Source organism: Brevundimonas sp. (assembly GCF_035627055.1).
Taxonomy (GTDB): Bacteria; Pseudomonadota; Alphaproteobacteria; order Caulobacterales; family Caulobacteraceae; genus Brevundimonas.
Genome location: NZ_DASPMM010000003.1, coordinates 1 through 55,075, shown reverse-complemented (window position 1 = coordinate 55,075; position 55,075 = coordinate 1). Strand labels below are relative to the sequence as shown.

Here is a 55,075-nt window from a genome sequence, read left to right as displayed (position 1 = left end):
TGCTGCTCCGGCGGGGGCAGGTGGTCGAGGACGAAACGGTCGATGTGGGCGCTGTTCCCCATCAGAGGCCCCCCTGCATCGCGCCGAGCGCCTGGCGGGCGATGACGATCTTCTGCACTTCGGACGCCCCTTCGTAGATGCGCAGGGCGCGGATCTCGCGGTAGAGGCGCTCGACCGGATTGCCCGAGACGACGCCGAGGCCGCCGAAGATCTGCACCGCCGCGTCGATCACCGCCTGGGCCTCGTCCGTGGCGTAGAGTTTGGCCATCGCCGCCTCGCGAGTGACGCGCGGCGCCCCCTGATCCTTCAGCCAGGCGGCGCGGTAGATGAGCAGGGCCGAGGCGTCGATCTTCAGCGCCATGTCGGCCAGCGAGGCCTGCACCAGCTGCAGGTCGCTCATCGGGGCGCCGAACAGGCTGCGCGATGTGGCGCGGCCGGCGGCCTCGTCGAAGGCGCGGCGCGAGAAGCCGAGGGCGGCGGCGGCGACGGTGGAGCGGAACACGTCCAGGGTGGCCATGGCGATGCGGAAGCCGTCGCCGGGGGCGCCGAGGATCCGGTCGGCGTCGATGCGGCAGTTGTTGAAGCGGATGGTGGCCAGCGGGTGCGGGGCCATCAGCGGGATGCGCTCGACGATCTCGAAGCCGGGCGCAGCGGCGTCGACGACGAAGGCGCCGAGACCCTTGGCGCCGCCCTCGCCAGTGCGGGCAAAGACGACACAGCGGTCGGCGAGGCCGCCGTTGGAGATGAAGGTCTTGGTCCCGTCGAGGACCCAGCCGTCGCCGTCGCGGCGGGCGGTGGTGGACAGGGCGGCGACGTCGGAGCCGGCTTCGGGCTCGGACAGGGCGAAGGCGGCGATGGTTTCGCCTGCCGCGACGCCGGGCAGCCAGCGGGCCTTCTGATCGTCGGTCCCGAACAGGCTGATCGGGCCGGAGCCGAGGCCCTGCATGGCGAAGACGAAGTCGGCGAGGCCGGAGCGGCGGGCGAGGGTCTCGCGCGTCAGGCACAGGGTGCGGACGTCGAGCTTGCCGGCGGCGTCGGGGATGGCGTTGTTGAGCCAGCCGCCCTCGGCCAGCGCCTTCAGGATGGTGCGGCAGTCGCCGTCGAGGTCGTGGTCTCCGTGCAGGTTGACCGCATCCGTCTGGTCCGCCCACGCCTCCAGATCAGCGGCGAAGGCGCGGTGGCGGTCATCGAAGAAGGGCCAGTCGAGGAAGGTGCGGTCCGCCATGGTTCAGTTCCCCTCGAACACCGGCTCGCGCTTGGCGGCGAAGGCCTCGTAGGCGCGGCGGAAATCCCCGGTCTGCATGCAGATGGCCTGGGCCTGGGCCTCGGCCTCGATGGCGGCGTCGAGGCTCATGTCCCATTCGACGTTGAGCTGGTTCTTGGTGATCCCGTGGGCGAAGGTCGGGCCCTTGGCCAGGGAGACGGCCAATTCGCGGGCGGCGTCCAGCAGGGCGTCGGGTTCGACGAGACGATTGTGGAAGCCCCAGCGCTCGCCCTCGTCCGCGGTCATGACCCGGCCGGTGAACAGCAGCTCCGAGGCGCGGCCCTGGCCGATCTGGCGGGGCAGGATGGCGCAGGCGCCCATGTCGCAGCCGGCTAGGCCGACGCGGGTGAACAGGAAGGCGGTCTTGGTCCGCGGCGTGGCGAGGCGCAGGTCCGAGGCCATGGCCATGATGGCGCCGGCGCCGACGCAGACGCCGTCCAGTGCGGCGATGACCGGCTGCGGGCAGCCGCGCATGGCCTTGACCAGATCGCCGGTCATGCGGGTGAAGTCGAGCAGCTCCGGCATGGCCATTTCGGTCAGCGGGCCGATGATCTCGTGCACGTCGCCGCCCGAGGAGAAGTTGCCGCCGGCGCCGGTGACGACGACCACCTTGCAGTCGCGGGCGTGGACGAGGGCGCGGAACAGGTCGCGCATCTCGGCGTAGGACTCGAAGGTCAGCGGGTTCTTCCGCTCGGGGCGGTTGAGGGTCAGCAGGGCCACCCCGTCGTCGTCGACGGACCACAGGAAATGTCGGGCCTTGTAGTCGCGCGCCTTCATCGGTTCGGCTCCTCGTGGATGGCGGACCGGAGCGACCGCTTGGTCTGCTCCAGCAGGCGGATCAGGTCGTCGGTCTCGGTCCCGGTCAGGCCGGTCAGCAGGGTTTCGATCCAGTGTTCGTGGGCCGTCGCCATGGCGGCGAAGCGGGTGCGGCCGAGGGCGGTCAGGCGCACGCGCTGGACCCGGCGGTCGGCGCCCGGCAGATGTTCGATCAGGCCGTCAGCCTTGAGGCGTTGGGAAAGGCCGGTGACGTTGCCGTTGGACACCATCAGCATGCGCGAGACCTCGCCCATGGTCAGGCCCGCGTCGCCGGCGCGATCCAGCGCCGACAGCATGTCGAAGCGGGGCAGGGTGGAGCCGAATTCGTCGCGCAGGCGCTGGCCGATGGTCTGTTCGATGGTGTGGGCGCAGGTCAGCAGCCGCAGCCACAGGCGCAGCGAGCGCTTGCCGTCGGGGGCGCCGCCGAGCCGGTCCGGCAGGGCGGCGGCGGGGGTCACAGTTCGCCTCCGGCGACGGGGACGGCGGCTCCGTTGATGCCCGAGGCGCCGTCGCCGCACAGCCAGACGATGGTCTGGGCCACCTCGTCCGGGGTGATCAACCGCCCCTGCGGATTGGAAGCGGCAAGGGCGGCGCGGGCCTCGTCCTCGCTGCGGCCGGTCTTCGCGACGATGGAGGCGACCGACCTGGCGACCAGTTCGGTTTCGGTGAAGCCGGGGCAGACGGCGTTGACGGTGACGCCTTTCGAGGCGACCTCCATCGCCAGCGCCCGGGTTAGGCCGACGAGGCCGTGCTTGGCGGCGACGTAGGCGGAGACATAGGCGTAGCCCTTCAGCCCCGCGGTCGAGGCGACATTGACGATCCGGCCCCAGCGGCGGGTCAGCATGCCGGGCAGGACCAGCCGCGCCGCCTCGGCCGGGGCTTCGAGGTTCAGGGCCAACATGGCGCGCAGGGCGTCGGCGTCGGTCTTGAGGAAGGGGACGGAGGACGCGGCGCCGGCGTTGTTGATCAGGATGTCCACCGGGCCAAAGCGATCACGCCCGGCCTCGATGGCGGCGGCCAGCATATCAGGGTCGGTGACGTCGGCGGGGGCGGCGAAGGCGAGGTCGCCGATGCGGTCGGCGCCCTCCTGCAGACGGCCGATGTGGCGGCCGATCAGGGTGACCTGGCAGCCGGCCTCGGCCAGACGCTCGGCCGCAGCCCGGCCGATGCCGGAACCGGCGCCCGTGACCGCCGCGTGATGTCCGGTCAGGCTCATACCGGCCCCGCCTGCTGCTGCTTTTCAAGGTTTCGCGCCAGCTGGGCGAAGCCCTGCCGGTACTGCACCGGCGGCTGGATTCCCCGCCAGCCGAGCTCGGCGGCGGCGCGCAGGCTCCAGTTGGGATCGGCCAGATGCGGGCGGGCGAGGGCGCACAGGTCGGCGCGGCCGGCGGCGAGGATGCTGTTGACGTGGTCGGTCTCGTAGATGTTGCCGACCGCCATGGTGGCGACGCCCGCCTCGTTGCGGATGCGGTCGCTGAGCGGGGTCTGGAACATGCGGCCGTAGACCGGCTTGCCATCCGGCGTGGTCTGGCCGGCCGAAACGTCGATCAGGTCGCAGCCGGCGTCGGCGAAGGCGCGGGCGATGGAGACGGACTCCTCGGGCGTGAGCCCCTCCTCGCACCAGTCCGTGGCGGAGAGGCGGACCGACATCGGCTTCTCGTCGGGCCAGGCGGCGCGCATGGCGGCGAAGACCTCGAGCGGGAAGCGCAGCCGGTTCTCCAGTGAGCCGCCGTAATCGTCGGTGCGGCGGTTCGAAACCGGCGTCAGGAAGGACGACAGCAGATAACCGTGGGCGCAGTGCAGCTCGACCATGTCAAAGCCTGCCTCGTCGGCCCAGCTCGTGGCCCGCACGAAGTCGTCGCGGACGCGGTCCATGTCGGCGCGCGTCATCTCGCGCGGGACCTGATCCGCGTCGGACCACGGGAGGGAGGAGGGTGCGATGAGATCCCAGCCGTCTTGAATCAATGGTTGATCCGCGCGCGGGCCCCACGGCCGTTCGACCGAGCCCTTGCGGCCGGCGTGGGCCAGCTGGAGAGCGATGCGCGATCCCTGGGCGTGGACGAAATCGACGATCCGTTTCCAGGCGTCGCGGTGCTCGGGCCGGTACATGCCGGCGCAACCCGGCGTGATCCGGGCGTCGGCGGAGACGTCGGTCATCTCGGTGAAGACGAGGCCCGCCCCGCCCAGCGCCCGGCCGCCGAGATGGACGAGGTGGAAGTCGTTCACCACGCCGTCCTCGGCCGAATACATGCACATCGGCGAGACCACGACGCGGTTGGGGATGGTCAGGCCGCGCAGGCGCAGGGGCGCGAACATCGGCGGCGGGGGCGTGTCCGAGGGCGGCGCGCCGGCGGTATCCGCGAACCAGCGCTCGACCCCGGTCAGGAAGGCAAGGTCGCGCAGACGCAGGTTCTCGTGGCTGACGCGCTGGCTGCGGGTCAGCAGACTGTAGGCGAATTGCAACGGATCGAGACTGACGTAGCGATCGACGGTCTCGAACCATTCGGTCGAGTTGCGGGCGGCGCTCTGCAGCTTCAGCACCTCGACGCGGCGGTCGGCCTCATAGGCGGCGAGGGCGGCGTCCAGGTCGCCGCCGTCGGTGAGAGCCTGCGCCAGGCGGATGGCGTCCTCGAAGGCCAGCTTGGTGCCCGAGCCGATGGAGAAATGCGCCGTGTGGGCGGCGTCGCCGAGCAGCACCACCTTGCCGTCGCGCCAGTTCGAACAAGCCACGCGCGGGAAGTTCAGCCAGGCGGAGCCGCGCAGGTGTTTCGCATTGCTCATCAGGGCGTGGCCGCCGAGCCAGTCGGCGAACAGCATTTCGGCCGCGCGGCAGGTCTGGTCCTGGTCCATGGCGTCGAAACCGAGGCCGCGCCAGGTCGCCTCGGAGCACTCGACGATGAAGGTCGAGGCGCCTTCCTCGAAACGGTAGGCGTGGGCCCAGATCCAGCCGTGCGGCGTCTCGACGAAGGCGAAGGTGAAGGCGTCGAAGGCCTGATGCGTGCCCAGCCAGATGTATTTGTTGGTCCGCACGTCGATGTCGACGCCGAACACCTCGGGGCTGTCGTTGCGGGTGCGGCTGTTCAGGCCGTCGGCGGCGACGACGAGGTCCGCGTCAAGCGAACAGATGTCCTTGACCTCGCTCTCGAAGCGCAGGTCGACGCCGAGCGAGCGGGCGCGATCCTGCAGGATGTTGAGCAGGCGGCGGCGGCCGATGCCGGCGAAGCCGTGGCCGCCCGATCGGATGGTGTGGCCGTGGATGTGGACGTCGATGTCGTCCCAATGGACGAAGGCGGCCTCGATGACCGCCGCCGTCTCGGGATCGTTCGCCTTCAGATTGGCCAGCGTCTGGTCCGAGAAGACGACGCCCCAGCCGAAGGTGTCGTCGGGCCGGTTGCGTTCGTGCACGACCACGTCGAGCGACGGGTTCCGCAGTTTCAGCGATGTGGCGAGGTACAGTCCGCCGGGACCGGCCCCGACGATGGCGATGCGTTCGACGGCCGATCGCGCTGACATATTTTAGGTATGAAATGAATTCGGTCGCGAGTCCAGCCGGGCCCGCTGACCGTCGAGATCAGTCGCAGGACGGGGTGGGCGCCGGCAGGACCGGGGAGGCAAGGCCGGTGTTCCAGTTCCAGGCCAGGTCGCCGCTGGCGCGGCGGCGGCACATGGCGCGCTCGTGCAGGGCGAACATGCCCGGCATCAGCCCCGCGGAGGGGACGGGCGCGTCCGCGAACAGCATATAGGCGCCGTCCTCCGCCCAGGGCGCCCAGTCCGGCGCTGAGGCGGCTTGGGGCCGCCCGGTCCGGGCGAAGCTGGTCCAGTAGTCGACCATGGCTTCCGAAAGACCGAGCTCGGCCGGCGCTTGAGGAACCCGCGGCCAGCGCGGCGGGGTGCGCTGGAGATTGCCGAACATGTAGGGCAGTTCGCTGGCGTGGAAGGCGTGCAGGCCCGCCTCGTCCGCCGCCGGGTAGCCGTGGTCGAACAGATAGAGGAAGGCGGGCTGGCCCGCCGCTGTCTGGGACCGGACCAGGCGCTCGGAGGTCCAGCCGTAAAGCGCGTCGCGCGTGGTCGCCAGGATGCTCTCGCCCAGGTCCGACGACGGATAGAGCCGCAGGAAATCGTCGGCCAGGTCGCCGTAGCGTTCGCGGATGACCCGCTCGTAATCGGCGGCGCTGGCCGGGACCGCCGGGGCGAGCATGCGCAGCGAACGGATCTCCCCGCTGTTGAAACCGGCGAGTATGGGAACCGGCGCCTGCTTGCCGCGATCGAAGACGTCGACCAGCTGGCCGGGCAGGACCACGCCATCGACGGCGGCGAAGGGCGCGAAGCCGGAACGGGCCGCCTGGTCGGTCAACGTCTGCGGGTCCATGCCGCGCATGACGCGCAGGCTGGGGGCCTGGAGCCGGAGGGCGAGCGCCGCGCCGGCGCTCTCGGCCGAGGGCGCGCCGAAGCGCGCCGCCTTCAGCTCCGGCGTCGAAATCATGTAGGCGCTTTGCGCGATCGCCTTGTCGAACAGGCCGCGGGCGAGGGGCGACGCCATCAGATAGATGACGCTGAGGCCGCCGGCGGATTCGCCCGCGATGGTCACGTTGTCCGGATCGCCGCCGAAGGCCTCGATGTTCTGACGCACCCACTGGAGCGCCGCGATCTGGTCCATCAGCCCGTAGTTGCCCGAGAGGCCGGCCGGAGACTCGGCGCTGAGCTCGGGGTGGGCGAGGTAGCCCAGCACGCCGAGGCGGTAGTTGATCGAGACGACGACCACGCCCTCCTGCGCCAGCCGGGCCCCGTCGTACAGGCGTTCCTTGCTGGAGCCGGCCACCAGCGAGCCGCCATGGATCCAGACGATCACCGGGGCCTTGCCCTCCGTCGCGGACGTCCAGACGTTGAGGGTCAGGCAGTCCTCGCTGGTGGCGCCCAGATCGTCCGAATAGAGGTGCGGCGCGCCCGGCGTGGGCTGGATGCAGGCCGGGCCGTAGGCGCCGGCGTCCTTCACCCCGGACCAGGGCTCGGCCGGCAGCGGCGGCCGCCAGCGGTTCTGGCCGGTCGGCGACGCGGCGTAGGGGATGCCCCTGAAGGTCAGGATGTCGCCCTCGGCGCGGCCGCGGACGGCTCCCGCGGGGGCGCTGACGGTCAGCGGGTCGGGAGGCGCGGACGAGGCGCTGGCCGGCGACAAGGCCGCGCAGGCCATCAACCCGCCGGCGAGACAGCCGGCGAAGGCGACGCGGGCCGCCCGGGCGACGTGTCCGTTCATTGCAGGCCTCCGGCTCTCGAGGTGTCACGGCCCAGCAGGCGGGCCAGCCACAGGAACAGGCAGACCGCGGCTACATAGATCGGGGTCAGGGTGTAGAGCGCCAGCTGCAGCGAGTGCTCCGGATTGGTGGCGCGGAAGAAGTCGCTGGCGGCGCCGACATAGGTCGGGCCGACTCCCATGCCGATGAAATTCATCACCAGCAGCAGGAGGGCCCCGGACATGACCCTCTGGTTCGGCTTCACCTCTTCCTGCACCAGCGCCACCGACGAGGAGAGGTAGAAATAGTTGAGGAAGGTCGGGGCGGCGAGCAGGGCCAGGGCCAGCGGCCACGACGGAGCCCAGACGAAGGCGATGTAGAAGGGCAGGGCCAGGGCCAGCGACATCGCGGGCAGCAGGGCGTAGGCCTTCTTGGACCGCCGCGTGAACCGGTCGATCAGCCAGCCCGAGGCGAAGATGCCGCCGCCCATGCCGATGAAGACCACCAGGGCGTACCACAGCGCCACGTCGTTCAGGGTCATGCCCTTCTCGCGCATCAGGAACAGGACGGCGAAATTGCCCAGGCCGTAGGTGATGATCTGGGTCACGCCGCTGGCGAAGGCCGCCAGCACCAGCGTCGGCCGCGAGAAGAACATGCGCACCGTGCCCCAGAAGGGCGCCCGCTCGGGCGGCGGGGCGCCGATCGCCTGGTCCAGCCCGCCGCGCGCCGGCTCCCGGACCAGCAGGGGCGTCGCGACGGCCACGAGCAGCCCGACCACGCCGATGGCCACGAAGGCGTCGCGCCAGCTGAAGGCCGCGGCGATCGAGGCCCCGAACGCGATGCCCAGCGCCGCCCCGACGGGCGGTCCGAGGTTGTAGATGCCCAGCGCCATGCCGCGGCGTCCGGGCGGGAAATAGTCGGTGACGATGGCGTAGGACGGCGGCACGCCGCCCGCCTCGCCGAAGCCGACGGTCATCCGCGACACGGCCAGCTGGCCGAAATTGCGCGACAGGCCGCAGGCCATGGTGGCCGCGCTCCAGATGCCGCAGGCGATCGACACCACCATCACCCGGTTGGTGCGGTCGGCCAGCCAGCCGACCGGGATGGCGATGAAGCAGTAGAAGAACGCGAAATACAGCCCGCCCAGCAAGCCCAACTGGCCGTCGGTGATGTGCAGGGCGTCCTGGATCGGCTTGGCCAGGATCGACAGCAGCTGCCGGTCGAGGAAATTCAGCACATAGATGAACCACAGGACGCCGAGGGCGACCCAGGCGCTGCGCCCGACCGGCGGCCTGGCGGCGGACGGCGGGGCTCCGGAGGCGATGGGCGTCGAGCTCATGATCGTTTCCTCGGTGAACCGGGCTGGGGCCCGGCTATCGTTCTGGGTGGGTCAGCGCCCGGTAGACGAAGGTGCGGGCGGTCTTGCGGAAGACGTCGCTGACCGGATCGGCGATGCGCTGGATCATGCCGACGGCGACGATGTCGTGGGTGGGATCGATCCAGAACCAGGTGCCGCCCCCGCCGCCCCAGCTGAGCGTGCCGCGGCCTTCGCAGACGCCCAGCGCTTCGGGATCGCGCACGATCGAGAAGCCGAGGCCGAAGCCGAAGGCCGGGCTGAAGGGCAGCAGCCGCAGGGGATTGGTCCGGGCCAGGACCGCCTCCGGAATGGCGTTGGTCGCCATCAGCTCGACGGTCTCCGGCGCGAGGATGCGGACGCCGTCCAGTTCGCCGCGGTTCAGGATCATCTGGGCGAAGCGGGCGTAGTCGGTCGCGCTCGACACCAGGCCCCCGCCGCCGTCCTCGAAGGGAGGCGGCGCCGCCGCGTCGTGGATCGGCACATTGAAGATGTGGGTGGCCGGTTCCAGTCCGCCGCGACCATCGTCGGCGTAGATGCCCGCAAGCCGGTGGGCATTGTCCGGCCGGGTCTGGAATCCGGTATCGGCCATCCCGAGCGGTTCGAATATGCGGCTCTGCAGGAAGGCGCCGAAGCTCTGGCCGGACAGCCGCTCGACGACCAGCCCCTGCAGGCCGGCGGCGACGGAGTAGAACCAGTCCGTGCCCGGCTGGAACATCAGCGGGACGCCGGCGGCGCGGCGCGCCAGGTCTTCGAGGCTGGTCGCGGTCATGACGGCCCGCTCGCGATAGGCCGTCTCGACCGGATGGTTGTCGAACAGGCCGTAGCCGAGGCCGGCCGTGTGGCTCATCAGCTCCCGCAGGGTGGGTGGGCGGGCGGCGTCCTCGACCTGCAGTCCGCCGTCGGCGTCCAGGCCGGAGAAGACCTTCTGCCCGTCGAATTCCGGCAGGAATTTCGTGATCGGGTCGTCGAGGCGCCAGCGGCCCTCCTCGAACAGGATCATCATGGCCACGGCCGTGACCGGCTTGGTCATGGAATAGATGCGGAAGAGGGTGTCGGCGGCCAGCGGCGCCGCGTCCCCGAGCCGGGCCTTGCCGAAGGTCCGGAAGTCGACGACCTGACCGCGCCGCATCAGCAGCGTCGAGGCCCCCGCCACCTGGCCGGTGGCCGCCATGTTCGCCATCCAGGCGGCCATGTCGTCGAGACGGCCCGCGTCGAAGCCGGCGGCTGCGGCGTCGGGCGCCAGCGGAAGGCCGGCGACGTCAGCCATCCGGGGCCGTCTTTCGTCGTTCCGCCGCCCGGCTCTCGCACATGCCGATGAAGCCATGGGCCATGAAATTGGCCATGCGGGCCTTGATGGCCTCGAAGTCGTCGGAGCGGCACAGGCCGCCGGAGAGGTGGTCGATCCGGCCCGTCCGCGCCAGGCTGAGGGTCAGGGCGCCGGTGACGAAGTGATAGCCCCAGAAGATGTCCTCCTCGGAGCAGTCCGGCATGGCCTGCCTGAGCAGGCCGATCAGGCGCAGCACGACGGGGTCGTAGAGCCGGTCCATGACCTCGGCGCCCCAGGCCGGGGTGTTGTTGACCTGGGCGCTGAGGGCCCCGAAATAGCGCCAGCCCTCGCCGCCCGTCGAATAGGTGTCGAGATCGGTGTCGAGGAAGGCCCGCAGCGCGCCCTCGACCGTCGGCTTGCCTTTCACCGACGCCTCATAGGCGTCCAGCGCGTCCATCCGCCGACCGCTGGTGATCGGCGCGCGCCGCGCCATCACCTTGTCGAAGACGTCCTGCTTGTCCTCGAAATAGTAGTGCACCAGCGACTTGTGGACCCCGACCTTGTCGGCGATGTCCTTGACCGTCACCCCGTGCAGACCGTGTTTGGAGAACAGCTCCTCGGCCGCGTCGAGAATCTGCTCGAGGCTTTCGGCGCGTTGCTCGGCCTTGCGGCGCGGGGTGCGGACGGGTTTCGACATGACCTGAACCTCAAGACGGTCCGGCGCGTCCTGAACCCGGGGCGCCGACTCGATGACGGAGACACCGGTCATCCTAGGCGCCTCCATAGGTGGCGCGAAGCTGCGTCTTGTTGATCTTGCCCGTGGCCGCCAGCGGCATGGCCTCCACCTGGACGATGCGGTCGGGAATCCACCAGTCCGCCACCCGGCCCTTCAGGCTGGCCTTGAGAGCGCCCTCGTCGATATCGCCGCCGTTGGCGGGTTCGACCACCATCAGCGGCCGCTCGCCCCATTTCGGATCGGGCCGGCCGATCACGGCGACGAGGCCGACGGCCGGCAGGGCGCCGACGATGTCCTCGATCTCCACCGGATTGATCCATTCGCCGCCGGACTTGATCAGGTCCTTGGAGCGGCCGGCGAGGGTCAGGTTGCCGTCGTCGTCGATGATCGCCAGGTCGCCGGTATCGAACCAGCCGTCGGCGTCGAGGGCGGAGTCCGTCCCGCCGAAATAGTGGTCGACGGCGCTCTGGCCGCGCACCTTCAGATGCCCGACCGCATTGCGCTGATCGGGCAGGGCAGCGCCGTCCGCATCCGCCAGCAGGAGGTCGACGCCGATCGGCGGACGGCCGGCGCCCCGGGCGGCTCCCGGCGCGGTGCTGCGCGGCGATATGGTTCCCAGCGGCGACAATTCGGTCATGCCCCAGCTGGTCTGGACGGTGACGCCGAGGCGGCTCTCCATCCGGGCGAGCAGCGCTTCGGGGCAGCTGGAGCCGCCGATAATGATCCGCTCCAGACCGGGGGTGTCGCCGCCGACCGCGTCGAGATGATCCAGCAGGCCGATCCAGACGGTCGGCACGCCGACGGCGACGGTGACGCCGCGCCGGTTGATCAGCTCCATCAGGCTGCGTCCGTCGGTGACCCGCCCCGGCAGGACCAGACCGGCGCCGACGGCCGGGGCGGCGAAGGGCAGGCCCCAGGCGTTGGCGTGGAACATCGGCACGGCCACCAGAATGGTGTCCGCCGCCGTCAGGGCCATGGCGTCGGCCTGGAGCAGACGGAGGGTGTGCAGGTAGTTGGACCGGTGGGTGTAGGCGACGCCCTTGGGCGCGCCGGTGGTCCCGGAGGTGAAGCACAGGCCGGCCAGAGAGCGCTCGTCGATCCGGCCCCAGGGGACCGGAGCGCCCCGCTTCGACAGGAAGGCCTCCAGTTCGACGGGCTGTAGGCGTCCGCCGGCGGCGAGGGGCCGCTCGCCGTCCAGCAGGATCACCTGTTCCAGACAGGGGCAGGCCGCGACCAGAGCCTCGGCCAACATGCCGAGGCCGGCTCCGACCGCCAGCACCCGGTCGTCGGCCTCGCTGATCATGGCGGCCAGTTGGGCGACGGTCAGGCGCGGGTTCAGCGTATGGCAGACCAGACCCGCGCCCATGGCTGCGTACCAGACCTCGACATGGTGCTGGGTGTTCCAGGCCAGGGTGGCGACGCGCTCCCCGGCGTGAAGGCCGAGCGAGAGGAGGGCCCCGGACAGGTGGTTGGCCCGTTCGCGCAGGGCGGCGTAGCCGATGGCGCAGTCCTCGTCCTGACCGGCCGTGATGACCTGGGCCTGGCCGTGCCATTTGGCGCCGTGATCGAGGAAGCGATCGACGGTGAGGGCGTAGTCCTGCATCGGGCTGGAGCCTGGAACCGTCATGCCGATGCGGCCGGGGCCCTGGTCACAGGGAGGATGGCGAAAGCCATAGGGAAATCCACGCTTTACAAGTGCGTCGGCGCGGAGCCGACGAGAAGGGCGCGGGGCGGCCGCCGCAGGACGGCCGCCCCTCGCTGCGGACCTCAGAAGGTCCGCGTCAGGTTCAGGCCGATCTGCCGCGGCGGGCCGGCATAGCGCAGGCCGGCGTTGATCGCGGCGATGTAGGTCTGGTCGGTGGCGTTCAGCGCATAGGCCGCCAGCGTCCAGTCGTCGCGCTGATATGTCAGCTTCAGGTTGACGAGATTGCGGGCCTCGAGCCGGTCGCCGAGCGCCTCATTGTTGAAGATCGAGGTCCAGGACTCGCCGATGTGGGAATAGTCGATGCGCGGCGACAGCGTCGCCCCGTCGCCGAGCACGAAGTCGTACTGAAGCCCGGCGTTGAAGGTGAGCTCCGGCGCGTAGCTCTGGCTGTGGCCTTCAAGGTTCACGCAGTTGCCGGCGGCGGGCCCCGTCTCCGGATCGCAGGGGATGCGAGGCAGGCGCGGGTCGACGGCGTAGAACTGGCCCAGCTCGGAGCTCGAGAGCGAGGCGCCGACGTCGACGGACCATGCGCCGAACCGCGCCTGGGCGGAGCCTTCGATGCCCTTCAGGACGGTCTCGCCGGCCACGTTCACGATGGAGTTGAACAGCGGCACCGTCGGGTCGCCGACGATGACCTGGAAGCCTTCGTAGGCCATGTAGTAGGCCCCGAGCTGGGTGCGCACGCGGCCGTCGAACATCGTCGACTTCCAGCCCAGCTCATAGTCGATGACGTCTTCCGGACCGAACGAGCTGGCCGGGACGTAGAAGTTCGGGGCGTTCAGACCGCCCATCTTGAAGCCCGTCGCGACGAAGCCGTAGATGAAGTTGTCGTCGTCGACCTTGTAGTTGATGCTCAGCTTGCCGGTGGTCTTCTCGGCGGTGACCTCGTCGTTCTGCAGCAGGGTCAGGCCGAAGGCCGGGTAGGTCGTGTAGACGTTGTCGTTGGTCGAGGTGGATTCCGACCAGCGGGCGCCCAGCTGGATCTGCAGCTGGTCCGACACGTCATAGCTGATCTGGCCGAAGACCGCCGTGGTCTCCTTCGGCGTCTCGCCGAAGATGTAGTAGTCGACCACGCCCTCGGGGAAGCCCACGTGATAGGCCCCTTCCGGGAAGGTCGTGACCGGGAAGACGACATCGTCGTACTGCCAGAACGCGCCCAGCAGCCAGGTCAGGCGCTGGTCATTGGGCGAGACGATGTTGAACTCCTGCGACCACACCTCCTCCTCGACGCGGTCGTAGAAGGTGTTGTTGAGCAGGTTGGTGCCGTCGAGGTCCGTCGAGAACTCGCTGACCCCGTCCTGGTAGCCGGTGATGGAGCGCAGGGTGATGCCGTTGTCGAGCACATAGCTGACGTTCAGCGAGACGCGGGCGGTTTCGTCCTCGCCCGAGTGGGGGCCGTTGGCGGTGATCTCGAACGGATCATTGGTGGCCAGCGCCGGGTCGGCCGGATAGCCGCCGAAGTCCAGGTGGTTGTAGTCGCCCTTCAACAGCACCCGCAGGGCCGGCGTGGGGGTCCACAGGAAGCTGGCGCGGGCGCTGTTCGATTCGATATCGCCCGGCGTGCCCGAATAGGGGCCGGTGATGGTGTGGAAGCTGTCGCGGGTTTCCTGGTTGACCGCAAAACGGGCCGCCAGGGTGTCGCTGAGCGGCACGTTGATCGCGCCCTGCAGCTTCACATTGCTGTAGCTGCCGACCTGGCCCATGACGTAGCCGTTGACGCCCGAGAAATCGGGGTTGCGAGCGTTGATGAAGACTGCGCCGCCGGTGGCGTTGGTGCCGGCGAAGGTGCCTTGCGGCCCGCGCAGCAGTTCGACGCTGCCGATGTCGTAATAGGGCTCGGTCTGGAAATAGCCGGGGAAGACCGGCACGCCGTCACGGTAGGTCGTGACGCCGACGCCGATGGCCGTGGTCGGCTCGGACTTGCCGATGCCGCGCACGTTGAAGAAATTGCCCTGGCCGAAATTCTGCACCGTCGTCGAGGGCGCCACGAACTGGAGTTGTTCCAGGGTGCCGACGCCGCGATTCTCAAGATCCTCGCCGCTCAGCACGGTGGCGGCGACGGCGGTTTCCTGCAGGTTGGTGGTGCGTCGCTCGGCGGTGATCACCACATCGTCGACGGTGGTGGTCTGCTGGTCGGCGGCGGGGTCGGCCGCTGCGGCCGGGACCTGCTGGGCCTGCGCGGCGCCGGCCCACAACAGGACGGCGGCGGATGTCGTTATCCAGAGCTTGCGGCCCATGGTGTTCCTCCCTCGAATGTTCCCTCGGCGCTCTGACGGCGCCCATGAACGGACGGTCTCACCGAACCCGGGCCCTGTCAATCTTCACTAGCCGACGGGTGAATATTGACCGCATGGCCAATGTCGGTCCACGCTCGCGCCGCCTCCCCGGGGGTGGCGAAGTGATGGAGTGAGCAATGAGCATCGACCTGACCGGCCGCGTGGCGATCGTCACCGGCGCGGGCGGCGGACTGGGCCGCAGCCACGCCCTGGCGCTGGCCCGCTACGGCGCGCGGGTGGTCGTCAACGACATGTCGGCCGCCGGCGCGGACGCCGTGGCCGCCGAGATCCGGGCGGCGGGCGGCGAGTCGGTCGCCTGCGCCTGCAGCGTCACCGACCGCGCGGGCGTGCAGGCGATGGTGGCGGACGCCGTCGGCCGCTGGGGGTCGATCGACATCCTGGTCAACAACGCCGGCATCCTGAGGGACCGCACCTTCGCCAAGATGGACCTGGACGACTTCGCCAGCGTCATCGACGTGCACCTGATGGGCTCGGTCAATGTCACCAAGGCGGCCTGGCCGCACATGCGCGAGCAGGGCTATGGCCGGGTCATCTTCACCACCTCGTCCTCGGGGCTCTACGGCAATTTCGGCCAGTCCAACTACTCGGCCGCCAAGATGGCGCTGGTCGGACTGATGCAGACCCTCGCCCTCGAGGGCGAGAAATCGAACATCCGCGTCAACTGCCTGGCCCCCAGCGCGGCCACCCGGATGACCGAGGGCCTCTATTCCGACGAGGCGCTGAAGGGCCTGGGGTCCGGCCTGGTGAGCCCTGGCGTCGTCGCCCTGGCGGCGGACGGAGCGCCGACGCGCATGATCCTTCTCGCCGGCGCCGGAGCGTTCGAACAGGCGCATGTGACCATGACCCGCGGGGTCTGGATCGGCGACGCGCCCGACGCCGCCGAGCGGCTGCAGGCTCAGTGGGACCGGGTCGGGGATCGCGGCGGGGAGCGCGTTCCGGCGTCCGGCGCGGCGCAGTATCATCACGAGGTGGCCCACCCCGACCGCCCCCCGGTCCCGGCGCCGGAACTTGCCGTCGCGCGGTAGCGGCGGCCTTGGCGCCGGCGGTGTTGAACTATCGGCGGGAGGGGAGATGGTTCGGCAGGAAGTGGCGGACAGAGAGGGATTCGAACCCTCGGTAGGCTTTCACCTACACACGCTTTCCAAGCGTGCGCGATCGACCACTCCGCCACCTGTCCGTTCCACGACGTCGCCCGAGGGCCTGCGTGAGCCGCCGGATGGTCTTTCCGGCGGAGGCAGGCTGATAGAACAAGCCGCCCCCCTCGGCAAGCGCCGCCGAACATCCCATATAGGCCCCGAAACGTTCGACGCCGGAGGCCCGCCATGCTGTTCAAGAAATCCCACGAGATGCCCACCCGCGAAGAGGCCCTGCCGGGGCGCGACCAGCCGGTGCGCACCGACGAGGTCCACTACGTCAACGGTCGGCCGCTGAAGGGGCCGCATCCGGAGGGGTTCGAGACCGCCATCTTCGGCATGGGTTGTTTCTGGGGCGTCGAACGGATGTTCTGGCAGTTGCCGGGCGTCTGGGTCACTGCCGCCGGCTATGCGGGCGGCTACACGCCCAACCCGACCTATGAGGAGGTCTGTTCGGGCCAGACGGGGCATGCCGAGGTGGTCGAGGTGGTCTTCAACCCGCACGAGATCCGCTACGCCGAGCTGCTGAAGACCTTCTGGGAGAACCACGATCCCACCCAGGGCCAGCGCCAGGGCAACGACGTCGGCACCCAGTACCGCTCGGCGATCTATTTTCTGAATGACGAACAGAAGGCCGAGGCGGAGGCGTCGCGCGACGCCTACCAGGCCGCGCTGAGGACAGCGGGGCGCGGCGCTGTCACCACCGAGATCGCGCCGGCGGGGCCGTTCTGGTACGCCGAGGACTACCACCAGGCCTATCTGGCCAAGAACCCCGGCGGCTACTGCGGCATCGGCGGCACCGGCGTGACCTGCCCGATCGGCGTCGGCGTCGAGGCCTGAGCCGTGGACCGGGCGGGGGTCGGCAGGGTCTGCCTGGCCCTGCCGGCGGCGACGCTGGACCATCCGTTCGGCGAGCACCACGACGCCTACCGCGTCGGCGGCAAGATGTTCGCCATGGTCGGCGAGCGGGGCGGCATCTCGTTCAAGGTCTCCGACATCGCCTACGAGGTGCTGACGGAAGACGGCCGCGCCCGCCCCGCGCCCTATCTGGCCCGCAACAAATGGGTGAACCTGCCGCGCATCGACGACTGGCCCGATGACGAACTGGCCGAGCACCTCGCCATCGCCCATTCGATCGTGGCGGCGAAGCTGACGAAGAAGGCGCGAGCGGCGCTGGGGCTCTAGCGCCCCTTCTCCTCCGCGATCCAGCGGTCCATGCGCTGGTCCAGCAGGGCCATCGGCAGCGACCCGTCGACCAGCAGGGCGTCGTGGAAGCGGCGCACGTCGAAGCGGTCGCCCAGTTCCCGCTCCGCCCGCTTACGGATGGCCCGCAGCCGGATCTCGCCGATCTTGTAGGCCGTGGCCTGGCCCGGCCAGCCGATGTAGCGCTGCAGCTCGGTCTCAATGTTCAGCGGCGACAGCGCGGAGTTGTCGCGGAAGCAGGCGCGGGCCTGTTCGATGTCCCAGCCCAGCCAGTGGATGCCGGTGTCCGCCACCAGCCGGCAGGCGCGCCACATCTCGTAACTCAGCCGCCCGAACCGTTCGTATGGCGTGCGGTAGAAGCCCATCTCCTCGCCGAGGAATTCGGCGTACAGGCCCCAGCCCTCGGTGAAGGCGGTGACGTCGGCGCTCTTGCGGAAATAGGGGCCCGCCTCGGCCTCCTGGGCCAGGGCGATCTGGATGTGGTGGCCGGGCACGGCCTCGTGCAGCGTCAGGGCCGGGAGTTCGTAGAGCGGCCGCTGGTCCAGCGCCGAAGTGTTGACCATGTAGCCGCCGGCCACGCCGTTCTCCATCGAGCCGCCGAAATAGCGGCCGGTGGTGTAGTTGGCTTCGATCTCGGCCGGCACCGGCCGGACCCCATAGGGGGTGCGGGGCAGGGTCCCGAACAGGGCCGGCAGACCGTCATCGGCGCGCTTGGCCATCTCCGACGCCTTTTCCAGCAGGTCCTCGCGGGTGGTGGCGTAGAACCGCGGATCGCTGCGCAGAAAGGCGAGGAAGGAGGCGAAGTCGCCGGTCCAGCCGGCCGCCTGCATCTCCGCAGCCATCCGGGCGCGGATGCGGGCGACCTCCTCAAGGCCGAGCTGGTGAATCTGGTCGGGGGTCAGGTCGGTGGTGGTGTAGCCCTGCACCAGAAAGGCGTAGAGCTCGCGCCCGCCGGGGCGGTGGACGAGGCCGAGGCTTTCCGGCGCGCGCGGCCGATACGCCTCGCGCAGGAAGCGGGCCCACTCACGCCGCGCCGGCATGACCCCTTCGGCGACGGCCGCCTCGGCCCGGCGGCGCAGCTCCGCCTGGTCGGCTGCCGGAATCGAGGCCGGCAGGGCCGCGAACGGCTTCAGCAGCGGGTCGGTCGCCGGCGTATGGGCGGTCTCCGGCTCCATCAGGCTGAGCGCGTTGTCGACGATGGAGCGCGGCTGGACGAGGCCGGTCTCCAGCCCGCGCCGGGCGCTGTCCAGCTGGTCGCGGTAGAATTTCGGCATCGCGTCCAGCCGGGCGATCCAGGCCTCGGCGTCGGCCCGGGTGGCGATGCGGGTGACGCTGGCGACATAGGCCATCGACTGGCCGGGCCCGCCCTCCGAGTTGAAGGCGCCGATCCGGTCGGTGTCGAGCGGGATGCGGGCCAGCGAGCGCTGCAGCACCCAGCCGAGGAAGGCGTGGTTCAGCCGGTCCTCGTCGCTGAGCGAGGCCGGATCGATCGCGGCCAGTCGGTCGGCGAATCCCTGCAGCACCGGCGCCTGGGCCAGTTCAAAGGCGCGGGACGCGTCGGGCAGGCGTGACAGGGCCTCGCGGTCGCCCTCGAACCCGGCGGAGATCGGGTCGCTGGCGCGCAGCCAGGCCTCGTAGTCCGCCAGGACGGCGGCAAGGGCGGGATTGTCGGCGTTCGTTGTCGCCGCCGGAGGAGTCTGGACCGGCGCGGCGGCCACCGCGGGCGACGCGGCGGCGAACAGGGCGGCGGCCCCGATGGCGATCACGGTCTTCATGGCGTCCCCTCCCACAGGGGCGGGACTGCACCGGAGCCGGGGCGGTCCGTCAACCGCAGAAGGCGAAGAAGCGCTCGATACGGGCGGCGGAGCCGGGATGTGGGACCATGGCGTGCGCCTCGCCCTCCTGCTCGATGGTCATCCAGCCGAGCGCGCGGAAGCGCTGGAAAACCGGATCGGCCGTCGGCGCATCGGCGATCAGGAATACGCCCTCGTGCAGCTCGGAGGCCTCGACCTCCGCCCTGTAGGCGGCCCTCTCGCCGCCCGCCTCGAGCCGGACAAGGCGCGGGGCGTCAGGACCGGCGGGCGCGACGAGGACCAGCCGGCCGCTGCCCCTTCGGCAGTCGAGGTCGAGCCAGACGTCATCGCTCTCGTCCAGTCCGAAGCCGAGGCTGGCCTCGTCCCCCTCCTCGAAGAACAGCCAGTCGTAGTTCTCGATCGGGGCCGGGGCCGTGGCGGGCGCGGAGAGGGGCGACGCCGCGGGCGGCGCGGGCTCGACGCCGGCGCAGGCGGCGGCGCCGAGGGCCAGGCCCGACAGGACCAGCAGGGCAGGGGCGCGCATGGACAGGCTCCGGGCGATCAGCCCGAGCACAGTTCGGCGAAGCGGCGCAGTTTGGCAAGGTGCGGGCGCGGAACCTCGACCGCGCGCCGCCGCTCACCCACCGCGACCGCGAGACGCCCGTCGGCGGCGAAGGCCGCGAAGACCGGATGCTCGGTGCGCAGCGCCAGCTTGAGCGTGTCATGCTCGACCGTGGACTCCGCCACGGCCGAAGCCTCGCCGGCGGTCACGCGGGCCATGCCCGCCTCGCCGCCGCCGCCGCCGTAGAAGGAGACGCGCGCCACGCCGGAGGCCGGGTCGCACTCGAGAGTGAAGCGGAGGTTCGGCGTGTCCGGGACCTCATTGGCCAGGGCCACCCGGGCCTCGTCGGCGTAGAGGGTCCACGTCCAGGCCGTCTCGGGCGGCCCGGCTTGCATCGCCAGGAAGGCGAGGCCGGCGAAACTGGCGATCATGGTTCAGCCCCCGCTGATGGTCAGGCACAGGATGTGATCAGACCGCTTCCGTTCCGCAATAGGCGAAAAACTCACGGACCAGACGACGTTCGTCGCCGGTCGCAGTCAATTCGAAGTGACCGGCGTCGCCCAGGACGGCCAGCGTACCGCTGGCGGCGAGCTTTTGCAGGGCCGGATCGCGCAGGGGGATGCGGGTCTCGTCGGCCATGCCGCCGCTGAGGGGATCGATCGGCGCGGCGGTCATCGAGGCCCTGATCAGGCGCGGGCTGTCGGGCTGGACGTCGCCATAGACCACCGCCTGGGCCTGCCCAGGTTCGCAGGTCATCATCAGGGCCAGCTGGTCCGAGTTCGCGACGCCGTAGGCGAGCTTGGCCATTGAGCCTTCGTGGCTCAGGTGCCAGCTCATCGGCAGCGCGCCGGCGCCCGGGACATCGCCATTGTCGGCCTGCGACTGGGCGGCGACCGCGATCAGGCCGAGGGCGGCGACGGCGGGGATGGCGAATTTGAACATGGAACCGGTACTCGCGTCTGGAGGGCCAAACGCCGGTTTCCGTTAACGGTTCACGGCTCCGCTTCGCACAATGTCGATCCGCGCCGCGCCGGGCGCAATTGACACAGGTTAAGCTGCGTCGATCAGAACGGGCTGAAGCGCTCCACCAGGGATTGGGCCGCGGGCGTGGCCTGGACCCGGCTGATGTCGCCGCGGCCGCCGTAGCTGATGCGCGCCTCGGCGATCTGGGTGTGGGCGATGGTGTTGGCCGAGCTGATGTCCTCGGGACGCACGATGCCGGCCACGGTCAGTTCGCGGACTTCGCGGTTGGTGCGCACTTCCTGCCGCCCCTGGATGACCAGGTTGCCGTTGGCCATGACATCGGTGACGACGGCGGCGATGGTCAGGCTGACCTTCTCGGACCGGTTCACCGATCCGGAGCCGTTGGCGTTGGACTCGCCTTCCAGGCCGACCATGTTGGCGGGGTCGAATCCGCCCGGGAAGGCGCGGCCCAGGCTGTTTTCGAGGCCGAGGAAGTTGCTGATGCCGGTCGAGATGTCGTTGGAGCGGCTGCGCTGGGTCGAGTTCTGGGTCTGCGCACGGTCGTCGATATCGATGCTGACGGTCAGGATGTCGCCGATGCGACGGGCCCGCTGGTCGCCGAAGAAGGTCCGCGCCCCGGTGCGCCACAGGCTGTTGGCGCTGGCCGAGCGGTCGGCCTGCTGCTGTTCCGGCGAGGGCAGGTAGACCTGGCTGGCCGGCACCAGGGCCGCGGGATAGGCGATCGGCGCCAGCTCCGGGCCGCGGACCGTCTCGAGGGCGGTGGAACAGGCGCCCAGGGACAGGGCGGCGGCGGAGACGATCAGGAGGGTGCGCATACTGGAATTCCCTATCGGGCGGCGAGCTGTTGGGTGCGGAAGGCCTGGGCGGCGGGGCCGGCGACGGCCTGGCCGGGGGCGACGGCGATGGCGTCGATGGTGCGGCCGGACTGCAGGTTGCGGATGGCGATCCGCTGACCCTCGGCGGCGTTGCCCTCGGCGCGGCCGGAGATGGTCAGGCGCACGCCGGCGGCCTCGTAGCTGACCTCGACGATGTCGTTGCGGCTGATGATCCGTTCGGCGTAGGCCGTGCGGACCGGGGCGGCGCGGACCGGAGCCGGGGCGGGCGTCTCGGCCATCGCGGCCGGGCGGGAGCCGGGGGCGGGGGCGACGGCGGCGTGGCGCACCACGACGCGGCGCAGCCCGGTCGGATTTGCCCAGCTGAGGCCTGACTGCCGGGCCAGAGCCTGCAGCGAACCGGCCTCGAACACGACCGAGGGTCCCGAGCGGGCGCCGATGACGACGCCGGAGGCGGATCCGGCCCCCTCGAAGACGTCGCCGAGGGTGACCTGGCCGTCGGCGTCCACCGGATTGGCCTTCAGGGTCACCGGACCGGCGAGGGCGGGCCCCGCCATCAGCAGCGCCGCGGCGAGGATCAGGCTCCTCATGATTTCACCTGGCCGGCGACCGACAGCATCTGGTCGGCGGTGGTGATGACCTTGGAGTTCATCTCATAGGCGCGCTGGGCGATGATCAGGGCGCTGATCTCGGACACGGCGTCGACGTTGGAGGCTTCGGTGTAGCCCTGCAGCAGCTCGCCGAAGCCGACCTCGCCGGGCGTGCCGACGTTGGCGGGACCCGAGGCGGCGGTTTCCAGCAGCAGGTTGTCGCCGATGGCTTCCAGCCCCGCCTCGTTGAAGAAGGTGGCCAGTTCGATCTGGCCGACGACCTGGGGCTCGGTCTCGCCCTGGGTGATCACCTGGACCTGTCCGGCCTTGGAGATCGACACGTCGACGGCGTCCTGCGGGATCGAGATGTTCGGCTGCACGGCATAGCCGTCGTCGGTGACCAGCTGGCCCTCGCCGTTGACGGAGAAGTTGCCGGCTCGGGTGAAGGCGGTCTCGCCCGAAGGCATGAGGATCTGGAAATAGCCGCGGCCGTCGACGGCGATGTCGTAGCGGCTTCCCGTCTGGGTCGGCGTGCCCTGCTCGGTGACGCGGTAGACCGAGCCGGCCTTGACGCCCGCGCCGATCTGGATGCCGGTGGGCACCACCGTGCCCTGGCTGGACGACTGCGCGCCCATCCGCTCGATGTTCTGGTACAGCAGGTCCTGGAACTCGGCCCGCTGACGCTTGAAGCCGACGGTGTTCATGTTGGCGATGTTGTTGGAGATGACCTCCACGTTCAGCTGCTGGGCGGCCATGCCCGAGGCGGCGGTTCTGAGCGCTCTCATGTCCCGTTCTCCTTACGCGGCCCGCCCGAGGCGCTCGACGGCGCGGCGGGACAGGTCGTTGGTGTTCTCGATCATCCGGGTCACGCTCTCGTAGGCGCGCTGGATCTCGATCAGGTTGGTGATCTCGAGGATCGGATTGACGTTTGAGCCTTCCAGCATGGCCTGGCGCACCTGCACGTCGTTGGCGGCGGCCGGGGTCGTGTTGGAGGCGTTGCGGTAGAGGCCGTCGCCGCCCTTTTCGAGCACCGCGAGGGTGTCGAAGCGGACGACCGAAAGGCGGCCGACCGGCTGGCCGTTCTGGCTGATGGTTCCGTCGGCGGCCACGGCCACCTGGCCGAGCAGGGGGTCGAGGACGATGTCGCCGCCGTCACCCTGCACCGCTGCGCCGCCCTGCGTCGTCAGCCGGCCTTCGGGGTCGAGGGTGAACGCGCCGTCGCGGGTGTAGGCGTCGCCATTGCCATCCTTCAGCGCGAAGAAGGCGCCTTCGCCCTCGATGGCGAAGTCCAGGCTGCGGCCGGTCTGCTCCAGTGCGCCCTGACCGAAGTCGCGGCCGACGCCGTTGTCCATGACGAAGCTGACGCCGGGCCGCACAAAGGCGTTGCGGGCCCGCTCGCCGACCTCCTCGCCGAGCAGCAGCTGTTCGACCTTGAAGCCGGTCGTGTCCGCATTGGCGATGTTGTTGGCCACGATGTCGAGCTCGCGGCGCAGCGTCATCTGGCGTGACAGTCCGACATAGGCGGCGTTTTCCACGGGCGGCTCCTTTCGCCCCCGTCCTTCGCAACGGTCGTGCCAACAGGGTTAATCCAGTCGTGGCGGGCCTTTCGGCCGCAACGCTGGCCGCCGAACCCGGCAGGATTTGCCGGTTCTTAGCGCCTCGTTAACCAAAAACGTCTCGAATGGATCGAGAGATTCTCGGGGCGCGTGGCATGTTCAAATTCGGCAAGAAGAAGGGTGCGGCGGCGAGCGAAGACGCCGCCCTGCCGGCCGTCACCGACGGCGAGACCCTCGACGGCGAAGCGGCCGCGCCCAAGAAAAAGAAGCTGCCGCTGCTGTTTATCATCATCCCCGCCGCCCTGATCGTGCTGGGCGGTGGCGGCGGCGCGGCCTTCCTGCTGATGCAGCCCAAGGCGGCGGCGGCCGAGGGGGGCCACGCCGAGAAGAAGGGCGGGCACGCCAAGGCCGAGAAGAAGGGCGGAGGCCACGGGGCTGCGACCGGCGAGGCCAACCCGGCCCTGGGCGTCATCGCCGAGGGCCCCGACGGCGTCACCTTCTACACCCTGCCGGACATGGTGGTGAACATCCAGGCGGCCGACGGGCGGCCCACCTTCCTCAAGCTCAAGCTGACCCTGGAGATGAAGGACGCGGCCCTGGCGGAGCACCTGCAGGCCGAGATGCCGCGGATGCAGGACATGTTCCAGAGCTTCCTGCGTGAACTGCGCCCCGACGACCTGGCCGGCAACGCCGGGACCTTCCAGCTGCGCGCCGAGATCCTGCGCCGGGTCAACCTGCTCGCCGCGCCCGGCAAGGTCGACGCCGTGCTGATCGAAGAAATGCTGGTGCAGTAGGCATGACCGACGCGGCCTTCGCCGAAAATCCCGATCCGCTGGAAGAGGCGGACCCTCTCGCCGAGGCCGAACCGACGGTGATGTCGGAGCGGGTGCTGAACCAGGACGAGATCGACAGCCTGCTGGGCTTCGATCTTGGCGACGACGACGGCTCCGAACGTTCCGGCATCCGGGCCATCATCAACTCGGCCCTGGTCTCCTACGAGCGCCTGCCGATGCTCGAGATCGTCTTCGACCGCCTCGTGCGGCTGATGACCACGAGCCTGCGCAACTTCACCAGCGACAACGTCGAGGTCAGCCTCGACAACATCTCCTCGATCCGCTTCGGCGACTATCTCAACTCCATCCCCCTGCCGGCCATCCTCGCCGTCTTCCGCGCCGAGGAACTGGACAACTACGGCCTGCTGACGGTCGACTCCAACCTGATCTATTCCATCGTCGACGTGCTGCTGGGCGGCCGCCGCGGCACCGCGGCGCTGCGCATCGAGGGCCGGCCCTACACCACCATCGAGCGGGTGCTGGTCCAGCGCATGGTCGAGGTCGTGCTGGCTGACGCCCGCGCCGCCTTCGAGCCCCTGACCCCGGTGCATTTCAACCTCGACCGGCTCGAGACCAATCCGCGCTTCGCCGCCATCGCGCGACCCGCCAATGCGGCCATCCTGGTCAAGCTGCGTATCGACATGGAGGACCGGGGAGGGCGCATCGAACTGCTGCTGCCCTACGCCACCCTCGAGCCCATCCGGAAGATGCTGCTGCAGCAGTTCATGGGCGAGAAATTCGGCCGCGACAACATCTGGGAAGGCCACTTGGCCACCGAGCTCTGGACCACCGGGACCGAGGTCCGCGCCGTGCTGGACGAACAGCAACTGCCCCTGTCGCAGGTGCTGAATTTCAAGGTCGGCGACACCCTGATGCTCAACGCCACGCCGGATTCGGACATCTCGATCCGCGCCGGCTCGATCCCCCTGACCACCGGCCGCATGGGCCGCAAGGGCCAACATATCGCGGTCCGCGTCGAGGCGCCGATCGATGTCGAAACCGCCTCCAGCCTCGCGAAGGGAAGACGCTGATGACCGGGATGATCCTCGACGGCGTGCTGATGCTGCTGCTGGTCGCGGCGCTCGGCTACGGGGTGCGGCTGGAGCGCAAGCTGACCGCGCTGCGCGAGGGCCAGCAGGCCTTCGCCTCGGCGGTCACCGAGCTGAACACCGCCGCCGGCCGGGCCGAAACGGCCCTGGCCTCGCTGCGCGCCTCCGGACAGGAGACGGACCTGCTGCACGACCGCATCGTCAAGGCGCGCGAGGTCAAGGCCCAGCTGGAGGCCCTGATCGCCCGCGCGCCCGTATCAGCCCCCGCGGCCGCCGCCGAGCCTGTCCTCCGCGAGATCGCGGCGGCCCGTCCCGCAGCGCCGCCGACGGCGGCGGCTGCGCCTGCGCCCGAGGACGACGAGCGCGCTGTGCGCATGGCGGCTCTGGCCGAGCGCATCCAGGGCCTGGCCGCTCCGGCCAGGGCGCGCGCGCCGGGTGGTAGCAACGTCGCCGCCATCCTCGGCGCCATGACCGCTAACCAATCCGCGAAGCAAAGCCTCAACCGCGCCCGTCGCAGTCTCGACGAAGACCTGTTCGCCGCCTGATGCGCGCGGTCCTCTCCATCCCTCCGAGTAGCCGATCATGAGCAAGATTCCCCGCCTGCTGCCGCTGATCGCCATCGCCATCGGCGGGGTGGTCGCCGTTCGCGCCGCCGGAGTGGCTCCCGGCCTGTTCGAGGGCGCCAAGGCCTGGGCCGAGGAGGCCGTTCCGGCCGCCGCGCCTGCGGCGCCCGCCGCCGCCGTCTGCGCCCTGACGCCCGAACAGCTGGCCCAGCAGGCCGGCATCTCGCCGGCCGAACTGCGCATCATCCAGTCGCTGTCGGCCCGCCGCACCGAGCTGGACGCCCGTGACGCCGATCTCGCCTCGATGCTGCCGCTGATGACTGCGGCCGAGCAGAAGCTGGACGCCAAGGTCGCCGCCCTGGCCGCCGTCAAGGCTGAGGTGCAGACGCTTCTGGGGCAGGTGAGCGAACGCGAGAAGGCCGAGGTCGACCGGCTGGTCGCCGTCTATTCCGCCATGCGTCCCCGCGAAGCGGCCCGGGTGTTCGCCACCCTCGACGACAGCGTGCGCCTGCCCGTCGCCGCCGCCATGCGGCCGCGCTCGCTGGCCGCCGTCATGGCCCAGATGGAGCCGGCCGCCGCTCGCGAACTGACCGAGAAACTGGCCGGGCGGTTCGCCGCCCAGCGCCAGCTGGCCGCCCGCGCCGCCGCGGCCGCCGATGGGCCGGCCGTGGAAGCTCCGGCCCCGGTTCAGACGGCCGAGGCCGCCGCTCCGCCGCCCACCGCAGCCGCGCCCGCGGCCCGCCCGGCCAGCCGTCCTCCGGCCCGCCGGCCGCAGCCGCGTCCCGCCGCCCGGACGCCCGTCTCGCCGCCTGCCGCGGCCCAGGCCGAGCCCGCCGGCGAGCGGCCCTATCAGCCGGCCGCCGACGCGCCGGCGACGCCCGACCGGCCGCGCCAGTCGGTGCAGTAGGCCCCTACTCGATATCCTCGTTGAGGAGGCCGACCTGGGTGAAGCCGCTGCCGTAGAGGCCGTTCATCACCGCCATGAACCGCCCATAGGGGACCTCCGGCTCGCCTCGGACGAAGACCCGTTCGGCCCTGCAGTCGCCGCCGCCCAGCGCGGCGCAGACGTCGGCAGGCAGGGTCGCCAGCGAGGTCTGACGCGCGCCGATGAACAGCGAGCCTGATTCCTGCACCGTGATGTAGACCGGCTCCTGTGGCGTCTCGGGCGCCTTGGGCGGAGGAAGGTCCAGCTTCATTGACACGGTGGCCATCGGCGCGGCGACCATGAAGATGATCAGCAGCACCAGCATGATGTCCACGAACGGCGTGACGTTGATGTCGGCGTTGTGCCGCACGGCGTCGCCGGCCTGGCCCGAGGCGCCCGAAAGTTTCGCACCCATCCTGTCGTCCTCCCTGTCGCCCGGCTCGGGATCGCGCCGGCGTCCCAATGTCGAGCTTGCGACAAGACATTTGTGCGGCGGCGGGGAGGCGGGATTCCGGCCAGGAAAAAGGGCCGCCTCCCGGAGGAAGCGGCCCCTGATCGGTTGAACGGGCGTGACGCCTATTCGATGTCTTCGTTGAGCAGGCCGACCTTGAAGAAGCCCTTGCGCTGCAGCTCGTTCATGACTTCCATGAACTGGTTGTAGGTCACTTCCGGGTCGGCGCGAATGAAGACGCGCTCCTGACGGCAGGCCGGGTCGCCGCCGCCGAGGGCGGTACAGACGTCGGCCGACAGACCTTCCAGCGACGTCTGGACGTCGGCGATGAAGATCGAGCCGGTTTCCTGGACGGTGATGTAGACCGGGTCCTTCTGCGGCGCGTCCGGCGGCGGCGGCACCGCCGGCGGCAGGTCGAGGCGGATCGACACGGTCGCCATCGGCGCGGCGACCATGAAGATGATCAGCAGCACCAGCATGATGTCGACGAACGGCGTGACGTTGATGTCGGCGTTCTGCTCAATGGTGTGGGCCTTGCCGCCACCGGGTCCGGAAAGTTTTGCGGCCATCCGCTGTTCTCCATCAGGCCCGGCGCGAAAACGCGGCGAGCGACGCTAAAGCTCGGATCGTCTCTTGGCGTCCCGGGCCCGGCTTGTAAAGCGGGTTCGGACCGAAGTCGGTTCCCTCGCGGATTCCGCCTTCGCTTTACGCCTGTGGGGCGAGCCGTATCAGCCTTTCGCGAGCTTCAGGAACCGGTCCTTCAGCGCCGCATCGGTCTTGAACGCCCCAGTGAACCGGGTGGTGATGGTCGAAACGTGGCGGTGGTGCACGCCGCGCGTGGTCATGCACTGGTGCTCGGCGTCGATCAGGATGGCGACGCCGGCCGGCTGAAGGTGCGATTCGATGGCCTCGGCGATCAGCTGGGTGAGGGTTTCCTGCGTCTGCAGCCGGCGCGAGAAGATCTCCACCACCCGGGCCAGCTTGGAGATGCCGACGACCTTCTCGTTCGGGATGTAGGCGACGTAGGCCTTGCCCAGGAACGGGGCCATGTGGTGCTCGCAGTGGCTCTCCACCTCGATGTCGCGCAGCAGCACCATGTCGTCATAGCCCTGCACGTCCTCGAAGGTGCGGCTCAGCTCCTTCTCGACGTCGGCGTCATAGCCGTCGAACCATTCGCCATAGGCGTCGACCACCCGCTTGGGCGTGTCGATCAGGCCCGGGCGGTCCGGATCGTCGCCGGCCCAGGCCAGCAGCGTCCGCACGGCCTTCAGGGCCTCCTCGCGCGACGGGCGGCGCTTGGGCTGGTCGTTGTCGCCGACCAGGACTGGCTTGACGGGGGTGACGCTCATCGGGGCATTCTCGAACACGCGGCTTTGTAAGTCGCCGGGGACTCTTTATCAGCTTGGCGGCGTATATGGGACCGCCGGTCCGTGTCGCAAGAAAACTCTCCCGCAAAGATTCCCATGCCGCTGACGATCCACGACACTCTCCACCGCGAAAAACGCGTGTTCCAGCCGCGCGACCCGGAGCGCGTGACCCTCTACGTCTGCGGCCCCACGGTCTATGACTACGCCCACATCGGCAACGCCCGTCCGCCGGTGGTGTTCGACGTGCTGGTTCGGCTGCTGCGCCGGACCTACGGGGCCGACAAGGTCCTCTACGCCCGCAACGTCACCGACGTGGACGACAAGATCAATGCGAAGGCGGCGAAGGAAGGCACGCTCATCGGCGAGGTCACCTCGCGCTACGAGGCCGCCTATCTCGAGGACATGGGCCGGCTGAACGTCAGCCCGCCGGACCTCGCCCCGCACGTCACCGACTACATGGACGCCATCGTCGCGCAGATCGGCGCGATCATGGATCAGGGCTGCGCCTATGCGGCCGAGGGTCATGTGCTGTTCGACGTCTCGTCGTACGAGACCTACGGGCGGCTGTCGGGCCGCAACCTCGACGACATGATCGCCGGAGCCCGGGTCGAGGTCGCCCCCTACAAGAAAAACCCGCACGACTTCGTCCTCTGGAAACCCTCCAAGGAAGGCGAGCCGTCCTGGCCCTCGCCGTGGGGGGAGGGGCGTCCCGGCTGGCACATCGAATGCTCGGCCATGATCGAGGAGACGCTGGGCCTGCCCATCGACATCCACGGCGGCGGCATCGACCTGGTGTTTCCGCACCACGAGAACGAGATCGCCCAGGGCGTCTGCGCCCACGGCCACGCGCATGAGCCTTCGGCGCACGCCGAATACAGCCGCTACTGGATGCACAACGGTTTCCTGACCGTCGACGCGGAGAAGATGTCCAAGTCGATCGGCAACGTCCTGCTGTTGCACGACCTGGTGCAGAACATCCCGGGCGAGGTGGTCCGCTGGGCCCTGCTGAGCGCCCATTACCGCCAGCCGCTGGACTGGAACCAGTCGCTGCTGGACCAGAGCCGCAAGGCGCTCGACCGGCTGTACGGGGCCCTGCACCGCGCCGCCGCCGTCGCGGCCTCGACCGACGAGCCGCCCGTGGATTTCCTCAAAGCCATCGAGGACGACCTGAACACGCCGGGCGCGATGGCGACCCTGTTCGCCCTGTCCAGCGAGATCGAGCGGGGCATGACCGCGGGGGACCACGGCCTCGTCGCCCGCGCCAAGGGCGAACTGATCGCCGCCGCCGCCATCCTCGGCGTGCTTCAGTCAGACCCCGCCGCCTGGCTTGAGGGCGAGGTCTCGGACGACCTGCGCACCGAGGTCGAGGCCCTGCTGGAGCAACGCGCCGCCGCCCGGGCCGCCAAGGACTGGCCCGAGGCCGACCGCATCCGGGACCGGCTCAACGCCCTGAACGTCGTGGTCATGGATGGACCGCAGGGCGCGACGTGGCGGGTCAAGGGCTGACGTTCCCGGTCTTCAATCAGTCAGCCGGAGCGGGGCCCGGGGGCTTTGACCCCCCGCCCCGGCGGCGCCAAGGTCGGTGACCGATGGAGGGGACCCGATGAAGCACGAACAGACCGCCGACCTGCCGTACCTGCGCAAGGTGGTCGGGGCCTCGATGGCCGGCACGGTGGTCGAATGGTACGAGTTCTTCCTCTACGGAACCGCCGCCACCCTGGTGTTCGGCCAGCTGTTCTTCCCCGACACCGGCAACGAGCTGGACGGCATCATCGCCGCCTTCGCCACCTATGCGGTGGGCTTCATCGCCCGGCCGCTGGGCGGGATCGTCTTCGGCCACATCGGCGACCGGATCGGGCGAAAGTCGCTGCTGCAGTTCAGCCTGCTGCTGATCGGGGGCGCGACCTTCCTGATGGGCTGCCTGCCCTCGTTCGCCTCGATCGGCTACTGGGCCCCGGCCCTGCTGGTCGCGCTGCGCTTCATCCAGGGCTTCGCCCTGGGCGGGGAATGGGGCGGGGCGATCCTGTTGGTGACCGAGCACAGCCCGAACCGATCCCGAGGCTTCTGGGGCAGCTTTCCGCAGGCGGCGGTGCCGATCGGCAATCTGCTGGCCACGGTGGTGCTGCTGGTGCTGTCGAGGGCGCTGTCGGACGACGCGTTTATCGCCTGGGGCTGGAGGATCGGCTTCTGGCTGTCGGTCGTGATCATCGCCATCGGCTACTACATCCGCACCCAGGTGACGGACTCGCCGATTTTCGAGAAGGCGCGCGAGGAAACCGAGAAGCGGGCGGAGGCGGGTTACGGCCTGACCGAGGTGTTCCGCCGCCATCCGCGGGGCGTGTTCACCGCCATGGCCCTGAGGTTCGGCGAGAACATCCTCTACTACATGGTGGTGACCTTCTCGATCACCTACCTGCACCACCGGGCGGTCGACACCACGCGCATCTTGGCCCTGCTGTTCCTCGCCCACATCCTGCATGTGGTGGTCATTCCGGTGATCGGCTGGCTGGCGGACCGGATCGGCCGCCGGCCCGTGTATCTGGCCGGGGCGGCGCTGACCCTGGCCTGGCCGTTCGCGGCCTTCCCCATGTTCGACACCGGGGAGACGGCGATGATCCTCGGAGCGATCATGCTGGGGCTGGCGGTGCACGGGCTGATGTACGCAGCCCAGCCGGCCATCATGACCGAGATGTTCCCAACCCGGATGCGCTACTCCGGGGTGTCACTGGGCTACCAGGTGACGGCCATCGTCGCGGGTTCGTGGGCCCCGCTGATCGGCACGGCCCTGCTGCGCCGCTATGATTCCTGGGTCCCGATCGCCTGGTACATCTTCGGGGCGGCCGCGATCAGCCTGGCCGCGGCCCTGGTCATGCGCGAAAGCAAGGGGACCTCGCTGGCCGCGATCGACGCCGAAGATCTGCGGCGCCTGGAGGCCTCAGGCCGCTGAGCCGCGTTGCGGTCAGGTGATGCGTTTCACCGACACCGGGTCGCTGGCGGGAAAAGTCTCCTCCACGCCCTCGTCGACGAGGGCTTCCTGGCGGCTCTCGGCGGAGCGGTCCTCCTCGCACAGCTGATCGGGCTTGCCGGTCTTAGGATCGACGCGGCGGGCGGCGGCGACCTCGTCGGGGCGGGCCTGCTGATGATCGGTGCGGCCGTCGTGCTCGGTGGTCATGGTCTGGGTCCTCAATCCTTCGGGTGGTCTTCGTCGCCGTCGGGGCCGTAGCCGAGGTCTGCGATGTCGTCGTCCGACAGGCGTTTGGCCTCCCAGTGAGCGGCGCTGGCCTGGGCGCCGCGCACATCCTCCATCAGGCCGGAATAGACCAGCTCCACCTCGTCATGGGTCGCCAGATCCCCGCCGCCCGCGTCGATCTCGGTCAGGCGCGCGCCGTCGACGCCGTACAGTTCGTCGGCCTCGGGCTCGACGCCGGAGGCGGAAAGGGACTCTTCCACATCCTCCCCGATGTCGGTGTCGTCGAGGTCCTCGTCGTCGGCGTCGCCGTCGGCCGAGGTCACGTCGAGAACGTTCGGAAGCTCCTCGAACGTCTTGAACTCATTGGTCGGCGCGCCGGCGTCGGCCTCGTCGAAATTGTCCTCGTCGAAGACTTCCGACTGTTCCTGGTCGTCCGAGTAGTCGTCGAGGCCCGGCATCTGAATCTCCCTGTCTTCAGGAGATCAACGCCTCTGCTTTATCCGGCGTTCCCCGGCCGACGGCTTCCTCCAGCGCCGCGCGGATCCGGGTGATCGCGCCCTCCCAGTCGGCGAAGCTGTCGCGACGGAAGAACCGCAGATGGGGGTAGAAGGGATATTTGTCGGTCGCGAGGTAATGCCAGTCGTCGGGCGCCGTGACCATCCAGGCCGTTCCGCCCACGGCCGCCGCCAGATTGGTCCCGGCGATGCCCGGGCCGATGACCAGATCGAGCGCCTTCGACAGGGCCGCCACGTCCTCCAGATCGTCCTTCAGATCGATCGGCGGGGTCCAGATCGACACCCCGGCCGCCTCGGCCGCCGCCAGGTCGTCCGAGACGTCGCCGCACTGCAGGTTGACCATGACCGTGCCCGGCGTGGTCAGCACCGGCCGCCAGCGCTCGAAGCTGGAGAAATAGCGCGCCCGCGATCCGGTCAGGACAAGGCTCTTCCAGTGCAACCCGACCTTCAGGCCGGGGCCGAGCTTCTCCAACTCCGCCTTCCAATGGGCCACCTTGTCCGCGTCGGGAACCAAATAGCCCCGCCGGTCGGGAAAGGCGTCGATCGATGGACGGAAGACCGCCAGCAGCGAGGCCATCGGGACCCAGGCGTCGACGCCGCCCTCCAGTTCCTCCGCGAACGGCACGTAGCGGGTGATCCGACCCTCGAGCTTGACCGCCTTGTGGCCGCCGACCACCGCGGTGGGGAAGGCGCGCTGGAACAGGCCGATCAGGCGCGGCTCGACCGCCACATAGACCTTGCCCTCCGGCCCGACCGCCTGGATCGCGTCGCCGATGCAGGTCCCGAACACCATCTCGTCGGCGATGCCCTGTTCGCCGACGATCAGCAGCCGCTTGCCGCGGAGGTCCCCGGTCTTCGGGTCCCAGCGCGGGGCGTCGACCGCGACCCGCATGGCCTCGGGGAGATGCGGGTCGAGGCGGATTTCATACTCTTCGAAGCCTTCCGGGATGCGGCCCAGGGTCATCAGCAGCATGGCCCGGGCCATGGTCATCATGGCCCGCTCATACGGGCTCTCCGCGCCGGGCAGGGCGGCGTCGATATCTTGCAGCGCCCCGAGCGCGTCGCCGAGCGGCTGGCGGGCGTTGGCGCGGTTGTAACGGGCCTTGGCGAAGCCGGGATCGTGTCGCAGCGCCTCCTCGAAGAAGGTCAGGGCGGTCCCCATGTCACCCTGGTCGCTCAGGACCGTGCCGAGGGTGTTCCACAGCACCGGCGAGTCGGGCTCCACCCCCAGCAGGGCGCGCAGCGTCTCCACCGCGTCGCCGTAGCGCTTCTGGTCGCGCAGCACGCAGGCCAGGTTGTTGGTCGCCTCCACGTGTCCCGGATCGGAGGCCAGATACTTCAGCAGCAGCTTCTCGGCGATGTCGAGATAGCCCATCTGCTGGGCGAGCCGCCCGAGGTCGTGGGCCACGTCGGTCTCGTTGGGCAGCAGCTTCAGGGCCGCCTCATAGGCCAGCAGGGCCTGTCCGAGGTCGCCGGACTTCTCGCGACAGATGGCCAGCACATGCCAGGCGAGGCCGTTGGTCTCGTCCATCTTCAGGGCGTCGAGCGACCGTTTTGCCCCGAGTTCGAAATCGCCTGCCCGGATGGCCATCAGCGCGGCCTTCAGCTTCTCCAGCGCCTTGCGCTGCGTCTTCACCGCCAGCTTCGGGCTGGCCAGCTGGCGGGAGAGCTTGCGGATCGCCTCCGGGGAGGCCGAGTCGCCGGCGACTCCCTGGGCGGCGGGAGCGAAGGCGTGAACCTGTTCTGGCGACAACTCGACGGCGGACATGCGGCGATCCTGCGGTGATCACCCACTCTGGCGAGGCGGATCACAAGGTATGGTTAACCACGACTCTTTAGGCTGCGTTCGTTCCCGGCTTCCTAACGTCGCCGTGCGCCTGTCAGGAGACGCCTTGAATGCCGCTGAAGCTGTCGCTCAAGCCCGGCGAGAAATTCGTGCTCAACGGAGCCGTGGTCCAGAACGGCGATCGCCGGGGCGTGCTGATCCTGCAGAACAAGGCCAGCGTCCTGCGCGAGAAGGACATCATGCAGCCCGAGGACGTCAACAGCCCGGCGAAGCGCGTCTACTTCCCGGTGATGATGATGTACCTGGACGAAAGCGCGGCGCCGAAGGTGTACGACGAATTCGCCATGCGGCTGACCGAGTTCATGGGCGCGACGCGCAACCCGCAGGTGCTGGCGGACTGCGTGGCGGCGTCGCGGCACGTGATGTCGCGCGAATACTACAAGGCGCTGATGGCGGCCCGGAAATTAGTGGATTACGAGGAAGGTCTGGCGAATGTCGCTTCAGGCGTACAAGACCGCGGCGACGCGGGCTGAAAACCCGCGCGAGATGGAGTACCGGCTGTTCGGGCAGGTGACCCGGGCGCTGATGCACGCCTCGACGGTGGACGCCAGCGACGTCGCCACCCGGATCGACGCCCTCGACTGGAACCGCCGGCTGTGGTCGACGCTGGCCACCGACTGCGCCAACCCCGACAACGCGATGGACAAGAGCCTGCGGGCCCAGATCATCTCGATCAGCCTGTTCGTCAGCAAACACTCCTCGGCCGTCATGCGCGGCGAGGACGACTTCGAGGCCCTGATCGACATCAACAAGATGGTCATGCAGGGCTTGGCCGGACCGGGCTCGGCCCAGGCCGCCTGAGGCCGCTCAGCCCGCCCGGCGAATCAGCTCGTCGGCCAGTTCAGCGGTCAGATAGCCGTCCGCCAGACGCCCCGTGGCCATCTGCCAGCGACGCAGGGCGGCGCGCGTATTCGCCCCGATCACTCCGTCGATCCCCTGGGTGTCGTACCCGAGCGCGGTCAGGGCCCGCTGGGCGCCGATGCGCTGGTCGCGCGACAGCGGCCCGTCGTCGGGCCACGTCCCGACCAGTCCCGGCTTGCCCTGAACCCCGTCCGCGGTCAGCCCGATGGCGAGCGCATAGCTGACCGAGTTGTTGTAGCGGCGGATCACATAGTGGTTCGGCAGGGCCAGGAAGGCCGGCCCGCGCGCGCCCTGCGGCAGCAGGATGGTCGCCTCTTCGCGCGCCTCGGCCGCGTTCGGCGCGCCGCCCTGCGCCAGCGTCACGCCCCGCGCGGCCCAGTACGACCACGGGTGTCGCGGACCCTCCGCTTCGGAATAATCGAAATTCGAGGGCAGGCGGACCTCGTAGCCCCAGGTCTGGCCGCGCTTCCAGCCCGCCTGGGCCAGCAGGTTGGCGGCCGAGGCCAGCGCGTCGGAGTCCGTGCCCCAGATATCGACCAGGCCGTCGCCGCTCTCGTCGACCCCGAGCCGCAGATAGTTGTCCGGCATGAACTGGGTCTGGCCCATGGCCCCGGCCCAGCTGCCTTTCAGCCCGGCGCGGGCGCGGCGGCCGTCGACGACGATGTCGAGCGCATCCTTCAGCTGGGCTTCTGCCCAGTCCCGCCGCCGGCCGTCATAGGCCAGGGTGGCGAGAGAACGGATGACGTCATAATCGCCCTGGACCTGGCCGAAGGCGGATTCCTGGGCCCAGACGGCGACGAGGATCTCGGACGGCACGCCGTAGCGCTGCACCACCGACCACGGCACCCGGTCGGTGCGCTGGCGGGCCTGGGCGATTCGGGTGGCGGTGACGGCGTTCTGGATATAGGCGCCGGCGGGGCGGCTGAACTCGGGCTGGTTGCCGTCGAGGCGGATCACCGACGGGTCCGGCGTTAGGCCCGCCAGCTCTCGCTCGTAGGCGGCGCGGCGCGCGCCTCCGTGGCGGGCGAGGAAGCCCTGCTTCCAGCCTTCGAACCCCGCCTGATCCACCGCGGGTGCAGCCGCCGGCCCGCTCGGAGTCGGGGCGGACGGGGGCGGCGACGGGACCGGCGCCGGGGCGGCCGGCGAGGCCACCGGCGGCGGCTCCGGCAGCATCGGCGCGCAGGCGGCGACGGTTCCGATCAGGATGAGGCGAAGGCTGAAACGCATGATGTCCAAGCTAGTCTCCCGGGCCGGCGGAGCCTCATAACAAGTCCGCGAGTCCGGGCCCACACCTACAGCGCCCGGATGGAGAAAGCGTTGCCGTAAGATTCCCCGTTCAGCGTCATTAACCCTCAATCTCCTTGGCATCGTAACCGGTGCGGGCGCACAACGCCGCTGCTCTCTGAGACCGATATGGCCTGGTGGCGGAGGGGCGACGCGTCGGGCCCGCAAGCCCGAAGACCCTCCGTTCAACTCGGAGGCCAGGCCTCCATATTTTCGCAAGGGCGCTATCGCTCGCGGATCGGCCGCTCGAGGGCGCTCGATGCGGACCGACACGAGGCCGCCACACCCTGTTGACGGCTGACGGAACCCTCTCTATACGCACCGCTCCGCCGCAGGTTCGTCCCGCGGCTTTTCTGTTTTGCTTTGCCTCAGGACGACGACCATGAAGGTCCGCAGCTCGCTCAAGTCGCTCAAGGGTCGCCACCGCGACTGCAAGGTCGTTCGCCGCAAGGGCGTCGTCTATGTGATCAACAAGACCGACCCGCGCTTCAAGGCGAAGCAGGGCTGAGGCATTCCAGTTGCGCTAGCGGCCGCGACGCGGTCGCGGCCTGCTTGAGCGCTTTTCCACAGGTCGCGGGCTTTGTCCGCGGCCTTTTTCGTGCCTGATGTTGAGCCGGCCGGACAGGCGTGGTTAGCGTCCGGCCTCTCTTTCGTTCCCCGCTTATCAGGAGTCCGCCCGTGGCCGACGACGCATCCTTCGACGCCAGCCCCGACGTCCTGACCTCGGCCGCCCAGGGCCGGCTGCGCACCGTCATCGAACGGCTCGAGCGGCTGGAAGAGGACAAGGCGGCGGTCATGGCCGACATGAAGGAGGTCTTCGCCGAGGCCAAGGGCGAGGGCTACGACGTCAAGATCCTCCGCAAGGTCATCCGCATTCGCAAGCAGGACAAGGCCAAGCGCCAGGAAGAGGACGCCATCCTCGACCTCTACATGTCCGCCCTCGGCGAGATCTGACACTGAAGCGAACCGGCTTCGGCGGGGGGAAGGGCGGTTCGAACCAGCCCTCAAGCAGCCGTCACGGCGATAGGGCGGCCAAAAAGCCGCCCCCCAGTGCGTTCGAGGCCGAACGCAAGGCGGCCCAGCGCGCCGCCCTCAACGCCCTCCGGCGCGCCAAACGGGCCGCCGAGAAGGCGGGCGTCGCCCTGTCCGAATGGGAGGGCGAATTCCTCGACTCGGTGTCCGAGCGGGTGAAGACCCACGGCCGCGCCTTCGGCGACCCGGAGCTGGGCGCGCCCGGTCAGGCCCTGTCGTCGATGCAGGGCCGCAAGCTCAAGGAGATCGCCGCCAAGGCCAGGGGCGAGGAACCGAAGCGGCGCTGGGGGCGCAAGGCCCCCAGCCGCTCGGACGACTGATCAGAACAGGATCTTGCGCAGCGAGATTCCGATCGTCCGCCCCTCGGGGTCGAGGTAGTCGGGCTGGTAGTTCAACGGCGTGTCGCCGGCGCTGCTGGTCACCTCGGTGCGGGTGTCGAACAGGTTGCGGACCCCGACCTGCAGGCGCGCGCCCTTCAGCCACGGATATCGCTCGACCCAGCCGGTCTGGGCTCCGAGGTCGACGAAGACGTTGAGGTTGACCGTGGTCTGGTCGGAGAAGAACAGGTCCGGGCCGGAGCCGCCGTCTATGCGGGTCCCGTCGCGCCAGTTGGCGTTGAGGAACGCCCCCATGCCGCTCTTGAACACCCCCATCTGGGCCTGGATTTCGTGGCGCGGGCTGCCGCCGCGGCTGGAGGTCGCCGCCCCGTCGAGCAGGTCGAGGATCGGCAGGCCGTCGGCGATCAGGATTTCATCCCGCACGCGGTAGGTGTGATACACCGAGAGCATGAAGCGGCCCTGACCCGGCTGCATTCCACGGCCGCGTCCCCGACCGCCGCCGCCGCCGCCCATGCGGACCACCTGCGGGCCCTCGCCGCCGCCGCGCTCGCCCCGGGGACGGTCGCCGCCACCCGGACCCTCGCTGCGCACGACCACCGGCCCGCCGGCGCCGGATCGACCGGCCGCATCGGGCGCGGGCTCCGTCGGCGTGCCGAAGGCCTTGGAGAAGTTGAAGCCGGTGCGAATGTCCTCACGCTCGGCATGGGCGAAATTCAGCGGCCGCGCGTCGATCGAGACCAGATTGCCGGCCGGATCGCGTGTGAAGCGACCGGGCAGGGCGGCTTCCAGTTCGGAGGTGATGGTCGGGAAGCTGTTGATCGCGTTGTCGGTGGTGTTGCGGGTCCAGGTCGAGCTGATCCTCAGGTCCTCGTCCTTGAAGGGCTGCAGCGTGATTCCGGCCTTCCAGACGAAGCGGTTCTCCGCGTCGAGGTTCGGATTGCCGCCGTCGACGCGACTGACCAGCACCGTGTCGCCGGTGGCGAAGTCGAAGACCGGCACATTGGGGGTCGAGATCACCGGATCGTTGAGCTGGCCGATCGTCGGGGCGCCCTGCTCGTCGGTGTAGCTGACCAGGAAGGACACCTGCTCGATCGGCGTCCAGTTGAGGCCGGCCCCGAGGCTGGTCAGGCCGCCGAAGTCCGACAGGTCCTCGTAGCCGGCGTTGGAGTTGAGCGACATGTCGCCGAGCAGCGGAAGGACCCCATTGCGGGTGCTGGCGATGGGGACGCTGAAGTTGGCCTGCCCGTTGAAGCGGTCGCGGGACTGGGAGCGCTCGGTGGTCACGCCGGAGCGGAAACTGGTCGACTCCAGCGAACGGGTGTCGGCGCCGAACTTGATCGTCGAGGAGACGTCGCCGGCGGGCAGCTCCCACAGGTCGCCGTTCAGCACCAGTTCCGTCGACAGCACCTCGGACACCGAATTGGCCGTGTCGTTCGGGGTCAGGGTGAAGTCGGCGGGCGTCAGCGGGGCGAAGGGACTCGCCGTCGGATCGCCGGCGTCGAGGCGCATCTGGAACGGCGCGGCGTTGTAGCCCCGGCCGGTGACCGTGTCGGTCTCGACCCGGTCGTAGTTGCCGGACAGGGTCCAGCGCCAGTCCTCGCCGAGGAAGCCGTCGAGCAGGACCCCGGCGCTCGCGGTCAGGGTGTCGGTCTCTCGGCCGAGCGCGCCGGCGTCGTCGATGTAGCGATAGACGAAGACGTCATCGGCGAACGGCGAGAACGGATTGCCGTCGGGCAGGGTCAGGACCACGCCGGGCAGGCCGTTGAAGCTGCGGTTGTTGCTGTCCTCGAGACTGCCGCTGAAGGTGATCTGGGTCGTGCCGTTCAGGTCGTGTTTGATCGTGCCGCCGACGGAGGCGCTTTCGGTCGCGGACATCAGGGTGCGATAGGCGCTGAGGTCGCCGGTGCGGGGCTCGCCGTAGGCGGCGGCGAAGTCATTGAGCGTGAAGCCGGCGGTCGGAACCGGGGCGACGCGAGCGGTTTCGCCGACCAGGCCGGACAGCGCCGGATCAATCTCCGCCCAATAGTCCGGGGCGGCCGCGCCCGGAATGAGCGCGCCGGAGACGTTGCCGGTCAGATCGAACGGCGTGGACCCCGCGGCGCGGTTCAGGTCGCGCTCGCTCTCGAACAGCGGGGTGGACTGGTCGTATTCCAGCTCCATCGACCAGCGCTGGGCGCCGGAGATGCGCAGAACATTGGCGTCCAGCCCGGTGGTGGTGCGGCCGCCGGCGGTCGGAACGCGGCCTTCCACCTGGGTGGTGATCGAGCGGAAGTTCGATTTCAGCACGAAGTTCACGACCCGCTGGTCGGCGCGGTAGCCGTATTCGAGGGCGACTTCCTCCGGGAGGATGTCGACCCGTTCGATGGCTTCGGGCGGCAGGTTGCGGATTTCGCGAAAGCCCGAGATGCGCCGGCCGTTGACCAGCATCACCGGCTGGCCGCCGGAGCCGCGCGAACTGCGGGTGACCGGCTCCAGATAGGTCAGGAGCTCGGCGATGCTGGAGGCGCCGTAGGTCTGGATTTCTTCGGCGCTGAGGGTCAGGTCCGGAGGGATGTCGCTGTCGACGCTGCCGCGCGGGCGTGCGCCGGTGATGCTGACCGTGCCCAGGTCGATGGCTCCCTCTGTGCTCGCGCCTGTCGGCGCCGGCGCAGGGTCCTGGTCCTGCGGATCGGAGGCGGGCGCTTCCTGGGCGGCCGGCGGCTGCTGTGGCGGCGGAGCGGCCTGGGGCGCGGTCTGGATCGCGCCGGCCATGAGGCCGGACAGGGCGGTGGTGACGAGCAGCATAGGGCGGTGTTCCGGGAGGAGGGGACAACGGCATTGAACGTGCCGCGCCCGTATTTCCGTCGTGTTTCAAGGACGAAACCGGAAGTTGCGGCCGGGGTTCCTGTCGCACGCCCCTCCAGCGGGCGGTCATGAACTTTCGTTCAGGCTGCGGGCATTCCGGAGGCGTCGCCGCCCCGGCTCTAGCCGGCGTCCCTGAGCGCGCCTTCCAGCCCCTGTTCGCGGACCTTGCGGTACAGGGTCGAGCGGCCGATGCCGAGGCGGCGCGCGATCTCCGACATGTGGCCGGCGTAGACCTCGATGGCGTGCTGGATCAGGTCGCGCTCGATTTCCTCGAGGGTGCGCAGGTGGCCGCGCTCGTCGAGGATGCGGATCGGCACATCCGGAAGGGGCGGCAGGCCGACGCCGTCGTTGGCGGGGGCCGCAGCCAACGCAGCCGCCTCGCCGGTTCCGTGCTCGGCCGGCAGGAAGGGGGCGGCGAGGCCGGAGATGGCCGGGAAGTCGTGCGGTTGCAGGAAGGGCGAGTCGGACAGGACGATGGCCCGATAGATGGCGTTCTCCAGCTGGCGCACATTGCCGGGCCAGTCGAAGGCCGACAGCAGGGCCAGGGTCTCGGGCGCGCACCCGGCGACGCGCTTGCCCTCCTCGACGTTGAAGCGGGCGATGAAGTGGTCGACCAGGGCCGGGATGTCCTCGCGCCGCTCGCGCAGGGCCGGGGCCTCGAGCGGGAAGACGTTGAGGCGGTAGAACAGGTCCTCGCGGAAACGGCCCTCGCGGACCTGTTCGGCCAGGTCGCGGTTGGTCGCCGACACGATCCGCACGTCGACCTTGACCGACCGTTTGGAGCCCACCGGGTCGATCTCGCCTTCCTGCAGCGCGCGCAGCAGCTTGACCTGCATGTCCAGCGGCAGTTCGCCGATCTCGTCGAGGAACAGGGTGCCGCCGTTGGCCTCGGCGAACTTGCCCAGATGCTTGTCGCTGGCCCCGGTGAAGCTGCCTTTCTCGTGGCCGAACAGGATCGACTCGACCAGATTGGCGGGCAGGGCGCCGCAGTTGACGGCCACGAACGGCTTGCCGCTGCGGTCGGAGGCCCCGTGCAGGGCGCGGGCGATGACTTCCTTGCCGACGCCGCTCTCGCCGGTGATCAGCACCGGAATGCCGGATTTGGCGGCGCGCAAGCCCAGCGAGCGGACCATGCGCATCGGCGCGCTCTGCCCGACCAGATCGTCGAACGAGGTGCGGCCGGCGACGTGTTTCTTCAGCCGCCCGACCTCGGCGGTCAGCTGGGTCAGCTGCAGGGCGTTGCGCACCCCGACCAGCAGGCGCTCGGCCGAGACCGGCTTGACGAAGAAGTCCTGGGCCCCGGCCTGCATGGCCTTGACCACCGCGTCGACCCCGCCCGAGGCGGTCAGGACGATGACGGGGGTGGCGACGCCGGCGGTGCGGATCTCGGCCAGGGCCTCCATGCCGCTCATGCCGGGCATGACCATGTCCAGCAGGACGACGTCCGCGCCGCCGCCCTTGGTCAGGCGATCGATCGCCTCGCCGCCGGATTCAGCGTGGACCACGGCATAGCCTTCGCGCTCCAGCACCGCCTGCGCCAGGCGGCGCTGCGTCGGATCGTCGTCGACCACGAGTACGGTGCGGCTCATCGCAGGTCACCCTTCATCATCACGTCAGGGGCCGGTCCTCGTTGCAGCGGGACTGGCTCATTCCGGGACGTTTTAACCCTCACAAGGTGAAGATCGGGTTGGGGGGCAGGGTGAGTGGAGGGTTAACGGGCCGGCGCGGCCGCCGCCGGAACCGCTTCGGCCGCCGCATCACAGTCGACGCCCTCTTCCTGGAACCGGAACCGCGCTGCATTCGCTCCGATGGCGAGATCAGGCCAGAGGGCGGCGCGGGGCGACAGACGCCCCGCCTTCAGCGCCTCGCGGGCGTCCGTCGGCTGACGGCCCTGGCAGGCGCCGAGCCAGTACGTTCCAGTCCGTCGCCAGCTACCGTCCGCGTGCTGCTGGTGAATGCTGAGGTTCATCCGCCGGGCCACGAGGACCTCGGCCACGCCATCGCCGTTCCAGTCCCGGACAGTCGCGACGCAGTCGCCCGGTTGGCGGCAGGCGAAAATGTCGTTGTCCTGAGAGTCGCTGCCGAGGAAGCGGCGCGGCAGGGCGCTGCCGGCGGGCCAGACTTCGACCACGGGCCGGAAGGCCGCCTCGCGAGCCGTCCGACGCGCTTCCCACCGGTTGCTGACGGCCTTGGCGTCCCTGGCCCGGCGGGCTATTTCGGCGTTCCGCGAGCGGGTCAGCCGCTCCAGCGCCGCCTCGCCGGCCTTTCCGCTCTCAAAGCGCAGGAAGGCGTAGTCGAACTTGTCCGGCGTCACCGCGCCCCGCTCCAGCCGGGCCGTCTGGTCGGCGACGGAAAGGCGGGCCGGGTCCGCTATGGGGCTGAACAGGGCGAGGATGACCGCGACCTCCAACACGGCGGTCCAGACGTTGGTGCGCTCCAGCGGCTGCATCCAGCCGGCGCCCTTGCGCCAGAAGGGGCTGAGGGCGGCGAAACCGTAGCCGACGGCGTAGGCGGCGCCGACCACGGCGCAGGCGAAGGCGATGATGCGGTCGGGCGTCAGGCCGTGCTGCCCGATGCGCAGCGCCAGGCCCCAGAAGGCGATCACGACCAGCGGGCTCAGCAGGACGGCGGCGACGCGGACCGCCGCGCGCAGGATCGCCGGCGGCAGGTTGTCGGCCCGCCCGTCCTGATAGGCGGTGTTGATGAGGATGATCAGGGCCGCGGCGGCCGACAGGACGAGGGCGGTGGCGCTGCCCGTCTCCCACAGGCCCTGCAAGCCGGTGAAGGGCAGGGCGGCGAGGAAACCGGCGGCCAGCACCGTCATCAGCAGCAGCAGCCATGACAGCAGCATCAGCACGACGCTGCGCACCCCGCGGATCAGCCCGTCGCGCACGTCAGTCAGGTGAACGGCGGTCGCGAAGACGAGCGTCGTGATCGGGATGGAGAACCATTCCTCGCCGAGCAGGTCCTGCAGGAAATCCAGTCCGATGATGTGGAACAGGGCCGAACCGAGGAAGAGCAGCAGCCAGAAGGCGCCGGTGAAGCCGATCGACAGGGCCAGTTGGACACCGGCCTTCCAGGCCGTGTCGAAATAGGTCGGGAAGGCGGCGATCCACTTCCGCTCCATGTCGGCGGGCAGGACGAGATGATGGGCGATGAACAGGGCGGTCGCCGCGAACAGGGGCATGGGCCATGGCAGGAAGGGCGGTCGGCTGCGGAGGCCGTATTCGGTGATCGACTGGGCGGCGACGCCGTGCCAGCCGAGCAGGGCGAGGAGAGCTGCGGCGGCAACCGCCCACAACGCCAGGGTCAGGGGTCTCATGCGGCCGACCCCGGCCAGCATCAGGACGGGGACCATGACGAGGATCATCGCCAGGGGGCCGAAGAGTTCAGGGACGGTGGCGGGCCAAACGGCGGTGGGACAGGCGCCGGGCCGCACGTCGTCGCACAGCCAGGAGAACGCTTCCGCAGAATGGTACAGCCACCACAGGGCCGCGCCCTGGACCAGGCCGAGGGCGAGGCGGATCCAGATCACATATGGCGAACCGGCGCGTCCCAGGCTGTCCCGTCCGGTGGCCTCGATGGCGTCGGTCATTCGGTCTCCCCCCGCATGCGGGCCCAACCTGCACCATATTCGACCTGCGCGTCTTGAGGATTTCTCGTGCAGACGCCGTCCAGGACGGGCGGGCGCTTGAGTTCTGCGCCCGTCCGTGTATAGAGCGCGCCTTCTCCGTCGCAGCTTTTCGCCGCGGCGGTCCTGTCCGAGAACTTCGGGGCGTGGGGGTCACCCAGGCCGTAAATGCCAGAGAGCCCTCTGGCGCCGTGGGGAGATGGGGATGCAGACGAGCCAGACGATCCGAAAACCGGACGTCGGGGTCTGAGCTTCCTTCGGACAATACGACCGGCCTGAACGCTTCGCAGCGATGCGCGGCGCTTTGGCCAAATCCGTCGTCGGGAATAAGCCCGGCGGCGAATACCAGACTGGAGACCGCAATGGACCGCGCTCAAAAAGCCGAGTCGATCGAGACGCTCAAGGGCGTTTTCGCCGACGCGGGCGCCGTGGTCGTGACCCACAACCTGGGTCTGACCGTTGCGGACATGGAAGACCTGCGTGGACGCCTCCGCAAGGAAGGCGGCACGTTCAAGGTGGTCAAGAACCGCCTGGCGCTCAAGGCGCTCGAAGCCGACGAAGGCAGCGACTACCACGGCCTGTTCAAGGGTCCCGTGGGCATCGCCTACGCCAACGACGCGGTGACGGCCGCCAAGATCACCGCCGAATACGCCAAGGCCAACGACAAGTTCGTCGTCCTGGGCGGCTTCATGGGTGAGAAGGTTCTGGACGCGAAAGGCGTGGACACCCTGTCCAAGCTGCCGTCGCTGGATCAGATCCGCGCCTCGCTGCTCGGCCTGCTCAACGCCCCCGCGACCAAGATCGCCGGCGTCGTGCAAGCCCCGGCCGGCCAACTGGCCCGGGTGTTCAACGCCTACGCCACGAAGGACGCCGCGTAAGCGGACCCGCCTCTTTCATCTCTGCAAACTCTCTACTGAAACCCAATCCTCCGAAGGAAACACACCATGGCCGATCTCGCCAAAATCGTTGAAGACCTGTCGAAGCTGACCGTTCTGGAAGCCGCCGAACTGTCCAAGCTGCTGGAAGAAAAGTGGGGCGTCAGCGCCGCTGCTCCGGTGGCCATGGCCATGCCGGGCGCCGGCGGCGGCGGCGCCGCTCCGGCCGAAGCGGCTGAAGAGCAGACCGAGTTCACCGTCGTCCTGCTGGACGGCGGCGACAAGAAGATCAACGTCATCAAGGAAGTCCGCGGCGTCCGTTCGGACCTCGGCCTGAAGGAAGCCAAGGACCTGGTCGAAGGCGCTCCGCAGAACGTCGTCGAGAACGTCTCGAAGCAGATCGCCGACGAAGTCGCCAAGAAGCTGACGGAAGCCGGCGCCAAGGTGCAGGTCAAGTAAGCACGAACGGTCCTTCGGGACGTTCGTCGAACGGGCCGGGGATCGCTCCCCGGCCCGTTTTCTTTTGCCGGCGGATTGCGGCAGCATGGGCGGATGCTGCCCAACCTGATCACCGGCGTCCGGCTGCTGGCCCTCGTGCCGCTCTACGTCCTCGTCGCCCACGGCGGCGAGGCGAGCCGGGGCGCGGCGCTCGCCCTGTTCCTGCTCGCGGGGGCCAGCGACATCGCGGACGGCTGGCTGGCCCGGCGCCTGGGTCTGGGTTCAGCCTTCGGCGCCTTCCTCGACCTCGTCGCTGACCGGCTGCTGACCCTCGCAGCGGTGGCCGGGCTGATCGCCGCCGGCCGTCTGCCGGGCGGCTGGGCCGCGGCCGGGCTCGTGCTGGTCGTGCGCGATCTCGCCGTCGCCGGACTCAACGAGACCTTCGCCGGCCTCGGCATCCGGGTCACGCCCGCCGAAAAGGCCAAGGTCGCCCTGCAGTTCCTCGGCCTGGCCCTGTTGATCGCGCCGGGCTGGGCGGAGGCCCAGCTGTGGATCGGACGAGGCGCGCTCGGTCTGGCGGCCCTTCTCGCCGCGCTGCTGACCCTTGGCTATGTGCGGCGGGCGCTGGGACCTAGCGCCGGCGCGGCGTGAGGATGTCGCCCAGCCGGTCCGGCGTGCCCTCCACCCGAACCAGGCGCGGATAGCGCAGCCCGTCGTGGTAGTCGAAGCTGAGGGTGCGGAACTCGTCGCCGCGCCTGACGATCAGCACGATCGGCTCGCCGCCCCCCTTCGCCGCCGTCACCGCCTCGCGCAGCCGTTCGGCCGAGGCGGTCTGCTCGCCGATCGCGACGAGCTCCCAGCCGGCGCCGAGTCCCTGCTGATAGGCGGGGCCGCCCCAGCGGACGCCGGTGATGCGGTTGCCCGAGCCGAGCGAGAAGCCCAGGGAATACTGGAAGTCATTGGCCCAGCCCCCCTGCGCCCGTTTCTCGGCCGGCGTCAGGCTGTCGACATAGGTCAGGCGATAGCCGCCGCGGGCGATGCCGTCGAGCGGCGCCCCGGCGCCCGGTCCGACGGCGTCGAGCCGGGTGCGCAGGAAGGTCGCCCAGTCGTGTTCGTAGACGCCGTTCAGCGCCGCCACCAGATCGTCGAAGGTGTAGGGATGCGCCTCCCAGACCCCGTCCTCGATGCCGAAGAAGGCCCTGGCGAAGTCGTCCAGCGATTTGCGGCCGTTGGTGCGCTCGCGGATCAGGGTGTCGGCGTCCAGCCAGATCAGCAGGGCCTCGCGATAATAGTCGCCCGTCCCGCGCATCCATGACGGCCACGGATTGGGCATGCGATAGCCCAGAAGGTTGTGGTTGCTGGTGTCCTGCAGGGCGCGCCACTCGCGGCCCGGCTGGTTCTCGTAGAAGGCGGCGACCTCCGCGATGGTCGCCAGCTGCTCTTCCTTGGTCGCCAACCCCGAGCGGGCGGTCAGCACCTCGCCCCAGTACTCCGTCTGGCCCTCGTAGACCCACATCAGGGTGTTCTGGGTCGGGACGTTGAAATTGGGCACGTATTCGTCGGCCGGCCGACGGAATTTGCCGTTCCAGCTATGGGTGAACTCGTGCGGCAGCAGGGCGAGGGTGCCGAAGCTCTTCATGCCGTCGGTGAAGAAGGTCGCCGGGGCGGTGTTCTCGGACGACCGGTGATGCTCCAGCCCGATCCCGCCCAGCTTGTCGGTGGCGGCCAGCAGGAATTCGTAGCGGTCGTAGTGGCGCGCGCCGTAGAGGTAGTCTGTCTGGTCCACGAGGCTGCGGAACCTGGCGATCTGCTCGTCGGTCGCCGCCAGTCCCGCGGCCGTGTCGGCGACGAGGCTCAGGTGCACCGGCGAGCGGCCGCCGGGGTCGAGATCAATGCGCCGGTAGTGCTTGCCTGCGAACATCGGGCTGTCGGCCAGGTGCTCCAGCGAGATGGGCTCGAATGTCGCCACATCCCCCTGGCGTCCGGTCGTGGTCAGGGCGGTGCCGTACTGCCAGCCCGCCGGCAGGGTCACTGATGGCGCAAAGGTGATCCGGCTGTGGTTGTAGCCCGCCGGATAGAGCAGGGCCTTCTCCCACTGCAGGTTGACGATCTCGGGCGTCATGGTGACGCGCCAGTTGGAGGCGTCGGGCTGGGTCAGCCACTCGAACCGGACCTCGATCGAGGTCACGCCGGCCGGGACGTCGAGGTGGAAGGCGTAGGGATCGACCGTGTCGCGCACCCACTCGATGCGCTGTCCGCCGCCGGTGACGGTGACGCCCGAGACCAGCTGGATCGGCCCGGTGTCGGCATGGTTGCCCGGCAGGAATTTCGGATACTGCAGCACCAGGTGACCGGCGCTGACCGGAATCGTCTGGCGCACCCGCACGACCTTGTGGTCGAGGTCGGTCAGGTCGGCGTGGATGGCGATCACGCCGCGATAGTCGCGGTCCTGCGGCGCCGGGATCGGCGGCAGGGCGTGCGGCAGACTGCTGGGGGCGGGCAGCGGCGTCTGGGCCTGGGAGGCGGGAACCTGGGCCAGCGCGGGCGCCGAGGCGGAGGCCAGCAGGAGGGCGACAGCGGCGGATTTGAGCATCGGTCGGGTCTCTCTCGATCAGCGGCGGCGCGGGGCCAGGATGTCTCCCAGCCGGTCGGGCGTGCCCTCGATCCGCTCCAGATGCGGGTAGCGCAGGCCGTCGTGGTAGTCGAAGCGGATGGTGCGGAAGCGGTCGCCCTTCTTCAGCATCATCTCGATCGGCGTCGTATTGCCCTTGGAGGCGGTGATCGCCTCGGAGATGGCGTCGGCGCTGGCGGCGCGGCCGTTGACGGCGACGACGTCCCAGCCCGAGGTCAGGCCGGCTTCGAAGGCGGGCGAGCCCCATCGCACGGCGGTGACTCGGTTGGTCCCGTTCAATGAAAGGCCCAGCGAATACTGGAAATCGACCCGGCCCAGCTCGGTGTTGAGGGCCTTGGAATAGTCGTTGGGCGTCTCGCGCCAGACCAGACGGTAGCCGCCGCGCTCGATGCCGCCGTTGGGGGTCGGGGCGTTCGGGCCCACCGCGTCGAGGCGGGTGCGCAGGAAGTCGGCCCAGTCGCCGGCCTGCACGCCGTTCAGCGTCCCGGCGACGTCGTCGAAGGTATAGGGCGCGGGATCCCAATTGCCGTCCTCGACGCCGAAGAAGGCCCGGGCGAAGTCGTCCAGCGACTTGCGGCCGCCGCTGCGCTCGCGGATCAGGGTGTCGGCGTCCAGCCAGATCATCGCGCCTTCGCGGTAGTAGTCCTCGCTGCGCTGGAAGCTGGTCCACGGCTGGGGACGGCGCTGGGCGATGATCGGGTCGTTGGTGGTGTCCTGCATGGCGCGCCAGGTCCGGGCCGGATTGTCCTCGGCGTAGGTCGCGGCGGTGTTGGCGAAGACATCCAGCGCCTGCTGTTTCGTCATCAGGCCGGCGCGCGCGGTCAGCACCAGGCCCCAGTACTGGGTCTGACCCTCATAGACCCACAGCAGGGAGTTCTGCAGCGGCTCGTTCAGGTTGGGCGTCAGCTGGTCGGCGGGGCGCCGCCACTTGCCGTTCCAGGAGTGGGTGTATTCGTGACCCAGCAGGTCACGGTCGGCGATCGTGCCGGTCCGGTCGGTGAAATAGTCGGTGTCGACGCTGTTCTCGGACGAGCGGTGATGCTCCAGCCCAATGCCGCCCAGCTTATCGCTCACCGCCAGCAGGAAGTCGTAGTGATTATAGTGCCGCGCGCCGTAGAGCCGGTCCGCCTGGTCGACCAGGTTGCGGTGCAGCTCGATGTGTTCGTCGGTGGCGGCCAGCATGTCGGCGTCGTCGGCGACGATGTTCAGCCGCACGGGCGAGCGGCCGCCCGGATCGAGGTCGATCTGGCGGTAATGCTTGCCCGCGAACACCGGGCTGTCTGCGAAATGCTCGAGCGTGATCGGGGCGAAGGTGGCCAGCCCGTTCTGGAAGCTCTCGGTGTCCAGGGCCGTGCCGTACTGCCAGCCGGCGGGCAGGCGCAGGGTCGGGCGGAAGGTGATCTGGCTGGAATAGTAGCCCGCCGGATAGAGCAGGGCCTTCTCCCACTGGATGTTCAGCATCTCGTCGGTGATGACGATGCGGCCTTGGCTGCCCTCGATCGGGGTCAGCCATTTGAACGAGACCTCGAGCGTGCTGACGCCGGCGGGCACATCGACCTGGAAGCCGTTGGTGTGGACCGTGTTGCGCACCCAGCGCAGGGGTTGGCCGTTGGCGGTGATCTGAAGGTCGCCGATATCGTCCACCGGCCCGACCGGGCCGTGATTGCCGGGGATCCACTGCGGATAGAGCAGGATCAGCGGCCCCGGCGCGGCGACCGGGATGGTCTGTTTCACCGCGACGATGCGGCGGTCGATGTCCGTGGCGTCCATCTCCAGCGTGATCACGCCGGGGTAGGGGGCGTCACGCGGGGCGGGAATCGGCGCCAGCGCGCGGTCCAGCGCCGGCGTCGCGACCTGGGCCAGCGCCGGAGCGGAACCAAGCAGCAGCGCGGCGGCGCAGGCGGAGGCGAACAGACGGGCGGGACGCATCATCGGAGGCTCTCGGTCAATGAGGTTCGGCGGCAAGCTAGAGCGCGGCGGCGGCTCGCCGGATTAAATCGCTGTCATCTTCACGGTTCCGCACGCGCAGGCGCAGACCTGTTCAACGCCGCCGGCGATCGTGTCCGTCGCGGTTTGTCAGGCGGCGGGCTTCACCTCGAGCAGCTCGACGGTGAACAGCAGGGTCGAGTTCGGCGGCAGTTCGTCGCCGCCGATCCAGCGCTCGCCGTAGCCGAGCGAGGCGGGGATGACGAACTCGAACGTCTCGCCCTCGCGCATCAGGCCGACGCCCTCGGTCCAGCCCTTGATGACCCGGTTCAGGGGGAATTCGGCCGGCTCGTTGCGGGCGTAGGAGCTGTCGAACTCGCGCCCGTCGACGAAGGTCCCGCGATAGTGGACCTTGACCGTGTCGGTCGAGGCGGGCTGGCGGCCCTCGGGACGGGCCGATCCGACGCGACGGTACTGCAGGCCCGAGGCGGTGGTGGTCCAGCCACGGCCGTATTCGGCGTTCCACGCCAGGTAGGCGGCGTTGCCGGCGTTCCAGTTCTCCTGCGTCGACGAGCCGGAGAAGTCATAGGGATTCGGCCCCGCCGAGGCGCAGGCGGAAAGGGTCAGGGCGGCGGCGGCCGCGAGCGTGATACGTGTCATGCGGCGACGCTATTTTCCCTGTCGTTGCAAAGCAATGGCCCGGCGGAAGGGGCTGCTTCGCGCGCACCGCCGAAAAAGGAGGCCGGCGGTCTTTATTTCGCCGTCAAAGCGAGTATATCAGCGCGTTCCGCTAACTCCGTAAGAGATACGCGCGAAAGCGCCGAGGCCCGGTTTGTCGCCCTCCGACCGGTGCGAAGGCGCGCTCCTCCCCAAGGGAGCCCTACATTTCAGGTGTCCTGGGACCGCAAGGCCCGAGGGTGGACGCCGAAACCGATGGTCACGGGTCGCCGGAATGGCGGAGCCGTGGCTGCTGCATTGAGCGGGCTGCCCGGCCCGCCGCATTGGGAAGACAGAATGGCCAAGTCCAAAGCGGAACTCACCGTCAACGGTCAGTTCCTCACCGCCACCTCGTTCACCGGCAAGAAGCGCATCCGCCACTCCTTCGGGCGTATCCCGGAAGCGGTGCAGATGCCGAACCTGATCGAGGTTCAGCGCGCCTCCTACGAGCAGTTCCTGCAGCGCGAGGTCCGCTCGGGCCCGCGCAAGGACCAGGGCATCGAGGCGGTGTTCAAGTCGGTCTTCCCGATCAAGGACTTCAACGAGCGCGCCATCCTGGAATACGTGTCGTACGAGTTCGAGGACCCGAAGTACGACGTCGAGGAATGCATCCAGCGCGACATGACCTATGCCGCGCCGCTGAAGGTCAAGCTGCGCCTGATCGTCTTTGAATCGGACGAGGAGACGGGCGCGCGCTCGGTCAAGGACATCAAGGAGCAGGACGTCTACATGGGCGACATCCCGCTCATGACCGACAAGGGCACCTTCATCGTCAACGGGACCGAGCGGGTCATCGTCTCGCAGATGCACCGCTCGCCGGGCGTCTTCTTCGACCACGACAAGGGCAAGACGCACAGCTCGGGCAAGCTGCTGTTCGCCGCCCGCGTGATCCCGTACCGCGGCTCGTGGCTCGACTTCGAGTTCGACGCCAAGGACATCGTCTACGTCCGCATCGACCGCCGCCGGAAGCTGCCGGCCACGACCTTCCTGATGGGTCTGGGCATGGACGGCGAGGAAATCCTCAAGACCTTCTACGAGACCGTGCCCTACGAGAAGCGCGGCGAAGGCTGGGTCACGCCGTACAAGGCCGAGCGCTGGCGCGGGGTGAAGCCGGAGTTCGACCTGGTCGACGCCGACACCGGTGAAGTGATCGCCGCCGCCGGGACCAAGATCAGCGCCCGCCAGGCCAAGAAGCTGGGCGACACCACGAGTTCGCTGTCGCTGGCCGCCGACGCCCTGCTGGGCAAGTATCTGGCCGCGGACGCCGTCAACTACGAGACCGGCGAGATCTACGCCGAGGCCGGCGACGAGCTGGACCAGCCGACCATCGAGCTGCTGGAGAGCCACGGCTTCACCACCATCGACGTGCTGGACATCGACCACGTCACGGTCGGCGCCTACATGCGAAACACCCTGCGCATCGACAAGAACACCGGCCGCGAGGACGCGCTGTTCGACGTCTACCGCGTCATGCGCCCGGGCGAGCCGCCGACCCCGGAAGCCGCCGAAGCCATGTTCAACTCGCTGTTCTTTGACAGCGAGCGCTACGACCTGTCGGCCGTCGGCCGGGTCAAGATGAACATGCGTCTGGAGACGCCCGAGGTCTCGGACGAGATCCGCGTGCTCCGCAAGGAAGACGTGCTGAAGGTGCTGCAGATCCTCGTCGGCCTGAAGGACGGCCAGGGCGAAATCGACGACATCGACAACCTCGGCAACCGCCGCGTCCGTTCTGTCGGCGAACTGCTGGAGAACCAGTACCGCGTCGGCCTGCTGCGGATGGAGCGCGCCATCAAGGAGCGCATGTCCTCGGTCGATATCGACACGGTCATGCCGCACGACCTGATCAACGCCAAGCCGGCCGCCGCGGCCGTGCGCGAGTTCTTCGGTTCGTCGCAGCTGTCGCAGTTCATGGACCAGACCAACCCGCTGTCCGAGATCACCCACAAGCGCCGCCTGTCGGCGCTTGGCCCGGGCGGTCTGACGCGTGAGCGGGCCGGCTTCGAAGTCCGCGACGTGCACCCGACCCACTACGGCCGCATCTGCCCGATCGAGACGCCGGAAGGTCCGAATATCGGCCTGATCAACTCGCTGGCCACCCACGCCCGGGTCAACAAGTACGGCTTCATCGAGAGCCCGTACCGGCGCGTGAAGGACGGCAAGGCCACGGACGAGGTGGTTTACATCTCGGCCATGGAAGAGGCGAAATACACCATCGCCCAGGCCAACATCGAGCTGAAGAACGGCGAGATCGTCGAGGACCTCGTCCCCGGCCGGATCAACGGCGACTCCCAGCTGCTGACCAAGGCCGACGTCGACATGATGGACGTGTCGCCGAAGCAGGTCGTTTCGGTCGCCGCCGCCCTGATCCCGTTCCTGGAAAACGACGACGCCAACCGCGCGCTGATGGGCGCCAACATGCAGCGTCAGGCCGTGCCGCTGGTGCAGTCGGACGCGCCGCTGGTCGGCACCGGCATGGAAGCGGTCGTGGCCGTGGACTCCGGCGCCGTCGTGGTCGCCCGTCGTGATGGCGTCGTCGAGCAGATCGACGGCACCCGCATCGTCGTGCGCGCCACCAACGAGCAGGACGCCAGCCGTTCGGGCGTCGACATCTACCGCCTGTCCAAGTTCCAGCGTTCCAACCAGTCGACCTGCATCAACCAGCGCCCGATCGTGCGCGTGGGCGATGAAGTGAAGACCGGCGACGTGATCGCCGACGGCCCGTCGACGGACCTGGGCGAACTGGCGCTGGGCCGCAACGCCCTCGTCGCCTTCATGCCGTGGAACGGCTACAACTTCGAAGACTCGATCCTGATCTCCGAGCGCATCGTGCGCGACGACGTCTTCACCTCGATCCACATTGAGGAGTTCGAGGTCATGGCCCGCGACACCAAGCTGGGCCCGGAAGAGATCACGCGCGACATTCCGAACGTCGGCGAGGAAGCCCTGCGCAACCTCGACGAGGCCGGCATCGTGGCGATCGGCGCCGAAGTCCAGCCGGGCGACATCCTGTGCGGCAAGGTCACGCCGAAGGGCGAAAGCCCGATGACGCCTGAAGAGAAGCTGCTGCGCGCCATCTTCGGCGAGAAGGCTTCGGACGTCCGCGACACCAGCCTGCGCCTGCCGCCCGGCGTCGCCGGCACCATCGTCGATGTGCGAGTCTTCAACCGCCACGGCGTCGACAAAGACGAACGCGCCGTCGCCATCGAGCGCGCCGAGATCGAACGCCTCGGCAAGGACCGCGACGACGAGCTCAAGATTCTGGAGCGCAACGTCTACGGCCGCCTGAAGCCTCTGCTGATCGGCAAGAACGCCACCTCGGGTCCGAAGGGCCTGGGCCGCGGGACCGTCACCGAAGAGAAGCTGGGCGAGCTGTCGCGCGGCCTGTGGTGGCAGATCGCCCTCGACGACGAGAAGGCGATGGGCGAGCTCGAGGCCATGAAGAAGCAGTTCGAGGACGCCCGCAAGGCGCTCGACCGCCGCTTCGAGGACAAGGTCGAGAAGCTGCAACGCGGCGACGAACTGCCCCCGGGCGTGATGAAGATGGTCAAGGTCTTCGTGGCCGTGAAGCGCAAGCTTCAGCCCGGCGACAAGATGGCCGGCCGTCACGGCAACAAGGGCGTCATCTCCAAGATCCTTCCGATCGAGGACATGCCGCACCTGGAGGACGGGACCACCGTCGACCTGGTTCTGAACCCGCTGGGCGTGCCGTCGCGCATGAACATCGGCCAGATCTTCGAAACCCACCTGGGCTGGGCCGCGGCCGGTCTCGGCAAGCAGATCCAGGGCCTGCTGGAAGCCTGGCAGCAGGGCGGACAGAAGAAGGCGCTGGTCGACCATCTGGTCAGCATCTACGGACCCGACACCCCGCTGCCGGACTCCGAGGAGGACCTGGTCGAGCTGGCCCGGAACCTGTCGAAGGGCGTGCCCTTCGCCACGCCGGTCTTCGATGGCGCGCACATCAACGACATCGAGGACCTGCTGGAGAAGGCGGGCCTAGACCGCACCGGCCAGTCGATCGTCTATGACGGTCAGACCGGCGAGCAGTTCAAGCGTCCGGTCACCGTCGGCTACATCTACATGCTGAAGCTGCACCACCTGGTGGACGACAAGATCCACGCGCGCTCCATCGGCCCGTACTCGCTGGTCACCCAGCAGCCGCTGGGCGGCAAGGCGCAGTTCGGCGGTCAGCGCTTCGGGGAAATGGAGGTCTGGGCGCTGGAAGCGTACGGCGCCGCCTACACCCTGCAGGAGATGCTGACGGTGAAGTCGGACGACGTGGCCGGCCGTACGAAGGTCTACGAGTCCATCGTGCGCGGCGACGACACCTTCGAGGCGGGTATTCCCGAGTCGTTCAACGTGCTGGTCAAGGAGCTGCGCTCCCTGGGCCTCAACGTCGAGCTCAATCAGGCAGCCGAATAGGCCGGCTGCCACGGC

At 69.3% G+C, this 55,075-nt stretch carries 51 protein-coding genes and 2 tRNA genes (1 of these 53 cut by a window edge); 19 read left to right on the top strand and 34 right to left on the bottom strand.

What is annotated here, in order from left to right; all coding sequences use genetic code 11:
- From VEA98_RS01120 to VEA98_RS01065, 12 genes are all read right to left on the bottom strand, one after another.
- Positions 1-62: the 5' portion of an AMP-binding protein gene (locus VEA98_RS01120; protein WP_324810274.1), read on the bottom strand. Its footprint begins 1,543 nt before the window's first position; only the first 62 of its 1,605 coding nucleotides appear in the window; its start codon is at positions 60-62; the stop codon falls past the left edge of the window.
- The gene (locus tag VEA98_RS01115; RefSeq protein WP_324810272.1) at positions 62-1,225 is read right to left on the bottom strand and encodes an acyl-CoA dehydrogenase family protein; all 1,164 of its coding nucleotides are present in this window, start codon (positions 1,223-1,225) and stop codon (positions 62-64) included. Before VEA98_RS01115 ends, VEA98_RS01120 begins: the two co-directional genes overlap by 1 nt.
- Positions 1,226-1,228: 3 nt before the next feature.
- The gene (locus tag VEA98_RS01110; protein ID WP_324810270.1) at positions 1,229-2,041 is read right to left on the bottom strand and encodes an enoyl-CoA hydratase family protein; all 813 of its coding nucleotides are present in this window, start codon (positions 2,039-2,041) and stop codon (positions 1,229-1,231) included.
- Complete coding sequence (locus tag VEA98_RS01105; RefSeq protein WP_324810267.1) at positions 2,038-2,538, bottom strand: MarR family winged helix-turn-helix transcriptional regulator; 501 nt, start codon at positions 2,536-2,538, stop codon at positions 2,038-2,040. The genes VEA98_RS01110 and VEA98_RS01105 overlap by 4 nt, the downstream gene beginning before the upstream one ends.
- The gene (locus VEA98_RS01100; RefSeq protein WP_324810264.1) at positions 2,535-3,296 is read right to left on the bottom strand and encodes an SDR family oxidoreductase; all 762 of its coding nucleotides are present in this window, start codon (positions 3,294-3,296) and stop codon (positions 2,535-2,537) included. The genes VEA98_RS01105 and VEA98_RS01100 overlap by 4 nt, the downstream gene beginning before the upstream one ends.
- The gene (locus VEA98_RS01095; protein WP_324810262.1) at positions 3,293-5,593 is read right to left on the bottom strand and encodes a bifunctional salicylyl-CoA 5-hydroxylase/oxidoreductase; all 2,301 of its coding nucleotides are present in this window, start codon (positions 5,591-5,593) and stop codon (positions 3,293-3,295) included. Before VEA98_RS01095 ends, VEA98_RS01100 begins: the two co-directional genes overlap by 4 nt.
- 58 nt (positions 5,594-5,651) lie before the next feature.
- The gene (locus VEA98_RS01090) at positions 5,652-7,331 is read right to left on the bottom strand and encodes a carboxylesterase/lipase family protein (RefSeq protein ID WP_324810261.1); all 1,680 of its coding nucleotides are present in this window, start codon (positions 7,329-7,331) and stop codon (positions 5,652-5,654) included.
- Positions 7,328-8,647 (bottom strand): MFS transporter, encoded by a 1,320-nt coding sequence (locus VEA98_RS01085; protein ID WP_324810259.1) that lies wholly within the window; start codon positions 8,645-8,647, stop codon positions 7,328-7,330. Before VEA98_RS01085 ends, VEA98_RS01090 begins: the two co-directional genes overlap by 4 nt.
- Before the next feature lie 34 nt (positions 8,648-8,681).
- Positions 8,682-9,932 carry a serine hydrolase domain-containing protein gene (locus VEA98_RS01080; protein WP_324810256.1) on the bottom strand — a complete coding sequence of 417 codons (1,251 nt, stop codon included), beginning with the start codon at positions 9,930-9,932 and terminating at the stop codon, positions 8,682-8,684.
- The gene (locus tag VEA98_RS01075) at positions 9,925-10,629 is read right to left on the bottom strand and encodes a TetR/AcrR family transcriptional regulator (RefSeq protein WP_324810297.1); all 705 of its coding nucleotides are present in this window, start codon (positions 10,627-10,629) and stop codon (positions 9,925-9,927) included. Before VEA98_RS01075 ends, VEA98_RS01080 begins: the two co-directional genes overlap by 8 nt.
- 73 nt (positions 10,630-10,702) lie before the next feature.
- Positions 10,703-12,295: an AMP-binding protein gene (locus tag VEA98_RS01070; protein ID WP_324810254.1), complete on the bottom strand. Its 1,593-nt coding sequence runs from the start codon at positions 12,293-12,295 to the stop codon at positions 10,703-10,705.
- Positions 12,296-12,435: 140 nt separating this feature from the next.
- Positions 12,436-14,610 (bottom strand): TonB-dependent receptor, encoded by a 2,175-nt coding sequence (locus VEA98_RS01065; protein WP_324810252.1) that lies wholly within the window; start codon positions 14,608-14,610, stop codon positions 12,436-12,438.
- 176 nt (positions 14,611-14,786) lie between these two features.
- On the opposite strand from VEA98_RS01065, the gene VEA98_RS01060 reads away from it, so the two are divergent.
- Positions 14,787-15,695, top strand: a complete 909-nt coding sequence (locus tag VEA98_RS01060; RefSeq protein ID WP_324810250.1) for an SDR family NAD(P)-dependent oxidoreductase — start codon at positions 14,787-14,789, stop codon at positions 15,693-15,695.
- Positions 15,696-15,757: 62 nt separating this feature from the next.
- Here VEA98_RS01060 and VEA98_RS01055 read toward each other — a convergent pair.
- Positions 15,758-15,847: transfer RNA gene (locus VEA98_RS01055), tRNA-Ser, on the bottom strand.
- Positions 15,848-15,992: 145 nt separating this feature from the next.
- On the opposite strand from VEA98_RS01055, the gene msrA reads away from it, so the two are divergent.
- Together msrA and VEA98_RS01045 are read left to right on the top strand one after the other, a co-directional pair.
- Positions 15,993-16,643 carry a peptide-methionine (S)-S-oxide reductase MsrA gene (msrA, locus tag VEA98_RS01050; RefSeq protein WP_324810248.1) on the top strand — a complete coding sequence of 217 codons (651 nt, stop codon included), beginning with the start codon at positions 15,993-15,995 and terminating at the stop codon, positions 16,641-16,643.
- A gap of 3 nt (positions 16,644-16,646) precedes the next feature.
- Positions 16,647-16,988, top strand: a complete 342-nt coding sequence (locus tag VEA98_RS01045) for an MmcQ/YjbR family DNA-binding protein (protein ID WP_324810246.1) — start codon at positions 16,647-16,649, stop codon at positions 16,986-16,988.
- Here VEA98_RS01045 and VEA98_RS01040 read toward each other — a convergent pair.
- The 8 genes from VEA98_RS01040 to flgF form a co-directional block, all read right to left on the bottom strand.
- On the bottom strand, positions 16,985-18,781 hold the full coding sequence (locus tag VEA98_RS01040) for a DUF885 domain-containing protein (protein ID WP_324810244.1): 1,797 nt from the start codon (positions 18,779-18,781) through the stop codon (positions 16,985-16,987). The genes VEA98_RS01045 and VEA98_RS01040 overlap by 4 nt on opposite strands.
- Before the next feature lie 49 nt (positions 18,782-18,830).
- Positions 18,831-19,343 (bottom strand): hypothetical protein, encoded by a 513-nt coding sequence (locus VEA98_RS01035; protein WP_324810242.1) that lies wholly within the window; start codon positions 19,341-19,343, stop codon positions 18,831-18,833.
- A gap of 17 nt (positions 19,344-19,360) precedes the next feature.
- Positions 19,361-19,792 carry a hypothetical protein gene (locus VEA98_RS01030; protein WP_324810240.1) on the bottom strand — a complete coding sequence of 144 codons (432 nt, stop codon included), beginning with the start codon at positions 19,790-19,792 and terminating at the stop codon, positions 19,361-19,363.
- Between the two features lie 37 nt (positions 19,793-19,829).
- Complete coding sequence (locus tag VEA98_RS01025; protein WP_324810238.1) at positions 19,830-20,303, bottom strand: hypothetical protein; 474 nt, start codon at positions 20,301-20,303, stop codon at positions 19,830-19,832.
- Positions 20,304-20,425: 122 nt separating this feature from the next.
- Complete coding sequence (gene flgH, locus VEA98_RS01020) at positions 20,426-21,160, bottom strand: flagellar basal body L-ring protein FlgH (RefSeq protein WP_324810236.1); 735 nt, start codon at positions 21,158-21,160, stop codon at positions 20,426-20,428.
- Between the two features lie 11 nt (positions 21,161-21,171).
- A complete protein-coding gene (locus VEA98_RS01015) occupies positions 21,172-21,768 on the bottom strand; it encodes a flagella basal body P-ring formation protein FlgA (protein ID WP_324810233.1) in 597 nt (198 codons plus the stop codon).
- Positions 21,765-22,553, bottom strand: a complete 789-nt coding sequence (gene flgG, locus VEA98_RS01010) for a flagellar basal-body rod protein FlgG (protein WP_324810231.1) — start codon at positions 22,551-22,553, stop codon at positions 21,765-21,767. Before flgG ends, VEA98_RS01015 begins: the two co-directional genes overlap by 4 nt.
- Before the next feature lie 12 nt (positions 22,554-22,565).
- Complete coding sequence (gene flgF / locus VEA98_RS01005; protein WP_324810228.1) at positions 22,566-23,303, bottom strand: flagellar basal-body rod protein FlgF; 738 nt, start codon at positions 23,301-23,303, stop codon at positions 22,566-22,568.
- Between the two features lie 176 nt (positions 23,304-23,479).
- Between flgF and VEA98_RS01000 the strand changes: the two genes are divergently transcribed.
- From VEA98_RS01000 to VEA98_RS00985, 4 genes are read left to right on the top strand one after another with little or no spacing between them, the layout of a single operon-like run.
- Entirely contained in the window at positions 23,480-24,118 is a 639-nt protein-coding gene (locus VEA98_RS01000; RefSeq protein ID WP_324810226.1) for a flagellar basal body-associated FliL family protein, read from the top strand.
- Positions 24,119-24,120: 2 nt separating this feature from the next.
- Positions 24,121-25,188, top strand: coding sequence for a flagellar motor switch protein FliM (gene fliM / locus VEA98_RS00995; RefSeq protein ID WP_414642119.1), 1,068 nt, complete (start codon positions 24,121-24,123; stop codon positions 25,186-25,188).
- Positions 25,188-25,751, top strand: coding sequence for a DUF6468 domain-containing protein (locus VEA98_RS00990; protein ID WP_324810224.1), 564 nt, complete (start codon positions 25,188-25,190; stop codon positions 25,749-25,751). Before fliM ends, VEA98_RS00990 begins: the two co-directional genes overlap by 1 nt.
- Positions 25,752-25,788: 37 nt before the next feature.
- Positions 25,789-26,676, top strand: coding sequence for a hypothetical protein (locus VEA98_RS00985; RefSeq protein ID WP_324810221.1), 888 nt, complete (start codon positions 25,789-25,791; stop codon positions 26,674-26,676).
- 4 nt (positions 26,677-26,680) lie between these two features.
- On the opposite strand, the gene VEA98_RS00980 is transcribed toward VEA98_RS00985, so the two are convergent.
- From VEA98_RS00980 to folE, 3 genes are all read right to left on the bottom strand, one after another.
- Positions 26,681-27,109, bottom strand: a complete 429-nt coding sequence (locus VEA98_RS00980; RefSeq protein ID WP_324810219.1) for a biopolymer transporter ExbD — start codon at positions 27,107-27,109, stop codon at positions 26,681-26,683.
- Between the two features lie 161 nt (positions 27,110-27,270).
- On the bottom strand, positions 27,271-27,714 hold the full coding sequence (locus tag VEA98_RS00975) for a biopolymer transporter ExbD (protein WP_324810217.1): 444 nt from the start codon (positions 27,712-27,714) through the stop codon (positions 27,271-27,273).
- A 159-nt stretch (positions 27,715-27,873) separates the two neighbouring features.
- A complete protein-coding gene (gene folE / locus VEA98_RS00970) occupies positions 27,874-28,494 on the bottom strand; it encodes a GTP cyclohydrolase I FolE (RefSeq protein ID WP_324810215.1) in 621 nt (206 codons plus the stop codon).
- A gap of 114 nt (positions 28,495-28,608) precedes the next feature.
- On the opposite strand from folE, the gene cysS reads away from it, so the two are divergent.
- Both cysS and VEA98_RS00960 read left to right on the top strand, forming a co-directional pair.
- Positions 28,609-30,018 carry a cysteine--tRNA ligase gene (cysS, locus tag VEA98_RS00965; RefSeq protein WP_324810213.1) on the top strand — a complete coding sequence of 470 codons (1,410 nt, stop codon included), beginning with the start codon at positions 28,609-28,611 and terminating at the stop codon, positions 30,016-30,018.
- 97 nt (positions 30,019-30,115) lie between these two features.
- A complete protein-coding gene (locus VEA98_RS00960) occupies positions 30,116-31,459 on the top strand; it encodes an MFS transporter (protein WP_324810211.1) in 1,344 nt (447 codons plus the stop codon).
- Positions 31,460-31,471: 12 nt separating this feature from the next.
- Here VEA98_RS00960 and VEA98_RS00955 read toward each other — a convergent pair whose 3' ends face one another.
- From VEA98_RS00955 to VEA98_RS00945, 3 genes are read right to left on the bottom strand one after another with little or no spacing between them, the layout of a single operon-like run.
- On the bottom strand, positions 31,472-31,684 hold the full coding sequence (locus VEA98_RS00955) for a hypothetical protein (RefSeq protein ID WP_324810209.1): 213 nt from the start codon (positions 31,682-31,684) through the stop codon (positions 31,472-31,474).
- Between the two features lie 11 nt (positions 31,685-31,695).
- Complete coding sequence (locus VEA98_RS00950; protein ID WP_324810207.1) at positions 31,696-32,160, bottom strand: hypothetical protein; 465 nt, start codon at positions 32,158-32,160, stop codon at positions 31,696-31,698.
- Positions 32,161-32,176: 16 nt separating this feature from the next.
- The gene (locus VEA98_RS00945; RefSeq protein WP_324810205.1) at positions 32,177-33,985 is read right to left on the bottom strand and encodes a tetratricopeptide repeat protein; all 1,809 of its coding nucleotides are present in this window, start codon (positions 33,983-33,985) and stop codon (positions 32,177-32,179) included.
- A 128-nt stretch (positions 33,986-34,113) separates the two neighbouring features.
- Between VEA98_RS00945 and flbT the strand changes: the two genes are divergently transcribed.
- Together flbT and flaF are read left to right on the top strand one after the other, a co-directional pair.
- On the top strand, positions 34,114-34,536 hold the full coding sequence (gene flbT / locus VEA98_RS00940) for a flagellar biosynthesis repressor FlbT (RefSeq protein ID WP_324810203.1): 423 nt from the start codon (positions 34,114-34,116) through the stop codon (positions 34,534-34,536).
- Complete coding sequence (flaF, locus tag VEA98_RS00935; RefSeq protein ID WP_324810201.1) at positions 34,496-34,864, top strand: flagellar biosynthesis regulator FlaF; 369 nt, start codon at positions 34,496-34,498, stop codon at positions 34,862-34,864. The genes flbT and flaF overlap by 41 nt, the downstream gene beginning before the upstream one ends.
- Positions 34,865-34,870: 6 nt before the next feature.
- Here the strand turns inward: flaF and VEA98_RS00930 are convergent, their stop codons facing one another.
- The gene (locus tag VEA98_RS00930) at positions 34,871-36,151 is read right to left on the bottom strand and encodes a lytic murein transglycosylase (RefSeq protein WP_324810198.1); all 1,281 of its coding nucleotides are present in this window, start codon (positions 36,149-36,151) and stop codon (positions 34,871-34,873) included.
- A gap of 188 nt (positions 36,152-36,339) precedes the next feature.
- On the opposite strand from VEA98_RS00930, the gene VEA98_RS00925 reads away from it, so the two are divergent.
- From VEA98_RS00925 to VEA98_RS00910, 4 genes are all read left to right on the top strand, one after another.
- Positions 36,340-36,416: transfer RNA gene (locus VEA98_RS00925), tRNA-Ala, on the top strand.
- Positions 36,417-36,590: 174 nt separating this feature from the next.
- Entirely contained in the window at positions 36,591-36,716 is a 126-nt protein-coding gene (ykgO, locus tag VEA98_RS00920) for a type B 50S ribosomal protein L36 (protein ID WP_168044709.1), read from the top strand.
- Positions 36,717-36,886: 170 nt separating this feature from the next.
- Positions 36,887-37,162 carry a DUF2312 domain-containing protein gene (locus VEA98_RS00915; protein ID WP_168044708.1) on the top strand — a complete coding sequence of 92 codons (276 nt, stop codon included), beginning with the start codon at positions 36,887-36,889 and terminating at the stop codon, positions 37,160-37,162.
- A gap of 2 nt (positions 37,163-37,164) precedes the next feature.
- The gene (locus tag VEA98_RS00910) at positions 37,165-37,560 is read left to right on the top strand and encodes a hypothetical protein (RefSeq protein WP_414642121.1); all 396 of its coding nucleotides are present in this window, start codon (positions 37,165-37,167) and stop codon (positions 37,558-37,560) included.
- Here VEA98_RS00910 and VEA98_RS00905 read toward each other — a convergent pair whose 3' ends face one another.
- From VEA98_RS00905 to VEA98_RS00895, 3 genes are all read right to left on the bottom strand, one after another.
- Positions 37,561-40,362, bottom strand: a complete 2,802-nt coding sequence (locus tag VEA98_RS00905) for a TonB-dependent receptor plug domain-containing protein (RefSeq protein WP_324810193.1) — start codon at positions 40,360-40,362, stop codon at positions 37,561-37,563.
- A gap of 179 nt (positions 40,363-40,541) precedes the next feature.
- Positions 40,542-42,011 (bottom strand): sigma-54 dependent transcriptional regulator, encoded by a 1,470-nt coding sequence (locus VEA98_RS00900; RefSeq protein WP_324810191.1) that lies wholly within the window; start codon positions 42,009-42,011, stop codon positions 40,542-40,544.
- 122 nt (positions 42,012-42,133) lie between these two features.
- Complete coding sequence (locus tag VEA98_RS00895; RefSeq protein WP_324810189.1) at positions 42,134-44,017, bottom strand: DUF4153 domain-containing protein; 1,884 nt, start codon at positions 44,015-44,017, stop codon at positions 42,134-42,136.
- Between the two features lie 398 nt (positions 44,018-44,415).
- Between VEA98_RS00895 and rplJ the strand changes: the two genes are divergently transcribed.
- The 3 genes from rplJ (at position 44,416) to VEA98_RS00880 (ending at position 46,017) form a co-directional block, all read left to right on the top strand.
- The gene (gene rplJ / locus VEA98_RS00890; RefSeq protein ID WP_324810186.1) at positions 44,416-44,931 is read left to right on the top strand and encodes a 50S ribosomal protein L10; all 516 of its coding nucleotides are present in this window, start codon (positions 44,416-44,418) and stop codon (positions 44,929-44,931) included.
- A 66-nt stretch (positions 44,932-44,997) separates the two neighbouring features.
- Entirely contained in the window at positions 44,998-45,387 is a 390-nt protein-coding gene (rplL, locus tag VEA98_RS00885) for a 50S ribosomal protein L7/L12 (protein ID WP_324810183.1), read from the top strand.
- Positions 45,388-45,480: 93 nt separating this feature from the next.
- Positions 45,481-46,017, top strand: coding sequence for a CDP-alcohol phosphatidyltransferase family protein (locus VEA98_RS00880; RefSeq protein WP_324810181.1), 537 nt, complete (start codon positions 45,481-45,483; stop codon positions 46,015-46,017).
- On the opposite strand, the gene VEA98_RS00875 is transcribed toward VEA98_RS00880, so the two are convergent.
- From VEA98_RS00875 to VEA98_RS00865, 3 genes are all read right to left on the bottom strand, one after another.
- Complete coding sequence (locus VEA98_RS00875) at positions 45,998-47,959, bottom strand: peptidase M61 (protein ID WP_324810179.1); 1,962 nt, start codon at positions 47,957-47,959, stop codon at positions 45,998-46,000. The genes VEA98_RS00880 and VEA98_RS00875 overlap by 20 nt on opposite strands.
- 18 nt (positions 47,960-47,977) lie before the next feature.
- Positions 47,978-49,927 carry a M61 family metallopeptidase gene (locus VEA98_RS00870; protein WP_414642120.1) on the bottom strand — a complete coding sequence of 650 codons (1,950 nt, stop codon included), beginning with the start codon at positions 49,925-49,927 and terminating at the stop codon, positions 47,978-47,980.
- Positions 49,928-50,074: 147 nt separating this feature from the next.
- On the bottom strand, positions 50,075-50,584 hold the full coding sequence (locus tag VEA98_RS00865; RefSeq protein WP_324810174.1) for an FKBP-type peptidyl-prolyl cis-trans isomerase: 510 nt from the start codon (positions 50,582-50,584) through the stop codon (positions 50,075-50,077).
- A 354-nt stretch (positions 50,585-50,938) separates the two neighbouring features.
- Between VEA98_RS00865 and rpoB the strand changes: the two genes are divergently transcribed.
- Positions 50,939-55,060: a DNA-directed RNA polymerase subunit beta gene (gene rpoB, locus VEA98_RS00860; protein ID WP_324810172.1), complete on the top strand. Its 4,122-nt coding sequence runs from the start codon at positions 50,939-50,941 to the stop codon at positions 55,058-55,060.
- The last annotated feature ends 15 nt before the right edge of the window (positions 55,061-55,075 follow it).

What these genes read in the sequence shown, in the direction of transcription:
- VEA98_RS01115 (WP_324810272.1), bottom strand. Translation starts at nt 1,225, where the DNA reads ATGGCGGACCGCACCTTCCTCGACTGGCCCTTCTTCGATGACCGCCAC.
- VEA98_RS01110 (WP_324810270.1), bottom strand. Translation starts at nt 2,041, where the DNA reads ATGAAGGCGCGCGACTACAAGGCCCGACATTTCCTGTGGTCCGTCGAC.
- VEA98_RS01100 (WP_324810264.1), bottom strand. Translation starts at nt 3,296, where the DNA reads ATGAGCCTGACCGGACATCACGCGGCGGTCACGGGCGCCGGTTCCGGC.
- VEA98_RS01095 (WP_324810262.1), bottom strand. Translation starts at nt 5,593, where the DNA reads ATGTCAGCGCGATCGGCCGTCGAACGCATCGCCATCGTCGGGGCCGGT.
- VEA98_RS01090 (WP_324810261.1), bottom strand. Translation starts at nt 7,331, where the DNA reads ATGAACGGACACGTCGCCCGGGCGGCCCGCGTCGCCTTCGCCGGCTGT.
- VEA98_RS01085 (WP_324810259.1), bottom strand. Translation starts at nt 8,647, where the DNA reads ATGAGCTCGACGCCCATCGCCTCCGGAGCCCCGCCGTCCGCCGCCAGG.
- VEA98_RS01080 (WP_324810256.1), bottom strand. Translation starts at nt 9,932, where the DNA reads ATGGCTGACGTCGCCGGCCTTCCGCTGGCGCCCGACGCCGCAGCCGCC.
- VEA98_RS01075 (WP_324810297.1), bottom strand. Translation starts at nt 10,629, where the DNA reads ATGTCGAAACCCGTCCGCACCCCGCGCCGCAAGGCCGAGCAACGCGCC.
- VEA98_RS01070 (WP_324810254.1), bottom strand. Translation starts at nt 12,295, where the DNA reads ATGACGGTTCCAGGCTCCAGCCCGATGCAGGACTACGCCCTCACCGTC.
- VEA98_RS01065 (WP_324810252.1), bottom strand. Translation starts at nt 14,610, where the DNA reads ATGGGCCGCAAGCTCTGGATAACGACATCCGCCGCCGTCCTGTTGTGG.
- VEA98_RS01060 (WP_324810250.1), top strand. Translation starts at nt 14,787, where the DNA reads ATGAGCATCGACCTGACCGGCCGCGTGGCGATCGTCACCGGCGCGGGC.
- msrA (WP_324810248.1), top strand. Translation starts at nt 15,993, where the DNA reads ATGCTGTTCAAGAAATCCCACGAGATGCCCACCCGCGAAGAGGCCCTG.
- VEA98_RS01040 (WP_324810244.1), bottom strand. Translation starts at nt 18,781, where the DNA reads ATGAAGACCGTGATCGCCATCGGGGCCGCCGCCCTGTTCGCCGCCGCG.
- VEA98_RS01035 (WP_324810242.1), bottom strand. Translation starts at nt 19,343, where the DNA reads ATGCGCGCCCCTGCCCTGCTGGTCCTGTCGGGCCTGGCCCTCGGCGCC.
- VEA98_RS01030 (WP_324810240.1), bottom strand. Translation starts at nt 19,792, where the DNA reads ATGATCGCCAGTTTCGCCGGCCTCGCCTTCCTGGCGATGCAAGCCGGG.
- VEA98_RS01025 (WP_324810238.1), bottom strand. Translation starts at nt 20,303, where the DNA reads ATGTTCAAATTCGCCATCCCCGCCGTCGCCGCCCTCGGCCTGATCGCG.
- flgH (WP_324810236.1), bottom strand. Translation starts at nt 21,160, where the DNA reads ATGCGCACCCTCCTGATCGTCTCCGCCGCCGCCCTGTCCCTGGGCGCC.
- VEA98_RS01015 (WP_324810233.1), bottom strand. Translation starts at nt 21,768, where the DNA reads ATGAGGAGCCTGATCCTCGCCGCGGCGCTGCTGATGGCGGGGCCCGCC.
- flgG (WP_324810231.1), bottom strand. Translation starts at nt 22,553, where the DNA reads ATGAGAGCGCTCAGAACCGCCGCCTCGGGCATGGCCGCCCAGCAGCTG.
- VEA98_RS01000 (WP_324810226.1), top strand. Translation starts at nt 23,480, where the DNA reads ATGTTCAAATTCGGCAAGAAGAAGGGTGCGGCGGCGAGCGAAGACGCC.
- fliM (WP_414642119.1), top strand. Translation starts at nt 24,121, where the DNA reads ATGACCGACGCGGCCTTCGCCGAAAATCCCGATCCGCTGGAAGAGGCG.
- VEA98_RS00990 (WP_324810224.1), top strand. Translation starts at nt 25,188, where the DNA reads ATGACCGGGATGATCCTCGACGGCGTGCTGATGCTGCTGCTGGTCGCG.
- VEA98_RS00985 (WP_324810221.1), top strand. Translation starts at nt 25,789, where the DNA reads ATGAGCAAGATTCCCCGCCTGCTGCCGCTGATCGCCATCGCCATCGGC.
- VEA98_RS00980 (WP_324810219.1), bottom strand. Translation starts at nt 27,109, where the DNA reads ATGGGTGCGAAACTTTCGGGCGCCTCGGGCCAGGCCGGCGACGCCGTG.
- VEA98_RS00975 (WP_324810217.1), bottom strand. Translation starts at nt 27,714, where the DNA reads ATGGCCGCAAAACTTTCCGGACCCGGTGGCGGCAAGGCCCACACCATT.
- folE (WP_324810215.1), bottom strand. Translation starts at nt 28,494, where the DNA reads ATGAGCGTCACCCCCGTCAAGCCAGTCCTGGTCGGCGACAACGACCAG.
- cysS (WP_324810213.1), top strand. Translation starts at nt 28,609, where the DNA reads ATGCCGCTGACGATCCACGACACTCTCCACCGCGAAAAACGCGTGTTC.
- VEA98_RS00960 (WP_324810211.1), top strand. Translation starts at nt 30,116, where the DNA reads ATGAAGCACGAACAGACCGCCGACCTGCCGTACCTGCGCAAGGTGGTC.
- VEA98_RS00955 (WP_324810209.1), bottom strand. Translation starts at nt 31,684, where the DNA reads ATGACCACCGAGCACGACGGCCGCACCGATCATCAGCAGGCCCGCCCC.
- VEA98_RS00950 (WP_324810207.1), bottom strand. Translation starts at nt 32,160, where the DNA reads ATGCCGGGCCTCGACGACTACTCGGACGACCAGGAACAGTCGGAAGTC.
- VEA98_RS00945 (WP_324810205.1), bottom strand. Translation starts at nt 33,985, where the DNA reads ATGTCCGCCGTCGAGTTGTCGCCAGAACAGGTTCACGCCTTCGCTCCC.
- flbT (WP_324810203.1), top strand. Translation starts at nt 34,114, where the DNA reads ATGCCGCTGAAGCTGTCGCTCAAGCCCGGCGAGAAATTCGTGCTCAAC.
- flaF (WP_324810201.1), top strand. Translation starts at nt 34,496, where the DNA reads ATGTCGCTTCAGGCGTACAAGACCGCGGCGACGCGGGCTGAAAACCCG.
- VEA98_RS00930 (WP_324810198.1), bottom strand. Translation starts at nt 36,151, where the DNA reads ATGCGTTTCAGCCTTCGCCTCATCCTGATCGGAACCGTCGCCGCCTGC.
- ykgO (WP_168044709.1), top strand. Translation starts at nt 36,591, where the DNA reads ATGAAGGTCCGCAGCTCGCTCAAGTCGCTCAAGGGTCGCCACCGCGAC.
- VEA98_RS00905 (WP_324810193.1), bottom strand. Translation starts at nt 40,362, where the DNA reads ATGCTGCTCGTCACCACCGCCCTGTCCGGCCTCATGGCCGGCGCGATC.
- VEA98_RS00900 (WP_324810191.1), bottom strand. Translation starts at nt 42,011, where the DNA reads ATGAGCCGCACCGTACTCGTGGTCGACGACGATCCGACGCAGCGCCGC.
- VEA98_RS00895 (WP_324810189.1), bottom strand. Translation starts at nt 44,017, where the DNA reads ATGACCGACGCCATCGAGGCCACCGGACGGGACAGCCTGGGACGCGCC.
- rplJ (WP_324810186.1), top strand. Translation starts at nt 44,416, where the DNA reads ATGGACCGCGCTCAAAAAGCCGAGTCGATCGAGACGCTCAAGGGCGTT.
- rplL (WP_324810183.1), top strand. Translation starts at nt 44,998, where the DNA reads ATGGCCGATCTCGCCAAAATCGTTGAAGACCTGTCGAAGCTGACCGTT.
- VEA98_RS00880 (WP_324810181.1), top strand. Translation starts at nt 45,481, where the DNA reads ATGCTGCCCAACCTGATCACCGGCGTCCGGCTGCTGGCCCTCGTGCCG.
- VEA98_RS00875 (WP_324810179.1), bottom strand. Translation starts at nt 47,959, where the DNA reads ATGCTCAAATCCGCCGCTGTCGCCCTCCTGCTGGCCTCCGCCTCGGCG.
- VEA98_RS00870 (WP_414642120.1), bottom strand. Translation starts at nt 49,927, where the DNA reads ATGCGTCCCGCCCGTCTGTTCGCCTCCGCCTGCGCCGCCGCGCTGCTG.
- VEA98_RS00865 (WP_324810174.1), bottom strand. Translation starts at nt 50,584, where the DNA reads ATGACACGTATCACGCTCGCGGCCGCCGCCGCCCTGACCCTTTCCGCC.
- rpoB (WP_324810172.1), top strand. Translation starts at nt 50,939, where the DNA reads ATGGCCAAGTCCAAAGCGGAACTCACCGTCAACGGTCAGTTCCTCACC.